Annotated in this window: 52 protein-coding genes, 1 tRNA gene and 2 pseudogenes (1 of these 55 only partly in view); 33 read left to right on the top strand and 22 right to left on the bottom strand. The window is 70.0% G+C overall.

The window, feature by feature from the left end:
• From JHY01_RS03665 to JHY01_RS03700, 8 genes and pseudogenes are all read left to right on the top strand, one after another.
• On the top strand, positions 1–767 hold the 3' portion of the coding sequence (locus tag JHY01_RS03665; protein WP_205324242.1) for an ABC transporter substrate-binding protein. The gene continues 220 nt to the left of window position 1, outside the view; only the last 767 of its 987 coding nucleotides appear in the window; its start codon lies beyond the left edge, outside the window; the stop codon is at positions 765–767.
• Positions 768–860: 93 nt separating this feature from the next.
• Positions 861–2,381 carry a sugar ABC transporter ATP-binding protein gene (locus JHY01_RS03670; protein WP_205324243.1) on the top strand — a complete coding sequence of 507 codons (1,521 nt, stop codon included), beginning with the start codon at positions 861–863 and terminating at the stop codon, positions 2,379–2,381.
• Entirely contained in the window at positions 2,378–3,427 is a 1,050-nt protein-coding gene (locus JHY01_RS03675; RefSeq protein ID WP_205324244.1) for an ABC transporter permease, read from the top strand. The genes JHY01_RS03670 and JHY01_RS03675 overlap by 4 nt, the downstream gene beginning before the upstream one ends.
• Complete coding sequence (locus tag JHY01_RS03680) at positions 3,424–4,452, top strand: ABC transporter permease (protein WP_205324245.1); 1,029 nt, start codon at positions 3,424–3,426, stop codon at positions 4,450–4,452. The genes JHY01_RS03675 and JHY01_RS03680 overlap by 4 nt, the downstream gene beginning before the upstream one ends.
• A gap of 134 nt (positions 4,453–4,586) precedes the next feature.
• A pseudogene (locus JHY01_RS27980) lies at positions 4,587–5,480 on the top strand (ABC transporter ATP-binding protein); the annotation flags it as partial.
• 183 nt (positions 5,481–5,663) lie between these two features.
• A pseudogene (locus JHY01_RS27985) lies at positions 5,664–6,389 on the top strand (ABC transporter permease); the annotation flags it as partial.
• Between the two features lie 40 nt (positions 6,390–6,429).
• Positions 6,430–6,624, top strand: coding sequence for a helix-turn-helix transcriptional regulator (locus JHY01_RS03695; protein ID WP_205324374.1), 195 nt, complete (start codon positions 6,430–6,432; stop codon positions 6,622–6,624).
• Positions 6,625–6,906: 282 nt separating this feature from the next.
• Positions 6,907–8,415, top strand: coding sequence for an alkaline phosphatase (locus JHY01_RS03700; protein WP_205324246.1), 1,509 nt, complete (start codon positions 6,907–6,909; stop codon positions 8,413–8,415).
• Positions 8,416–8,460: 45 nt separating this feature from the next.
• Here the strand turns inward: JHY01_RS03700 and JHY01_RS03705 are convergent, their stop codons facing one another.
• The 8 genes from JHY01_RS03705 to JHY01_RS03740 all read right to left on the bottom strand — a co-directional run bounded on the left by JHY01_RS03705 (position 8,461) and on the right by JHY01_RS03740 (position 14,669).
• Complete coding sequence (locus tag JHY01_RS03705) at positions 8,461–8,898, bottom strand: DUF2550 domain-containing protein (RefSeq protein ID WP_205324247.1); 438 nt, start codon at positions 8,896–8,898, stop codon at positions 8,461–8,463.
• 2 nt (positions 8,899–8,900) lie between these two features.
• The gene (locus JHY01_RS03710; protein ID WP_205324248.1) at positions 8,901–9,182 is read right to left on the bottom strand and encodes a F0F1 ATP synthase subunit epsilon; all 282 of its coding nucleotides are present in this window, start codon (positions 9,180–9,182) and stop codon (positions 8,901–8,903) included.
• 197 nt (positions 9,183–9,379) lie between these two features.
• On the bottom strand, positions 9,380–10,057 hold the full coding sequence (locus JHY01_RS03715; RefSeq protein ID WP_030144656.1) for a Crp/Fnr family transcriptional regulator: 678 nt from the start codon (positions 10,055–10,057) through the stop codon (positions 9,380–9,382).
• A gap of 305 nt (positions 10,058–10,362) precedes the next feature.
• Positions 10,363–11,559 (bottom strand): MarP family serine protease, encoded by a 1,197-nt coding sequence (locus JHY01_RS03720; RefSeq protein ID WP_205324249.1) that lies wholly within the window; start codon positions 11,557–11,559, stop codon positions 10,363–10,365.
• Positions 11,560–11,571: 12 nt separating this feature from the next.
• Positions 11,572–12,225, bottom strand: coding sequence for a CoA pyrophosphatase (locus tag JHY01_RS03725; protein WP_205324250.1), 654 nt, complete (start codon positions 12,223–12,225; stop codon positions 11,572–11,574).
• Positions 12,222–12,782, bottom strand: coding sequence for a TlpA disulfide reductase family protein (locus JHY01_RS03730; protein ID WP_205324251.1), 561 nt, complete (start codon positions 12,780–12,782; stop codon positions 12,222–12,224). The genes JHY01_RS03725 and JHY01_RS03730 overlap by 4 nt, the downstream gene beginning before the upstream one ends.
• Entirely contained in the window at positions 12,779–13,543 is a 765-nt protein-coding gene (gene nth, locus JHY01_RS03735) for an endonuclease III (protein WP_205324252.1), read from the bottom strand. The genes JHY01_RS03730 and nth overlap by 4 nt, the downstream gene beginning before the upstream one ends.
• Before the next feature lie 28 nt (positions 13,544–13,571).
• Positions 13,572–14,669: a S8 family serine peptidase gene (locus JHY01_RS03740; RefSeq protein WP_205324253.1), complete on the bottom strand. Its 1,098-nt coding sequence runs from the start codon at positions 14,667–14,669 to the stop codon at positions 13,572–13,574.
• A 282-nt stretch (positions 14,670–14,951) separates the two neighbouring features.
• Here JHY01_RS03740 and JHY01_RS03745 point away from each other — a divergent pair, with 282 nt between their 5' ends.
• From JHY01_RS03745 to JHY01_RS03775, 7 genes are all read left to right on the top strand, one after another.
• The gene (locus JHY01_RS03745) at positions 14,952–17,381 is read left to right on the top strand and encodes an SseB family protein (protein WP_205324254.1); all 2,430 of its coding nucleotides are present in this window, start codon (positions 14,952–14,954) and stop codon (positions 17,379–17,381) included.
• Complete coding sequence (locus JHY01_RS03750) at positions 17,378–17,743, top strand: hypothetical protein (RefSeq protein ID WP_374199487.1); 366 nt, start codon at positions 17,378–17,380, stop codon at positions 17,741–17,743. Before JHY01_RS03745 ends, JHY01_RS03750 begins: the two co-directional genes overlap by 4 nt.
• 249 nt (positions 17,744–17,992) lie before the next feature.
• A complete protein-coding gene (locus tag JHY01_RS03755) occupies positions 17,993–19,147 on the top strand; it encodes a Gfo/Idh/MocA family protein (protein WP_205324256.1) in 1,155 nt (384 codons plus the stop codon).
• Complete coding sequence (locus tag JHY01_RS03760; RefSeq protein WP_205324257.1) at positions 19,144–20,235, top strand: dihydrodipicolinate synthase family protein; 1,092 nt, start codon at positions 19,144–19,146, stop codon at positions 20,233–20,235. The genes JHY01_RS03755 and JHY01_RS03760 overlap by 4 nt, the downstream gene beginning before the upstream one ends.
• Positions 20,232–21,044, top strand: coding sequence for a sugar phosphate isomerase/epimerase (locus JHY01_RS03765; protein ID WP_240192338.1), 813 nt, complete (start codon positions 20,232–20,234; stop codon positions 21,042–21,044). The genes JHY01_RS03760 and JHY01_RS03765 overlap by 4 nt, the downstream gene beginning before the upstream one ends.
• Positions 21,045–21,544: 500 nt before the next feature.
• Positions 21,545–23,341 (top strand): HNH endonuclease signature motif containing protein, encoded by a 1,797-nt coding sequence (locus tag JHY01_RS03770; protein WP_205324258.1) that lies wholly within the window; start codon positions 21,545–21,547, stop codon positions 23,339–23,341.
• Between the two features lie 629 nt (positions 23,342–23,970).
• Positions 23,971–24,429 (top strand): GNAT family N-acetyltransferase, encoded by a 459-nt coding sequence (locus tag JHY01_RS03775; protein ID WP_205324259.1) that lies wholly within the window; start codon positions 23,971–23,973, stop codon positions 24,427–24,429.
• A gap of 386 nt (positions 24,430–24,815) precedes the next feature.
• Here JHY01_RS03775 and JHY01_RS03780 read toward each other — a convergent pair whose 3' ends face one another.
• The 3 genes from JHY01_RS03780 to JHY01_RS03790 form a co-directional block, all read right to left on the bottom strand.
• A complete protein-coding gene (locus JHY01_RS03780) occupies positions 24,816–25,160 on the bottom strand; it encodes a VOC family protein (RefSeq protein WP_205324260.1) in 345 nt (114 codons plus the stop codon).
• Positions 25,161–25,209: 49 nt separating this feature from the next.
• A complete protein-coding gene (locus JHY01_RS03785) occupies positions 25,210–25,881 on the bottom strand; it encodes a class F sortase (RefSeq protein WP_205324261.1) in 672 nt (223 codons plus the stop codon).
• A gap of 73 nt (positions 25,882–25,954) precedes the next feature.
• Entirely contained in the window at positions 25,955–26,431 is a 477-nt protein-coding gene (locus JHY01_RS03790) for a hypothetical protein (RefSeq protein WP_205324262.1), read from the bottom strand.
• Between the two features lie 283 nt (positions 26,432–26,714).
• Between JHY01_RS03790 and JHY01_RS03795 the strand changes: the two genes are divergently transcribed.
• From JHY01_RS03795 to JHY01_RS03805, 3 genes are read left to right on the top strand one after another with little or no spacing between them, the layout of a single operon-like run.
• The gene (locus JHY01_RS03795; RefSeq protein ID WP_205324263.1) at positions 26,715–27,191 is read left to right on the top strand and encodes a 4Fe-4S binding protein; all 477 of its coding nucleotides are present in this window, start codon (positions 26,715–26,717) and stop codon (positions 27,189–27,191) included.
• Positions 27,188–27,709, top strand: a complete 522-nt coding sequence (locus JHY01_RS03800; protein WP_205324264.1) for an NADH-quinone oxidoreductase subunit J — start codon at positions 27,188–27,190, stop codon at positions 27,707–27,709. The genes JHY01_RS03795 and JHY01_RS03800 overlap by 4 nt, the downstream gene beginning before the upstream one ends.
• Positions 27,710–27,730: 21 nt before the next feature.
• Positions 27,731–29,374 (top strand): DUF885 domain-containing protein, encoded by a 1,644-nt coding sequence (locus tag JHY01_RS03805; protein ID WP_205324265.1) that lies wholly within the window; start codon positions 27,731–27,733, stop codon positions 29,372–29,374.
• Positions 29,375–29,461: 87 nt separating this feature from the next.
• Here JHY01_RS03805 and JHY01_RS03810 read toward each other — a convergent pair whose 3' ends face one another.
• Both JHY01_RS03810 and JHY01_RS03815 read right to left on the bottom strand, forming a co-directional pair.
• Positions 29,462–30,343 (bottom strand): CHAD domain-containing protein, encoded by an 882-nt coding sequence (locus JHY01_RS03810; RefSeq protein WP_205324266.1) that lies wholly within the window; start codon positions 30,341–30,343, stop codon positions 29,462–29,464.
• Between the two features lie 134 nt (positions 30,344–30,477).
• Positions 30,478–31,614: a lytic polysaccharide monooxygenase gene (locus JHY01_RS03815; RefSeq protein WP_205324267.1), complete on the bottom strand. Its 1,137-nt coding sequence runs from the start codon at positions 31,612–31,614 to the stop codon at positions 30,478–30,480.
• A gap of 189 nt (positions 31,615–31,803) precedes the next feature.
• On the opposite strand from JHY01_RS03815, the gene JHY01_RS03820 reads away from it, so the two are divergent.
• Positions 31,804–32,253: a peroxiredoxin gene (locus JHY01_RS03820; RefSeq protein ID WP_205324268.1), complete on the top strand. Its 450-nt coding sequence runs from the start codon at positions 31,804–31,806 to the stop codon at positions 32,251–32,253.
• A gap of 41 nt (positions 32,254–32,294) precedes the next feature.
• Here the strand turns inward: JHY01_RS03820 and rdgB are convergent, their stop codons facing one another.
• Positions 32,295–32,879, bottom strand: coding sequence for an RdgB/HAM1 family non-canonical purine NTP pyrophosphatase (gene rdgB / locus JHY01_RS03825; protein WP_205324269.1), 585 nt, complete (start codon positions 32,877–32,879; stop codon positions 32,295–32,297).
• The gene (gene rph / locus JHY01_RS03830) at positions 32,876–33,604 is read right to left on the bottom strand and encodes a ribonuclease PH (protein WP_205324270.1); all 729 of its coding nucleotides are present in this window, start codon (positions 33,602–33,604) and stop codon (positions 32,876–32,878) included. Before rph ends, rdgB begins: the two co-directional genes overlap by 4 nt.
• A gap of 112 nt (positions 33,605–33,716) precedes the next feature.
• On the opposite strand from rph, the gene JHY01_RS03835 reads away from it, so the two are divergent.
• Both JHY01_RS03835 and JHY01_RS03840 read left to right on the top strand, forming a co-directional pair.
• Positions 33,717–33,798: transfer RNA gene (locus tag JHY01_RS03835), tRNA-Leu, on the top strand.
• A gap of 159 nt (positions 33,799–33,957) precedes the next feature.
• A complete protein-coding gene (locus JHY01_RS03840; protein WP_205324271.1) occupies positions 33,958–35,349 on the top strand; it encodes an ATP-binding protein in 1,392 nt (463 codons plus the stop codon).
• On the opposite strand, the gene JHY01_RS03845 is transcribed toward JHY01_RS03840, so the two are convergent.
• The 3 genes from JHY01_RS03845 to katG form a co-directional block, all read right to left on the bottom strand.
• Complete coding sequence (locus tag JHY01_RS03845) at positions 35,339–35,584, bottom strand: hypothetical protein (protein WP_205324272.1); 246 nt, start codon at positions 35,582–35,584, stop codon at positions 35,339–35,341. The genes JHY01_RS03840 and JHY01_RS03845 overlap by 11 nt on opposite strands.
• A gap of 64 nt (positions 35,585–35,648) precedes the next feature.
• Positions 35,649–36,767: a sulfite oxidase gene (locus JHY01_RS03850; protein WP_205324273.1), complete on the bottom strand. Its 1,119-nt coding sequence runs from the start codon at positions 36,765–36,767 to the stop codon at positions 35,649–35,651.
• Between the two features lie 83 nt (positions 36,768–36,850).
• Positions 36,851–39,064 carry a catalase/peroxidase HPI gene (gene katG, locus JHY01_RS03855; protein WP_205324274.1) on the bottom strand — a complete coding sequence of 738 codons (2,214 nt, stop codon included), beginning with the start codon at positions 39,062–39,064 and terminating at the stop codon, positions 36,851–36,853.
• Between the two features lie 239 nt (positions 39,065–39,303).
• Between katG and JHY01_RS03860 the strand changes: the two genes are divergently transcribed.
• The 3 genes from JHY01_RS03860 (at position 39,304) to JHY01_RS26310 (ending at position 41,815) form a co-directional block, all read left to right on the top strand.
• Positions 39,304–39,528 carry a hypothetical protein gene (locus tag JHY01_RS03860; protein WP_205324275.1) on the top strand — a complete coding sequence of 75 codons (225 nt, stop codon included), beginning with the start codon at positions 39,304–39,306 and terminating at the stop codon, positions 39,526–39,528.
• A gap of 92 nt (positions 39,529–39,620) precedes the next feature.
• Positions 39,621–40,331 (top strand): response regulator transcription factor, encoded by a 711-nt coding sequence (locus JHY01_RS03865; RefSeq protein ID WP_205324276.1) that lies wholly within the window; start codon positions 39,621–39,623, stop codon positions 40,329–40,331.
• On the top strand, positions 40,328–41,815 hold the full coding sequence (locus JHY01_RS26310; RefSeq protein ID WP_205324277.1) for a cell wall metabolism sensor histidine kinase WalK: 1,488 nt from the start codon (positions 40,328–40,330) through the stop codon (positions 41,813–41,815). The genes JHY01_RS03865 and JHY01_RS26310 overlap by 4 nt, the downstream gene beginning before the upstream one ends.
• 7 nt (positions 41,816–41,822) lie before the next feature.
• Here JHY01_RS26310 and bcp read toward each other — a convergent pair whose 3' ends face one another.
• Positions 41,823–42,296, bottom strand: coding sequence for a thioredoxin-dependent thiol peroxidase (gene bcp / locus JHY01_RS03875; RefSeq protein WP_205324278.1), 474 nt, complete (start codon positions 42,294–42,296; stop codon positions 41,823–41,825).
• Between the two features lie 261 nt (positions 42,297–42,557).
• Between bcp and JHY01_RS03880 the strand changes: the two genes are divergently transcribed.
• Genes JHY01_RS03880 through JHY01_RS03895 form a run of 4 tightly spaced genes read left to right on the top strand, consistent with a single transcriptional unit; the run spans position 42,558 to position 45,095 of the window.
• Complete coding sequence (locus tag JHY01_RS03880; protein WP_205324279.1) at positions 42,558–43,253, top strand: energy-coupling factor ABC transporter permease; 696 nt, start codon at positions 42,558–42,560, stop codon at positions 43,251–43,253.
• Entirely contained in the window at positions 43,250–43,588 is a 339-nt protein-coding gene (locus JHY01_RS03885) for a PDGLE domain-containing protein (RefSeq protein ID WP_205324280.1), read from the top strand. The genes JHY01_RS03880 and JHY01_RS03885 overlap by 4 nt, the downstream gene beginning before the upstream one ends.
• The gene (gene cbiQ / locus JHY01_RS03890; RefSeq protein ID WP_205324281.1) at positions 43,585–44,346 is read left to right on the top strand and encodes a cobalt ECF transporter T component CbiQ; all 762 of its coding nucleotides are present in this window, start codon (positions 43,585–43,587) and stop codon (positions 44,344–44,346) included. Before JHY01_RS03885 ends, cbiQ begins: the two co-directional genes overlap by 4 nt.
• On the top strand, positions 44,343–45,095 hold the full coding sequence (locus JHY01_RS03895) for an energy-coupling factor ABC transporter ATP-binding protein (protein ID WP_205324282.1): 753 nt from the start codon (positions 44,343–44,345) through the stop codon (positions 45,093–45,095). The genes cbiQ and JHY01_RS03895 overlap by 4 nt, the downstream gene beginning before the upstream one ends.
• A gap of 58 nt (positions 45,096–45,153) precedes the next feature.
• Here the strand turns inward: JHY01_RS03895 and JHY01_RS03900 are convergent, their stop codons facing one another.
• Complete coding sequence (locus JHY01_RS03900; protein WP_205324283.1) at positions 45,154–45,891, bottom strand: thioredoxin domain-containing protein; 738 nt, start codon at positions 45,889–45,891, stop codon at positions 45,154–45,156.
• A 69-nt stretch (positions 45,892–45,960) separates the two neighbouring features.
• On the opposite strand from JHY01_RS03900, the gene JHY01_RS03905 reads away from it, so the two are divergent.
• On the top strand, positions 45,961–47,622 hold the full coding sequence (locus JHY01_RS03905) for a copper resistance protein CopC (RefSeq protein ID WP_205324284.1): 1,662 nt from the start codon (positions 45,961–45,963) through the stop codon (positions 47,620–47,622).
• On the opposite strand, the gene JHY01_RS03910 is transcribed toward JHY01_RS03905, so the two are convergent.
• On the bottom strand, positions 47,623–48,480 hold the full coding sequence (locus JHY01_RS03910; protein WP_205324285.1) for a TatD family hydrolase: 858 nt from the start codon (positions 48,478–48,480) through the stop codon (positions 47,623–47,625).
• Positions 48,481–48,712: 232 nt separating this feature from the next.
• On the opposite strand from JHY01_RS03910, the gene JHY01_RS03915 reads away from it, so the two are divergent.
• Positions 48,713–49,834, top strand: coding sequence for a hypothetical protein (locus tag JHY01_RS03915; protein WP_205324286.1), 1,122 nt, complete (start codon positions 48,713–48,715; stop codon positions 49,832–49,834).
• A gap of 48 nt (positions 49,835–49,882) precedes the next feature.
• Here JHY01_RS03915 and metG read toward each other — a convergent pair whose 3' ends face one another.
• Positions 49,883–51,673, bottom strand: a complete 1,791-nt coding sequence (gene metG / locus JHY01_RS03920) for a methionine--tRNA ligase (RefSeq protein ID WP_205324287.1) — start codon at positions 51,671–51,673, stop codon at positions 49,883–49,885.
• A gap of 138 nt (positions 51,674–51,811) precedes the next feature.
• Between metG and JHY01_RS03925 the strand changes: the two genes are divergently transcribed.
• The 3 genes from JHY01_RS03925 to JHY01_RS03935 all read left to right on the top strand — a co-directional run bounded on the left by JHY01_RS03925 (position 51,812) and on the right by JHY01_RS03935 (position 56,565).
• The gene (locus JHY01_RS03925) at positions 51,812–52,561 is read left to right on the top strand and encodes a hypothetical protein (protein WP_205324288.1); all 750 of its coding nucleotides are present in this window, start codon (positions 51,812–51,814) and stop codon (positions 52,559–52,561) included.
• Between the two features lie 233 nt (positions 52,562–52,794).
• A complete protein-coding gene (locus JHY01_RS03930; RefSeq protein ID WP_205324289.1) occupies positions 52,795–54,933 on the top strand; it encodes a transglycosylase domain-containing protein in 2,139 nt (712 codons plus the stop codon).
• 66 nt (positions 54,934–54,999) lie between these two features.
• Positions 55,000–56,565 (top strand): dolichyl-phosphate-mannose--protein mannosyltransferase, encoded by a 1,566-nt coding sequence (locus JHY01_RS03935; protein WP_205324290.1) that lies wholly within the window; start codon positions 55,000–55,002, stop codon positions 56,563–56,565.
• Positions 56,566–56,600: the final 35 nt, after the last annotated feature.

Genomic DNA, 56,600 nt, shown 5'->3' on the forward strand with positions numbered 1-56,600 from the left:
AGCAGGACCAGGAAAAGCAGATCGAGGCCGTCCGCGGTTTCATCAACCAGCAGGTTGACGTCATCGTCCTGGCACCGGTGGTCGAGACCGGCTGGACCGACGTGCTGCAGGAGGCCGAGGACGCGGGCATCCCCGTCGTCCTGGCCGACCGCGGCGTCGAAGCGGCCGACGAGGACCTGTACGTGACCCGCCTGGGCTCGGACTTCGCCGAAGAGGGCCGCAAGGCCGGCGCCTGGGCGGCCGAGACCTTCGCCGCCGACGCCGACGGCACCAAGATCCTCGAGCTGCAGGGCACCACCGGTTCCGCTCCCGCGAACGACCGCAAGTCCGGCTTCTTCGAGGTGCTCGACGCCGAGGGCCTGAACTACGAGATCGTCGACTCCCAGTCGGGCAACTTCACCGCCGAAGAGGGCAAGGCCGTGATGGAAACCTTCATCACCACCCACGGCCTCGACGGCATCGACCTGCTCTACGCCCACAACGACGAGATGGGCCTCGGCGCCATCCAGGCCATCGAAGAGGCCGGCAAGGTCCCGGGCCAGGACATCCAGATCATCATCGTCGACGGTTCCAAGGCCGGGTTCCAGGCCGGTGTCGACGGCAAGGTCAACTACATCGTCGAGTGCAACCCGGCGTTCGGTCCCCAGCTGATGGAGGTCGTCGAGGCGGTCGCCGCCGGCGAGACCCCCGAGAAGTTCACCCCGGTCGAGGAGGGCGTCTTCGACGCCACCCAGTTCGAGGCCGAACTCCCCAACCGCCAGTTCTGATCGGCACTCTCCCCACGTCCGGGCGGACCGCGAGGTCCGCCCGGACGCAGTCAATCCCAGAGCCCTCCAACCGCACAGCGAAGGTCGAATCCCATGTCTGACGACCCGATCGTCCAGATGACCGGGATCAGGAAGGACTTCACCGGTGTCCGCGCCCTCGACGGCGTGGACTTCACCCTCAGGCCAGGAGAGATCCACGCCATCATGGGGGAGAACGGTGCCGGAAAGTCCACTTTGATCAAGGTTTTGACGGGTGTCCACACCCCGGACGCCGGCGACATCCTGCTCGACGGGAAGAGCGTCCGCTTCCATTCCCCGGGTGCGGCCCAATCCGCCGGCATCTCCACGGTCTACCAGGAGGTCAACCTCACCGACAACCTGTCGGTGGCCGAGAACCTCTTCGCCGGGCGCGAGCCGCGCCTCGGCCCGTTCATCAACTTCCGCGCCATGCGCCGCAAGGCCAAAGCGCTCCTGGACGACATCGGGATCGACCTCAACGTCGCCGCGCCGCTGTCCTCCTACTCGATCGCCATGCAGCAGCTCGTCGCGATCGCCCGCGCCGTCGACATCGAGTCGAAGGTCCTCATCCTCGACGAGCCGACCTCCTCGCTCGACCGCGACGAAGTGGCCGTGCTCCTCGGCGTCATGCGCCGCCTCGCCGAGCAGGGCACCGCGATGGTGTTCATCTCCCACTTCCTCGAGCAGGTCTACGACATCAGCGACCGGATGACGGTGCTGCGCAACGGGAAGCTCGTCGGCGAATGGTCCACCGCGGACCTCCCCGAGAACGAGCTCATCGGGCACATGCTCGGCCGCGAGGCCGTCGTCCTCGAGCAGATCGAGCGGACCGCCGCCGCGCACCAGGTCGAGGACGAGACACCGCTGGTCAGTGCGACCGGCCTGGGTCGCAAGGGATCCATCGCGCCGTACGACCTCGACGTCCGCCGCGGCGAGGTCGTGGGCCTGGCCGGACTGCTCGGCTCCGGTCGCACCGAGACCATCCGGCTCATCGCCGGGGCCGACCGCGCCGACTCCGGATCGCTGGCCTTCGACGGCGCGAAGGTGGGCGGCCACAACCCGCGCACCGCCTCCGCGCGCGGCATCGCCTACTGCCCGGAGAACCGCAAGACCGAAGGCCTCGTCGGGGACCTCACGGTGGCCGAGAACATGATCCTGGCGATGCAGGCCTCGCGGGGCTGGGCCCGGACGATTCCGGTGGCCCGCCGCGACAAGCTCGTCGCCGAGTTCATCGAGAAGCTCGACATCCGTCCCGCGAACCCGGACATGCCCGTCAAGAACCTCTCCGGCGGCAACCAGCAGAAGGTGCTGCTCGCCCGCTGGATGCTCATCGAACCGAAGCTGCTCATCCTCGACGAGCCCACGCGCGGCATCGACGTGGGCGCCAAGGCCGACATCCAGAAGCTCGTCGCGGAACTCTCGGCGGACGGCATGGCGGTCCTGTTCGTCTCCGCCGAGCTCGACGAGGTCACGCGCCTGTCCGACCGGATCGCGGTCCTGCGCGACCGCGAACTCATCGCCGTGCTCGAATCCGAGGCCGACATGACCACCGAGAAGATCGTCGACACCATCGTGGCGAAGGGAGGCGAGCGATGAACCCCTACGCGAAACGCCTCATGTGGCCGGTCCTGATCCTGGTGGCGCTCATCGTCGTCAACATCGCCGCCACCGGCATCGACTTCATCGTCCCGAGCGTCAACGACGGCCGCCTCGGCGGCGCGTTCGTCAACATCCTGCGCCGCTCCGCGCCGCTGATGCTCATCGCGCTCGGCATGACGCTCGTCATCGCCACCAAGGGCATCGACCTCTCCGTCGGCGCCGTGTACGCCATCGGCGCGGCCATCGCCTGCCAGATGATCATCGGCCAGGAGGACCAGTCCGCGGCGGGCCTCATCTTCTCCGCCGTGGCCCTCGCGCTCATCGTCACCGCCGTCATCGGCGCGTGGAACGGGACCATGGTGGCGTACTTCGGCATCCAGCCGATCGTCGCCACCCTCATCCTCATGATCGCCGGGCGCGGCATCGCCCAGCTCATCACCGGCGGGCAGATCCCGAAGGTCCAGGACTCGAGCCCGTTCACGCAGATCGGCCGCGGCGAGATCCTCACGATCCCCGTGCCGATCTGGATCGCCGCGCTCGTGTTCGTCGCGATCGCGCTGCTCACCCGCAAGACCGCCCTGGGCCTGCTGCTCGAATCGGTCGGCGGCAACCCCGAGGCGAGCCGCCTCGCGGGCATCCGCTCCAAGGGCATCACCGTCCTCGTGTACCTGGTGTGCGGGCTGTGCGCGGGCCTGGCCGGGCTCATCGGCGCGGCCAACCTCGGCAGCGCCGACGCCAACAACGGCGGCCTGTGGATCGAGCTCGACGCGATCCTCGCCGTGGTCATCGGCGGCACCGCGCTCCTCGGCGGCCGGTTCTACCTGCTGGGCACCGTCATCGGCGTCGTGATCATCGGGACGCTCGACGACACCATCATCAACGTCGGCCTCTCCAGCCAGTGGCAGTTCACCGCGAAGGCCATCGTGGTCTTCGCCGTCGCCCTGCTGCAGAGCTCCGAGTTCCGGGGCTGGATCCTGAAGCCGTTCAAGCCGAAACCGGAAATCGCCGCGCCCGCGCCCGCCGAGGAGGTCCCGGCCAAATGAGCACCGAGACACTGACTGAGCGCCCGTCGCGCTCGACGCTGTTCGACGGCCTCACCAGGTACATCCCGATCGGCGCCACCGTGGTGCTGCTGCTCGTGATGTACCTCGGCGGCATCGCCAACTTCAGGAACTTCGACAGCCCGCAGGTCGTCGCCGGACTCTTCATCGACTACGCGCCGCTGCTGGTCATCGCCATCGGCATGACGTTCGTGATCCTCTCGGGGGGTATCGACCTCTCCGTGGGCTCGGTCATGGCCTTCTCGACGATGGCGTGCGCGTGGCTCACCGTGGACTCGGGGGTCTCGGCACCGCTGGCGATGGTGCTGGTGCTGGCCTTCGGCACGCTGTGGGGGCTGCTCATCGGCGCGGTCATCCACTATTTCAGCGTGCAGCCGTTCATCGCGACCCTGGTGGGACTCTTCCTGTTCCGCGGCCTGACCCTCCAGATCTCCGACACCGACGTGTCCATGCGCGAGGTCGACTTCTGGCAGTGGGGCATGACCCACGTCGAGTTCGGCGGAAAGGTCCGCGACGGCGGCTTCTGGCTGCCGTACCTGTCCTTCGTGGCGTTCGCGGTCGTCATCGTGGCGTTCGTGGTCCTCCACTACACGCGCTTCGGACGCGGCGTCTACGCCGTCGGCGGCTCGGAGCAGTCCGCGCTGCTCATGGGGCTCCCGGTGGCGCGCACCAAGATCGGCGTGTACGCGATCAGCGGGTTCTGCGCCTCGCTCGCCGGGGTGCTGGCCGCGTTCGCGACCAAGAGCGCCAACCCGCTCGCGAACGTCGGCGCCGAACTCGACGCGATCGCCGCCGTGGTCATCGGCGGGACACTGCTCACCGGCGGCGCCGGGTTCGTCCTCGGCACCGTCGCGGGCGTCATGGTGTGGGGCCTGCTCAACACGCTCATCGCCTTCCATGGAGGGCTCTCCTCATGGTGGGCGCGGATCGTGATGGGCGTGCTCCTGCTCGCCTTCATCCTCCTGCAGCGATTCCTCGCCCGCTCCGGCGAGAAGCGCCGCACCTAGACTCCACTCTTCGCACCGCGAGGGCCGCCCCCCCGCTGGGGGGCGGCCCTCGTCGTCATACGGGTTGGCGGAGTTCTACGGCAAGATGTAGCATGTCTGCTATCAAAGAATGAACTCATGCGACGGAGATGCAGATGGGACACCCCCCGGCTTACGACGGGCCCGCCATCGCCGTATCCGACCTGCGGATGCGCTACGGCGACAAGGACGTGCTCACCGGGCTCGACCTCGAGATCGAACCCGGCGGCGTCACCGCCCTGCTCGGCCCCAACGGCGCCGGCAAGACCACCACCATCGAGATCCTCGAAGGCTTCCGCGCCCGCTCCGGTGGCGACGTGCGCGTCCTCGGCGTCGACCCCGCGGGCGGCGGCGAGGCCTGGCGGGCCGGGCTCGGCGTCGTGCTCCAGGAATGGCGCGACAACGGCAAATGGAAGGTGCGCGACATCGTCGCCCACTTCGCCGAGTACTACCGGCCGTACACCGACCCTTGGGGCGCCTCGGAACTGCTCGAGCTCGTCGGGCTCGCCGACCAGGGGAGGCAGCGGGTCCAGACCCTCTCGGGCGGCCAGCGCCGCCGCCTCGACGTCGCCCTCGGCATCATCGGTCGCCCGGCCCTGCTGTTCCTCGACGAGCCGACCACCGGCTTCGACCCCCACGCCCGCCGCGAGTTCCACGAGCTCATCCACCGGCTCACCGACCTCGACGGCACCACGATCCTGCTCACCACCCACGACCTCGACGAGGCCGAGAAACTGGCCGAGCGCATCCTCATCCTCGCGGGCGGGCGCATCATCGCCGACGGCTCGCCCGACCAGCTGGCCCGAGCCGCCTCGACCACGGCCGAAGTGAAGTGGATCCAGGACGGGAAGCTCCAGATCCACGCCACCGAGGACGCCACGGACTTCGTGCGGAGCCTCCTCGCCACCGACGGCGGCGCGGTCACCGAGCTCGAGATCCACCGCGCGAGCCTCGAAGACGCGTATCTGGAGCTGGTCGCGAAATTCGAGGCCGGGCAGGCCGCATCCGCCGTGGACACCTTCCTTGCCAATTTATGGCTCGCAAGCTTCGCCAAGAGAGGACACCCGATGAGCACCAACACCCTCCACGAGTACCGGACCGGCTGGAAGCGCGCGCTGATCGAGACCAAGGTCTCGCTCACGTCCCCGGGTGACCTGATGGGGTTCGTGATGCCCACCGGCATCGCCATCGTCGTGCTGCTGTTCATGCAGGGCGCGGACTACGAAGGCGCACCGGTCTCCTTGGGCTCCATGAACATGCCGAGCCTCATCGGCATGAACGTGGTGTTCGGCGGGATCACGGCCATGGTCGGAGCGCTCGCGATGGACCGCACCAACGGCACGCTGCTGCGCGCCAAGTCGATGCCCGGCGGCATGACCGGCTACCTCGTCGGGCACCTCGTGTCCACGGCGATGTTCACCGGCGTCACCGTCGTCGCGCTGCTCGCCGTCGGCCTGCCGCTGTTCGACGGCCTCGAATTCGGTACGCCCGACCGGTGGCTGACCTTCGTCGCCGTGCTGCTCATGGGGATCGTCGCGGCCCTGCCGATCGGCGCGGTGCTCGGCGCGATCATCGACAACCCGCGCAACATGGGACTCGTGATCTTCCCGATCATGGGCCTGGTCGCGATCTCGGGGATCTTCTACCCGATCACGGCGCTCCCGGGCTGGCTGCAGGGGATCGGGCAGGTCTTCCCGATCTACTGGATGGGCCTGGGGATGCGGCACGCGCTGCTCCCGGACGCGATGGCGGCCGTGGAGATCGGCGGCGAGTGGCGCACCGTTACCATGTTCGCCGTGCTCGCGGTCTGGGCCGTGGTCTCGATGGCCTTGGCGCCCAGGCTGCTGCGGCGCATGTCGCGGCGCGAATCGGGTTCGGCGGTGGCGGCGCGCCGCGCCGACATGCAGAGGGACTGGTGATCGAGCCGTGGCGGGGGACGAGGTCTACAACCGGATCGCGATGCTGCGCGCCGAACGGGGCGTCTCGCGGCGCCAGCTGGCGGACGCCCTCGGCGTCCACTACCAGACCGTCGGCTACCTCGAACGCGGCGAATACAGCCCGAGCCTCCACCTCGCCCTGAAGCTCGCCGAATACTTCGAAGTGCCGGTGGAAGTGGTCTTCTCCACGAAGCCCTTCCCGCGCATCGGCGCCTGAGACCAGTCGGTCGGCGAAGGAAGACCACCCCGACCGCACTCCGGTCCCGCTCCCCGGCAACACCACGGCGAAGGCCGACCGGGGAGCGGGGCCTTCCGGGTGGCGCGCACGGTGAGCGCGACCTCCGCCCGGTGGCACCGCTGCAGGTGGCGCGTTCCGGCTGCTTCCCGAGGATCGCTGGAATCTGAACGCCCTGGTGTTCATCTTCCGGTCGTCTCGGTGTCGTCCTCGGCTGGTTGGGTGAGGCTTGATCATCGAACCCCACGGTTTTGGAGAGCACCAGTGCAGATTCACCGTCGGCGGCTGCTCGCCGCCGGGGCGGGCGGCGCGATCCTTCTCGGGACTCCCGGGATCTCGTACGCGGCCTCGCGCCCCCAACTCACCCACGGCGTCCAGTCCGGTGACGTGACCGACCGCGGCGCGATCCTGTGGACGCGCGCCGACCGCGGCTCCCGGATGCGGGTGGAGCTCGCGACGCGCCCGGACTTCAAGCACGCCAGGCGCATCGAAGGCCCCGCGCTCACCGCGGACACCGACTTCACGGGGAAACTGCGGCTGAAGGGCCTGCGCCCGGGCCGGCGGTACCACTACCGGATCACCGCCGAAGGCGAGCGCGGCTCCGAGCCGCTCGAAGGCTCGTTCGCCACGGCCGCCTGCGAACCCCGGGACCTCCGCTTCCAGTGGTCCGGGGACCTCGCCGGGCAGGGCTGGGGGATCAACCCCGAGTTCGGCGGCTTCCGGATCTTCCAGGCCATGGCCGACGCCGAGCCGGACTTCTTCCTGTGCTCGGGCGACTTCGTGTACGCCGACGGGCCGATCGCCGAATCCGTCGCGCTGCCCGACGGCACCACGTGGAAGAACACCGTGACCGCCGAGAAGTCGAAGGTCGCCGAGACCCTGGACGAGTACCGCGGCCAGTTCAAGTACAACTTGATCGACGAGAACCTGCGAGCGTTCCTCGCTCAGGTGCCGATGGTGAACCAGTGGGACGACCACGAGGTCGTCAACAACTGGTACCCCGGGGAGATCCTCGACCTGCCGCAGTACACCGAGAAGAACGTCGACGTGCTCGCCGCGCGGGCCCGCCGGGCCTTCGCCGAGTACACGCCCGGCGGCTTCGGCGCGACCGACGATGACGGCCGCATCTACCGCAGGATCGCGTACGGCCCGCTGCTCGACGTGTTCGTGCTCGACATGCGGACCTTCAAGAGCGCCAACCCGGACGCCGACACCGAGTCCGGCGAGATCCTCGGCGCCGCTCAGCTCGAATGGCTCAAGGGCGCACTGCGCCGCTCCAAGGCCACCTGGAAGGTGATCGCGGCGGACTTGCCGATCGGGCTCATCGTCGGCGACGGCACCGGCGCTCAGGAAGGCGTCTCGAACGGCACCGGCGGCGCCCCCGGCGGCCGTGAGGCCGAGATCGCGGACCTGCTCTCGTACGCGAAGCGCCAGGGCGTCAAGAACATGGTGTGGCTGACCGCCGACGTGCACTACACCGCGGCCCACCACTACAGCCCCGACCGGGCGGTGTTCCAGGACTTCGACCCGTTCTGGGAGTTCGTGTCCGGGCCGCTGAACGCGGGCGCGTTCGGGCCCAACCGGCTCGACGCGACCTTCGGCCCCGAAGCGGTGTTCGTGCAGGCGCCTCCGGCCGCGAACACGTCGCCGGCCATGGGCTACCAGTTCTTCGGCGAGGTCGGGATCGACGCCGAGACCGAGATGTTCACCGTGTCGCTCAAGGACCTCGACGGGAACACGCTGTTCCTGAAGACGCTCGAACCCGCCGCGTAGCAAAGGGAACGCCTCCTCCGATCAATTCGGAGGAGGCGTGTCGTCTCAGTCGCGTCCCGAGTAGAACTCGGCCCCGGGCGGGGCCGCTTCGAGCCAGGAGAGGAATCCGGTGACCGCCGAAGTGGTCATCGCGAGTTCCACTTCGCCCGTAGCGCTCTTGCAGCGCAGGATGGCCACTTCGGGCGGGAAGATCTGCGCTTCCGGGCCGACCGGCTTGCGGCGCTCGGAGACCTGGACGTCATGGCGCGGCAGCGAATAGCGGGGCCCGAACGCGAGGGAGAACATCCGGTACCAGCGGAGCGTGCCGTGCTCGTAGACCGCGAAGCCGGGCGCCCAGCCGCGCCCTTCCATGTGCCGGGAGAGCCTGGCGGCCATGGCCACCGAGCCCGAGCGGGACAGGAAGGAGCGGCGGACGTACGTCAGCACCAAGAACACCGCGACGGCCGCCGCCAGTGCGGCGACGACGAGCAGTGCCTTCAGCATGGCTACGCCGAAGCGGGGGCGACCGCCTCGGCGGTCTCGGCGAGGATGGTGACCCCGTCGGTGGTCACCGACAGGAAGCCGCCCTCGATCTGCCAGGCCAGTTCGGCGCCTTCGATCGGCTGCACCCGTACGGTGCTGTCGATGCGCAGCTCGCCGAGCAGCGGCTGGTGGTTCGGGAGGATGCCCAGTTCGCCTTCGGTGGTGCGCGCGTACACGGCCTTGGCCGTGCCGGACCACACCTTCGAGTCGACTGCTACGACTTCGACGTTCAGTTGCCCTGCCACAACGCTCCTTCAGCAGACTCCGGGATGATTACCGGAAGTCTAGACGGACGCGGGTGCGAACGTCGAATCGCCCGGGCCCGGTGACCGGGAGATCACCCTCCGGACCCTGCGCATTTACGGCTCGCGAGCTTCGCCGACGCCCGGAACGGCAAAGGCCCCCGGGCTCAGCCGGGGGCCTGAAGGATCACTCGTGGGCGTTACACGCGGGCCCGGCGAGCCAAACGCTCGGGGTCCATGATGATGACGCTCTTGCCGTCCAGGCGCAGCCAGCCGCGCCCGGCGAAATCAGCCAAGGCCTTGTTCACGGTCTCGCGCGAAGCGCCGACCAGCTGGGCCAGCTCTTCCTGCGTGAGGTCGTGGGTGACGCGCAGGACGCCGCCGTCGCGGGTGCCGAAGCGGCTCGCCATGTGCAGCAGGGCTTTCGCGACGCGACCGGGGACGTCGGTGAAGATGAGGTCCGCCATCGAGTCGTTCGTGCGACGCAGCCGGCGTGCTATCACCCGCAGCAGCTGCTCGGCGATCTCGGGCCGGTTCGCCAGCCAGGGGCGCAGCGCCGTCTTCGACAGGCGGGCGAGGCGGGTGTCGGTCAGAGCGGTGGCGGTGGCGGTGCGGGGACCGGGGTCGAACAGCGCGAGCTCGCCGACCATGTCGGACGGGCCCATGACCGCGATCAGGTTCTGGCGGCCGTCGGCCGAGCGGCGGCCCAGCTTCACCTTCCCGGACATGACGATGTACAGACTGTCACCCGGCTCGTTCTCGGTGAAGACGGTCTGGCCCTTGTTGACGTCGATGTACTCCATCTCTTTGATGAGCGACTCGACAGCTTCGGGATCTACGCCCTTGAACAGGGCGGCCCTGGCCAATACATCTTCCATGTCCGTTCGCACCTTTCTTCAACGCACCGCTAGTGCAAGTACTGAGTCTATGCCTCTTGTCCGCATTGCGGGAGCGAGACCCCCGTAAATCCACATGCGCACCGTAGACGCCGAAATCGACATTCGTATCCGAATGAATGCGTTCCGTCGGTTCCGAGCGTCACCGCGAGAGATTCACCACGCCGTCTCAGCAGGGTATTCGTTCCGGTGAACGGAAAGCGTCGACAGCGACCGGTACAGCCTACCTGCAATGTGACGCCACGCCCAGTATCAGGCAATGGCGTAATCCCACAGGAACCCACAGATCAGGTGCAGGATCCGGTCCCGACGGGCCCCGAGGCGGACCGTCCCGCGTCCAGTACAGGCGCGGACTCGTCCAGTGTCAGCGCGTAACCGGTCTCCGGATCGTCGACCGCGGCGGCGAAGATGACACCGATCACCTCGCCTTGCGGGTTGAGCAGGGGGCCGCCCGAATTGCCGCCGATGATGTTCGCGTACAGCTGGTAGACCTCGCGGGTGACGGTGCCGGAGTCGTAGATGTCCGGGCCGGTGACGATCCGCGCTTCGCGCACCCGCGCGGCCGTCGCCGTGTAGGGGCCGCCCGCGGGGTAGCCGAGGACGATCGCGTCGTCGCCGGAGCCGGCGGTCGCCGACTGGAGCGGCAGCGGATCGGCGTCGAGGTCGGGGACGGACAGGATCGCGAGGTCCTTCTCGGGCTCGAACACGATGACCTCGGCGTCGAGCAGGTCGCCGTCCGATTCGACCTGCACGTGGTCGGTCCCGGCGACGACGTGCGCGTTCGTGGCGACGAGGCCGTCGGCGTAGACGAAGCTCGAGCCCTCGATCTGGCGGTCGCACGACGGCGCCGAACCGTGGACCTTCAGGACCGAGTCCTCGGCGTTCACGACGAGGCCGGACGCCGCGAGTTCGGGGTCGGGCGGTTCGACCGAGCGGGCCTCGGTCGGGTCGAGGCCGGAGAACACGTCCGGCATCCCGGAGGTGTTGAGCGATTCGCGCATCGCCTCGTAGACGCCCTTGACGGCCTCGGGCATGTACTCGTCGATGCCGCTCACGAGGCTCGAGTTGCGGACGGCCGCGGCGACCGCGGGCATCGAGGAGTTCGCGAGCGGCGCGGCGGCGACCCAGGTGACGAGGAGGACCGCGGCGACCGAGACGACCGGCCCGGCGAGGTGGTCGATCCGCTTGGAGCCGTCCGAGCGCAGGCGCCTGCGGAGCTTGTAGCCGAGGGAGGTCGCGAGGGCCATGCCGCCCAAGGCGAGTGCGAAGACGACGAGGAGCGAGGCGATGAGCTTCGCGAGCGCTTCGGTGTAGAAGTCGGCCGCGAACGGCGCGAGCTGGATGCCGAGGATCGCCCCGCCGAGGAAGCCGAAGAACGTGGTCGCCGAGGCGATGAAGCCTTCGCGGTAGCCGTTGACGGCGAACAGGAGCGCCAGCAGCACGATCACGACATCGACGAGGAGTCCCGCACTGGTCGGCTCCATTCGCCCCTCCGTTCAGTGCCGTTCGAGCTCCATCGTCCGGCCGGTGTCCCAGGGGCGGGTCCAGCCGCCCAGGTCCAGCAGCCACGACAGTACCCCGGCGGTGAACCCCCAAATCAAGGGCACGCCCGCGACCTGGAAGCCCGGTCCGCTGCGGCCCGAAGGGAACGGGACGGTGCCGCGCGAGGCCGGGTCGGCCAGGAGCGGCAGCGGCACCTGGTGCGCGGCGGCGACCTCGGAGGCCGCCTGCGGCGCGACCCGGTGCGGACGCGTCCACAGGGCGAGCACCGGCGTGACAGCGAAGCCGGACACGGGGATCCAGAGCCTCGGGAGCGACCGTCCGATGGAGACGGTGTCAGGGTCGACGGCGAGTTCCTCGGCGGCTTCGCGCAGCGCGGTCGCCGCGGCGTCGGCGTCACCGGGTTCGGCGCCGCCGCCCGGGAACGCGACCTCGCCCGGATGGTGGCGCAGTGTGGCGGCCCGCTGCTGGAGCAGCACCGAAGGTCCGTGCTCGTCGTCCTTCAGGAGCACCAGCACGGAAGCGCTGCGGGCGTGCTCCTCTTCGTAGGGGAGGAGGTGGTCGGCGACGACGCGGCCGATCACGGGCGGGCGGGCTTCCTCGGCGGCCTTGAGGAGCGGCGGCCACCAGTCGGGACGGGACTCGGTCATGCCAGGTCCAGTCCGAACGCGGATTCGGCGGTCTCGGTGAGGCTCTCGGCGGTGACGCCCGGCTCCGCGACGAGCTCGGCGACCGTGCCGTCGGGGTTCACGAACGCGATCCCGGGCAGGCCCGGCACTCCTAGCCCGATGCGAACGGCCTCTTCGGGATCGAACACGGAAGGGAAGGTCATGCCGAACTCCTCGGCGAAAGAGCGCCCGACGTCGCGCGTGTCGGCCGTGTCGACGCCGAGCACGTCGACCTGGTCGCCGTGGGCCTGGAAGAACGCCTCGACCTCCGGTGCCTCGTCCCGGCAGGGCCCGCACCAGCTGGCCCACAGGACCACGACCAGGGGTTGCCCTCCCGGGCCGACCGCCGTCGCCGCCTCGTCGCCGAGACAGTCGAGTTCGAGGTCGCCGACCCCTTCGATCGGGGTCGTACCGGAGGCGCAGGCCACGGACCAGGTCGGGTCCTCGATGCTCGGGACCGCGACGCCCGGTTCGGGGGGTTCGCTCGTGCAGGCCGCCAAGAAGCACAGTCCGGCCGCGGCGGTGAGAAGACGCTTCACCGGCTCACCGCATGCTCGATGCCGGCCAGCTTGATGAGCTCGTCCACGTTGTCGCCCTTCAGGAGTTTCGCGGCCTCGGCCGGGTCCGTGGGGCCCTCGCCGTACGAGGGGCAGATCGTCGCGAGCGTGCACGCCCCGCACGCGGGCTTGCGGGCGATGCAGACGCGGCGGCCGTGGAAGATGATCCGATGCGAGAACATGGTCCACTCGCGCGGCTCGATGAGCCTCTGGATCTGGTACTCGAGCTTCACCGGGTCGGTCCCCTCGACCAGGCCGAGCCGGTTCGTGATGCGGATCATGTGCGTGTCGACGGTGATGCCCGGGGCGCCGAAGGCGTTGCCGCGGATGACGTTCGCGGTCTTGCGGCCGATCCCCGGGAGCTTCACCAGGGCGTCCATGTCCTCCGGGAGCCTGCCGCCGTGGTGCTCGACGAGGGCCTTGCCGAGCCCGATGATCGACTTCGTCTTGTTGCGGTAGAAGCCCGTCGGCCGGATGATCGCCTCGACCTCCTCGGGGTTCGCCTCGGCGTAGTCGGCGGCCGAGCGGTACCGCTCGAACAGCGCCGGCGTCGTGAGGTTGACCCGCACGTCGGTGCACTGCGCGGAGAGGATCGTGGCGACGGCGAGCTCGAGCGGATTCGCGTAGTCGAGCTCGCACTTCGCGTCGGGATGGGCCGCGGCCAGGAGCCGGTTGATCTTGCGGGCCCGGCGCTTCTTGGCCAGTTCGCTCTCGGCGCTTCGGTGTGCGGGATTGCGAGCCATAAGTTCATCCAGCGGGCGTCTGCGGCGGTCACTCCGCCATGGTACGCGGGCGGCTCGGCAGTCGACCGCCTCTCCGAGCGCCGCGTCCACCGCGCAGGAGCAGCGCGGACACGCCGAGCAGGCCGCCTCCGGCCGCCGTCGCCGCCGCGCTCCAGACCGGTGAGATCTCGGCCTCGGCGGGCTCGGCGGGGCGCGGCAGCACCTCCGCTTCGACGGCGGCGGCCACGTCCAGGACGCCTTCGCCGAGGTCCGGGCCGCCGTCGGCGGCGGTCTCGGTGAGCGCGCGGCGCACCTGGTCGGCGCTCCACTCCGGGTGCGCCGACCGCACCAGGGCCGCCGCGCCCGAGACGACCGCCGTGGCGAACGACGTGCCGGTGACGGTCTTGTAGCCGCCGCCGGGCTTGGGTGCGACCAGGTTCGCCCCCGGCGCGGCGAGATCGGTCTCGGCGCCGGTGACGGCGGTCCTCCAGCGCTCGCCGTGCTCGTCGGAACCGGTCACGGCGAGCACGTCGGCGACGCGGGCGGGGAACCAGACGTCCTCGTTCGGCTCGTCGTCGTGCTGGTTCCCGGTGCAGGCGACGATGAGCACGTCGTGCCGTTCCGCGTAGGCGATCGCCTCGGCGAACGGCGGCGAGTCGTAGTGGCCGCCGAGCGAGAGGTTCACGATGTCGGCGCCGTTGTCGACGGCCCACTGGACGGCCGCGCCGACCATCGCCGAATCGTGGTACCGGTTCTCGTCGTCGAGGACGCGCACCGGCAGGATCTCGGCGTCGGGGGCGATCCCCGGGTGGGGCGACTCGGCGCTCGCGGCGATGAGCCCGGCGACGGCGGTGCCGTGCCCGACCGGGTCGGCCTGGCCGAATGCCCGCTCGTAGACCGGGCCCGGATCGGAGCCGAAGGCGAGGAGGCGCGGCTGGGCGGCGGGGTCGACGTCGACGTAGCTGCGGCCGGGGAGCACCGACCGTTCGAGCGCCGGGTGGTCGGCGTCCACACCCGAGTCGACGACGGCGACGGTGACGCCCTCGCCGGTCGCGATCGGCCAGGCCTCGGGGGCCTTGACCGCGGCGAGATGCCAGGCGGCGGGCGTGGAGGCGCGGCCGGTCTGCGCGGAGAGCAAGAGCGCCAACAGCGTCGAGCACAGACAGGCGAGAACGTAGCGTGCAGAGCGGTCCCCCATGAGAACCGGATCGTTACACAGCGACAGGCCCACAGCGTGGGAATGACACACGCTCTCCTTTATGAATTCGTTATTCTCGCCCTACTGACGGAAACTTGACAACGCCCTCGCGTTACGGTGACGATCGCGAGGGGACGCCGCGTTCTCTCGACACGCTCGGCGAAGCTTGCGAGCCGTAAATGAGCACCGCCCCATCCAAGACCGGTAGGGGGGAAGGGCTGAGTGGGATCGATGTGGGAACCCAGTAACGAGATCGAGCACCGTCTCCGGGAGGCGCTGCGAGCCGAGGACCAGGACGGATACTTCCGGACCCTGGCGCAGATCGAACTCGTCCTCCCACTGTCCTATGAGGACTCGAACGGTGCGGGGGCCGATACCTGGGCCACCTGGACCACCGACGACCGCACCCATATTCTCGCGTTCACCTCCGAGAGCGCGCTCCAGGTGTGTCTGCGCGATAATGCCGGCGCGTCCCGCCGCGTGTCGTTCGCCGCGCTCGCCGAGGCCTGGCCCGACGAGGAGTGGTGGCTCGCCGTCAACCCCGGCCTGCCGATCGAGGGCTACCTGCCGGCGTGGTTCGTCACCCAGGTCGCCCAAGGCATGACCACCGTCCCGGCCGACCCGGCACCGGCCCCGGAACCCGCCGCAGACCCCTACGGCGACACCTATTCCTCTGGCGCGCAAGCGTCTCCGTTCGCCGCCGCACCGTCGTTCACGCAGGCGCAGTCGGACCCGTTCGCGAACCCGATGGCGCCCGCCCCCGAACAGCGCCGCGAGAGCTTCATGCCCCCGGCCCCGCCGGTGCCCGAGGTCCCGCCCGCACCCCGGCGCTCCTCCGACCTCAACGGCACCGCGCAGCAGCAGTCCACCGTCGGCGGCACCACGCAGGCGGGCCTCCCGCTGCGCCAGCCGCCCCGCGACCCCGAGGCACCCGAAGCCGACCCGTTCAACGGCCACTCCTTCGCCTCCCAACCGCCGCCCGCGCCGGAGCCGTCGCAGCCCCGGCAGCCGGGCTACGGCTCGCAGCCGCGCGGCATGGGTTCGCAGCCGCGCGAGTTCGGCTCGCAACCGCAGGGCTTCGGCTCCCAGCCCCAGGACTACTCCCAGCCGCCCGCCGCGCCGAGCCCGCAGGGGTTCCCCGCCGACGCGCAATGGCCGACCCAGTCGGCCCAGCAGGACCAGTGGCCCGACGCGCCGGACTGGCTGCGCGAGCAGCAGCCCGACCCGTCCACGCTGCCGACCCGCGCGCCCGCGCCGCCGAGCGCCGCGCCCGAGCCGTTCCCGGCCGGCCAGTCCTTCGGGAACGACGCGTTCAACGCGCCGCCCCGAGGCGACTCGTTCGGCAACGACGACTTCGGCGACCACGCGTACGACGGCGATCCGCAGCGCGACGCCGAATCGTTCGCGTCCATGTCGAGCGCGTTCGGCCGCCGTCCAGCGGAGTCCGAACCGCGGCCCGAGGCGCAGCCGCAGTCCCAGCAGCCGGTCGAACTCACCGGTGAAGCGGCCGAACCGCTGCTCGCCGAGGCCGCCTCCACCGGCGACACCGCCGCGTTCCTCCAGACCCTCCTGTGCGCCAGCGTGATCCTCCCGATCGGCGACCCCGAGGCCGCGCACCTGCGCGTCGGCGACCCCGCCTTCCGGTGGGCCAGCGACATCGTCGACGGCATCATCGGCATCACCGTCTACACCACCCCCGAGCGCATGGCCGAACGCGCGGGCGAGGACACCCCCCACACGATCGTGCCCTTCGGCTGGCTCATCCAGCACTGGCCCGCGCAGGACTACGCGCTGTACGTCAACCCGGGCACCTCGGTGGGCGCGAACATGAGCGGCCCCGAGATCGAGCCGCTCCTCAAGTGGGCCGAGGCCAAGGACCTGCTCGGCTTCGCCACCGAGATGGAGCGCCGCCAGGCCGCGGCCGCGCGCGCCAACTCGCCGTCGCACAAGGTCCAGCCGATCCTGTGGCAGAAGACCATCCCGCACCAGCAGGTGCCGTTCTACCTCGAACGCGGATACGACCGCGTCGGCGGCTTCGTGCACCCGGCCGAGGCCGTGGACCACCTGCGCACGCCCGCGCAGCTGTACCTCGCGCTGGGACTCATCCGCTCCAGCGAGGAGTTCAGCCCCACCGACGACTCGGTGCACGTGCTCCGCTGGATCGGCTACCGCACCGACCTCTACCCGGTCGCCTTGGGCGGCAACGACTACGAGACCGCCGAATCGCGCGGCGGCACCGTCGTCGAGCCCAGCCCGTTCCGCGGCGACGGGTTCGCGCCCTCCGAGGGCGACGAGCGCATCCCCGAGCACAAGGTCGACTCGGTACGGCTCCCGCACGGCGCGAAGATCTCCCGGATCGACTCGCGCGGCGAGGTCACGGACATCGCGCTCTACGACGCCGACACCCGCGAATGGACCCCGATCGACGGCGCGTTCGGCGGCCCGGCCGCCATCGAAGCGCCCTCGACGCCGGCGCTGCCCGCCGGTCCCGCGCCGAGCGGTCCGATGGGCGAGGCGTACGGCTACGACGCCACCCCCGGCTACGACAGCGCGCTGGGCGAGGCCTGGGGCGACGCGGACGGGCACTACGACCTGGTGCGTCCCAAGCCCGAGGATCGGGCCGCGAACGTGCTCGACAGCCGCGAATGGAAGGACGCCTGATGCGCGACGGTTACATCGCCCGCTGGAAGGGCGCCGAATACGACTCGAGCCCCGACGGGGCCCATGTGCGGCTCTACTCGCCGACGGGCGGCGACGGCTTCGTGGAGGTCGCCGACGGGCGGTTCCGGCGCGGCGTGCCGATCGGCGAGCTCGAGGACTTCTTCTACGTGCGGACCGTCGCGACCTGGCGGGGCGAGCCGTTCTTCGTGCTCGGTGCCTCGGGGGAGTGGCTGCGGCTCGAATACCGTGGCGGCAGCAGCGACGTGGCCCGTTCGCTCGGGCTCGAACCGTACGACAACGGCGTGTACCAGATCTGGGCGCCCGCCGCCGAAGTCACCGACATCAGCGAGCAGTACCTCTAGCGTCATCTCGTGAGCCCCGGCTGCTCGGCCGGGGCTTTCTCCATGCTCGGAACGGCCCCGTTCCGCAAGGCTCCGAACGCGATATGACCGTACCGCGAAACTGTCCGGAGACCGCTTTCACAAAGGTGTCGATTGATGTATAGTTCAAGAAACAAAGAAAGCGTTTGCCTGAGCTTTGCGAGTTGCTTCGCCGAGGCGTGAGGCAAACGCTTGCGAAGCCATGTTCGGCAAGATCTGGAGCACATCCCTATGGCAGAGAGAATCACCGTCGGCATCGCCCTCAACGGCGTGACCGGGCGCATGGGCTACCGGCAGCACCTCGTGCGCTCACTCCTCGCCATTCGCGAGCAGGGCGGCGTGGAACGCGCCGACGGCAGCGTGATCTGGCCCGAGCTCACCCTGGTCGGCCGCAGCGCCGACAAGCTCGCCGAGATCGCCGGCCGCCACGGCCTGGACAAGTACACGACCAGCTTGGACGAGGCCCTCGGCGACGAGAAGATCGACGTCTACTTCGACGCCCTCACCACCCAGCACCGCCTCACCGCCGTCAACGCGGCCATCAAGGCCGGCAAGCACGTGTACACCGAGAAGCCCATCGCCACGAACCTCGACGACGCCCTGAACCTCGCCCGCGCCGCACGCGACGCCGGCGTCAAGAACGGCGCGGTCGCCGACAAGCTGTACCTCCCCGGCCTGCGCAAGCTCAAGCGCCTCGTCGACTCCGGGTTCTTCGGCCGGGTCCTCTCCGTGCGCGGCGAGTTCGGCTACTGGGTCTTCGAAGGCGACTGGCAAGCGGCACAGCGGCCCTCCTGGAACTACCGCGCCGAAGACGGCGGCGGCATGGTCCTCGACATGTTCCCCCACTGGTCCTACGTCTTCGAAGAGACGTTCGCCAAGGTCAAGTCCGTGTCCGCGCACGTCACCACCCACATCCCCGAGCGCTTCGACGAGCACGGCAACCCCTACACCGCCACCGCCGACGACGCCGCCTACGCGCTCTTCGAGCTCGAAGACGGCACCGTCGTCCAGATGAACTCCTCCTGGGCCACCCGCGTCGACCGCGAGGAACTCGTCGAGTTCCACGTCGACGGCACCGAGGGCTCCGCCATCGCGGGCCTGCGCAAGGCCCGCGCCCAGCACCGCGTGCACACCCCCAAGCCCGTGTGGAACCCCGACATCGACCAGCCGATCCCCTTCCGGCAGCAGTGGCAGGAAGTGCCCGACAACGAGGTCTTCGACAACGGCTTCAAGATCCAGTGGGAGGAGTTCCTGCGGCACGTCGTGGACGACGAGCCGTGGCACCACGACTTCCTCGCCGCCGCGCGAGGCGTGCAACTGGCCGAGGCCGGCTACCGGTCCGCCCGCGAAGGCCGCCGCATCGAACTGGAGGACCTGGAGCTGTGAGCCGCAAGTTCACCTCGCGCGTCATCTACTCCGCGGCCCACGTCGTCGCGGACCCCCTGGCTGACAACGGCCCCGGTCGCCCGGCGGTCGTCGACTGGGACGCCACCATCGGCTACCGCAGGCACCTGTGGGACCTCGGCCTCGGCGTCGCCGACGCCATGGACACCGCCCAACGCGGCATGGGCCTCGACTGGGAGGCCACGAAGGAGCTCATCCGCCGCTCGGCCGAGGCCGCGGGGGCGGACGACCTCCTCGCGTGCGGCGTCGGCACCGACCAGCTCGGCGCCGTACCGACCACTATGGACGAGATCCGCGCGACCTACCTCGAGCAGCTCGCCGTCGTCGAGGACGCCGGAGCGGGCACGATCCTCATGTGCTCCAGGGCCCTCGCCGCGAGCGCCAAGAGCGCCGACGACTACAAGACGCTCTACTCCGAACTGCTCGGCGAGGTCAGCGGCAAGGCGATCCTGCACTGGCTCGGCCCCATGTTCGACCCGGCGCTCGAAGGCTACTGGGGCTCTTCGGACCTCGACGCCGCCGCGGACACCTTCATCGAGATCATCACCGAGAACGCGGCGAAGATCGACGGCATCAAGATGAGCCTCCTCGACGCCGAAGCGGAGATCGCGGTGCGCCGCAGACTCCCCGAAGGAGTCCGCTGCTACACCGGCGACGACTTCAACTACCCGCGGCTCATCGCCGGCGACGAGTACGGCCACTCCGACGCGCTCCTGGGCATCTTCGACCCGCTCGCGCCGCTCGCCTCGAAAGCCGTGCAGCGCTTGGACGAAGGCGACGTCGCCGGCTTCCACGCCATCCTCGACCCGACGATCCCGCTGGCGCGGAAGGTCTTCGAGGCCCCCACCTTCAACTACAAGACCGGCGTGGTGTTCCTGGCCTGGCTCTCGGGCCACCAGGACCACTTCAAGATGGTGGGCGGCCTCGAATCGGCGCGCTCCATCAAGCACTTCGGCGAGATCGTCGACCTCGCACTCGAAGTGGAGCTCTTCCCGGACGAAGCGCGCGCCATCGACCGGTTCAACGCCCTGCTCAAAGTCGCGGGCCAGCCGAAGCGGACCCTCGCATGAGCATCATGCAGCGGTTCTCCTTCAACCACGCCACGGCCAAGTTCTGGGACCAGCGCGAAGCCGTCGAGGCCTGCGCGCGCACCGGTTCCGGGATCGGCCTATGGCGCGAACCGGTGCAGGAGATGGGCGTCGAAGCGAGCGCGAAGCTCGTGAAGGACGCCGGAGTCCAGGTGACCAGCCTGTGCCGGGCCGGGTTCTTCACGGACCCGACGCAGGCCGCGATCGACGAGAACCGAAGGGCCATCGACGAGGCGGCCGAGCTCGGCGCCCCGACCCTGGTGCTGGTCTCGGGAGGCATCCCGGAAGGCGGCACGATCGACAGCGCCAGAGAAGGCGTCAAAGAGGCGCTGTCGGTGCTCGCCCCCTATGCGGGCGAGCGCGGCGTGACCTTGTCGATCGAGCCGCTGCACCCGATGTTCGCGAGCGACCGGTGCGTGGTCACCACCATCAACGAGGCCCTCGACCTGGCCGCGCCGTTCCCGGCCGAGCAGGTCGGCGTCGTGGTCGACACGTACCACATCTGGTGGGACCCGCAGGTGTGGCAGGGCATCGCCCGCGCTGGCCGCGAAGGCCGCATCGCCTCGTTCCAGTTCGCGGACTGGGTCACCCCGCTCCCGGCGGGGGTGCTCACGGGCAGAGGCCAGCTGGGCGACGGTTGTGTGGACTTCAAGCGCTATCTGGCCGAAGTGGATGCGACCGGGTTCATCGGCCCGATCGAGGTCGAGCTGTTCAACGACGCGCTTTGGGCCCGCCCGGGTGCGGAGGTGTTCGAAGAGACCAGGGCCGCGTTCGCGCGGGTACTGGAATAGGAGCATTGCGGGCGCGGATCCGGTAGCGGTTGGGCAATGCCGGAGCGCCCGCGGATGAGCCCCCTGGAATGCCGCGGGGGCGGGGACGGCAGGGGTCAAGAACTCCGTCCCCGCCCCCGCGGTCGTGTTTCGACTTGTTGCCGTTGTAGCGATCGGGCTTCAAGCGGGCGGCGACGACGAGGTAGCGGGTTGGCGGGCGCCTCCATTCGGCTGCGGGGTCCGGTGGGTACGGGTTCAAGCGCGCGGCGACAAAAGGGTCTCATGGTGGTGGGGTGTGCGGTGCGGCTGCCCGGCAGCGCCGGGGCCGGGGCGGCGGAGGCCCATTTGGCCCCTGGTTTGCTTTGCGCCCCAGGCGGAGTGGCGGAGTGTCGTGAGTGTCCCTCATGGAATGTTCACCCGGTTGGGTGATGACACCGGCACAGCATTCTGTCATCATTGAACTACGAACAAGGAACCGAAAACAGGCAGGACATTCGAGAATCGGTGAGGAGGCGAGACCCATGGCCGCATGCAACACCCACACCAGCCCGGTAGCTCCGGTCCTTCCCGTCGCCTCGCTCCTCTCCGCTTCCCCTGACCGCCGCTCCCAGGCTGCGGCGATCCGCTCGACTCTCAATGAGGCCGCGTCCCTCATCAACGCCCAGCACGCGGCGGTCCTCGCCTCGGTCATCGCGATGAAGGAGGCGAACCTGCACCGCTCCGAGTTCGGGTTCTCCGCCCTCCGCGACCTGCTCCTGTCGCAGTTCGACTTCACCTTCAACACCGCCAGCGCCATCGCCGCCATCGCGCGGTTGTCGGGGAAGTTCCGTCTTCTTGCTTCGGCGGCGGTGTCGGGGCAGGCCCGGATTGACCAGGTCGCTTACGCCGTCCGCCAGCTCGACCAGACCCCGGCCATGCGCCTGTTCGCCCGCACTCCTTTCACGGCCCCGGTCCCCTCCCCCTTCGACCCGGCGGTGGAGTGTGCGACGCCGGAGGCGATGGTGGTCGAGTACTGCGCTCATGCTTCCTTCAAGGACCTGCGTCGTCACCTTGAGGGGCTGTGGGCCGCGATCGCCGGAGAGACCGAGCTGCTTGATGGGCTCGGCGAGCAGTCGATGCAGCGCCTGGAGTTGATCGAGTGCGGTAACGGCATGTGGGCGCTGGAAGGGCACCTCTCGAATGCGACCGGGCGGCTGCTCGACAAGTACCTGCAGACCGCCTGCCCACCACCCCGCCAAGACGAGGGCGACCCTGAGGACGGCGGTCTGCTGCCGCCGCAGGCCAACCGCCACGCCGAGGCCCTCCACCAGCTCCTGGCCGGGTACGGGTCCTCCCCGCAGGCCGCGACCCGGCACGGGCACACCGCGACCCTGGATCTGACCGTCGACATCGAGACGTTGCAGGGCAAGGACACCGGGCGCCTCCCCCTCCTGGAAGGCCGACCGATCTCCCTCGCCCGTGCCCGGCTCCTGGCCTGTGAAGGCCTCATCATCCCCTCGGTGTTCAACTACGCCAAGGGTGAAGCGGTCGAACTCGGTCGGGCGCTGCGCCTGCCCAACGCCGCCCTGCGGCGCAAGCTGGAGCTCGAGCAGCCGGAAGGGTGCGCTTGGCACGGTTGTGACCGGCCCATCGCCTGGACCGAGGCGCACCACATCACCCACTGGGCCGACGGCGGCCCCACGGTCGCGGAGAATCTGATCCTGCTGTGCCGCTTCCATCACGGCCGCATCCACACCACCGGGTGGAGCGTGGAGAAGACCGGCCCCGGCCAGGCGATCATCACCCACCACGACGGCCACGCAGCAGCGGCCGGGACCGGTCAGAGCGGCCCCGCCGATGCCTCGGCCGGGTGCGGGTGCGCGGACTGGCGCACCGATGCCGACATGGACGCCGAGCATGCAGGCTCGGACTGGGATGTGTTCCCCACCGGGCTCTACCGGACCGAATGGTCCGAGACGTTGAAGCCCGACCTCGACGGGATCGCTGAGATGATCGACCGGGACCGGGCGGTCAAAGCCATGCGAGACTCGAAAGCGCAATGCCGAGCGAAGTTCAGCATCAGCCAACCCCCGGGGGCCGAGGAAGCAGTCCAGGCACCCGCACCACCGACAGCGACAGCGACGGCTGCAAGGTCGGCGACCGACGACTACGGCGACCCGCCGTTCTTAGGCTGCCCCAGCAGGCGACTGCTGGGGGAAGCGCCGCACACACCACGCAGCGCCACCCGAACCCCAAGCGAGGGTTCGGGCCCTCGGCATGCCCACACCAGGAAACCCACCCCACCCCAGCCACACACCCCACCATCGCCGCCGGACTGAACCCCGACCCGACCAGGCCAGAGAACCGGAGACGAACCCGAACCCCCATCCACCCCGTCGCCGCCAGCCTGAACCCCGAGCCCGATCCGGCCGGGGGGCCGGAAAAGGACCCGGCCCCGCCCCCACCTTGTCGTCGCTGCCCGCCTGAACCCCGAGCCCGATCAGGCCGGGAAGCCGGAGGCAGACCCGGCCCCTCCCTCACCTCTTCATCGCTGCATGTCTGAGCCTCAGCTCGAATGGACCGAGAGGCCGGAGACGAACCTGGATTCCTCCATCCCTCGATCCCTCTTCGGCCTTGTTGTCGCCGCCTGCTTGAACCAGCACCAGATCGGACCGGGAGGTCGAAGAGCGACCCGAGCGCCGCTCCACCTCTTTGTCGCTGCCCGACTGAACCTGAGCAGGCCCGGACTCGAGTGTCGAAGAGCAGCCCGACCCGCTCCTCCTTGTTGCCGGAATTGCCCTGAGCCGGGTGTGGTGCTCGAAACGCTGTACCGAAACTCGTTGCCGTGGAGGAGTGGAGTTCGTTTTCAGTCGCTGACCGGCGGGTTGGAAATCAGCCAACGGGTCGGCCCTGTGAAGCGGCCCGCAACGTGGCTGAGAATGTAAGGCCCGGTCACTAGGTTGAGGTAATGAACGATGCTCCGCGACTCGAGACCATCACGCCCGCCAATGTTGGCCTCGCCTGCCGAATCCAGGTCGGGCCAGAGCAGGAAGCGTTCGTAGCGCCGGTTGCGGTTTCGCTGGCCGAGGCGTACGCGTCCTTCGAGACTGCGTGGCCGCGTCTGGTGTACCTCGGTGATGAACCGGCGGCGTTCGTGATGGGTGGATTCGATCCAGATGCAGAGATCGAGTTCTTCCGCTGCGGCATATGGCGGCTCAATGTCAGCGCGCGGCATCAACGCGCCGGTCTGGGTCGCTTCGCGGTCGAGGCGGTACTCGGGGAGGCGCGCCGACGCGGCTCGAAACGGGCAACTGTGCTGTGGAAACCCGGCGCGGCAGGCCCTGAGGGCTTCTACCGGAGAATGGGGTTCGAGCCTACGGGTCAGGAGTTCGCCGGGCAGGTCGTCGGGGCGATCAACCTGTGCTGAACCTGCCGATCCCGCAGGAGCAGCATGGGCTCGAGTGCGCCGATTCCTCCCCGTGCAGGGCATAACGAAGGGGCCCAAGGCGGAAAGCCTTGGGCCCTTCGAAGCATGGTTCTGGGAGACGGGTCAGCCTAGACGATCGCCGTGCGTCCGCTTGTGGGCAGCCAGTGGACGCCGACGGTGCGAGTGCGGCGCATCGATACCGCCGTGGAGCGCTCACGGGCATCCACTGGAGCCGCGCCTCGCGGAGGGCACGGCGGTTCTGGGCGTGTTCGCTCGGCGATGCGGACGCGATGATGCGCATCAGCGGGATCGCGCCTCGATGATCGAAGTCAGGCACCGGAACGCCTCGGAACCAGCTGGGCCGGTGCCGGTCAGTCGACTTGGGGTCAGTGGCCTTGGGACACGCAGAACTCGTTGCCGTCGGGGTCCTTGAGGACGGTCCAGGAGAACACGCCGCCGGGGGCCTCGTGGTGGGAGACCTGGGTGGCGCCGGAGGCGATGAGGCGTGCGACCTCCTGTTCGGCGTCGCTGGTGACGAGGTCGAGGTGGATGCGGCCCGGCTGCGTGCCTTCGACGTACTGGAAGGCGAGACCGGTGCCGTCGCCGAGGCCGACCATGACGTACTCGCCCCAGTCGGCGGTGATCTCACCGCCGAGCGCGGCGAGCCACCACTGCGCGAGCTCCTTGGGCCGGTCCGTGTTGACGGTGACGTTCGCGATCTTCAAATCCATGCGGGCGAAGATAACCGGAGGGTCCGACATCCGGTCGTCCGCTGTGCCGTCACCTGAAATGGTCGCGGCCGTTCAGGGGGCGGTCGCGGTCCTTGTCGGTGGCGTCGCGGTGGCCGGTGTAGGTCGCGAAGACGACGAGGTTCTCCGTGTAGTCACCGGATTCTCGGTCGAAGGCGCCGCCGCAGGTGATGAGGCGCAGGGCCGGTTCGGGCTCGATGCCGAAGACCGCTTCGTAGGGGAGGCGCTGCTTGGCGTACGACTCGATCGCGGTCACCTCGTAGGTGACGACGACGCCGTCCTCGCGGGTGACCTCGATGCGGTCGCCTTCGTCGAGTTCCTTGAGCGGGTAGAACACCGCGGGCCCCGAGCGATCGGTGTCGACGTGGCCCATCAGCACCGTGGTACCGAACTCGCCCGGCGTGGGCCCCGCCTCGAACCAGCCGGCCTCGTGGGGCCGCCACATCTTCGGGACCTCGAAGTTCCCCTCGTAGTCGAGGCCGAGCGCGGTGAGCGGGGCGTGCACGCTGATCGCGCCGATGTCGACGCGGGTCGGCTCGGAGCGCTCGAGCCAGGTCCCGCCCGCCGGGTCGGCGACGGCGAACGGGTCGTCGTGGAACGGGTTCCCGAAGTGCGGCATCTGGATTGACGGCACCGCCAGGACGCCGCCGAGCATGAGCCCGAGGCCCCCGGCGAGCACGAACGAGAGGACGACAGCGGCCACCGGCCGGAACGCGGGTTCCGGCCGGTGAGCGGGTCTCTCAGTTCGTTCGTCGGGCGACGCCTCGCCCGTCGTCTCAGGCGGCGGTGACATTGCCGCGGCGCTTGAGCAGCCAGAGCCCCGCGGCGGCCACGAGCACCGCGGCGGCGCCCGTCCACAGGACCGCGGTGGCCGCGTCCGAGGCCGTCGAGCCGCCGCCGGTCGCGGCGCCCGTCCCCGAAGTGACCGTGAACTTCGTCGAAGCGATGTCGGAACCGCAGGTCACCGTCACCGTGTACACGCCGGGCTTCATCTTGTCCGTGACGGTGAAGCTGCCTTGCGCGTTGTTGTCGTTCTTCGGCAGCTTGAAGCTCGTGTCGGTGTTCTCGACATCGCCGGTGGCGTCCTGGTCGCAGTTCGCCGCGAGCACGTCCACCCGGGTGCCCGTGGCGCCCGCGGTCGGCGAGAGCGTGACGGTGATGGCCGCGTTCGCCGGAGCGGCGGTGTTCAGCACGAGCGCGGCACTGAGGCTCAGCGCGGCGAGCATCCCTCGGATGGGCTGCGTCAATCGCATGGGCACGGTTCCTCCCCGAACGGCGCCGGGCCATGCCCGGCACGTGACGTGTCGATGGCTCACGGTATCGGCTCTTGTGGACGCGTCAGGCGGCTTCAGGGGAAAACCGGTCCCCGACGCCACGCCTGGCGAGTCGGGAATCGGACAACCTGATCCGCGAAGCGGACGAGTAGCGCAGCCGCGAAGCGGACCGGTAGCGCAGCCGCGAAGCGGACGGACATTTCAGCCGCGAAGCGCGGCCTCGGGTCTGGAAAAGATCGGTGTCATCTGCGACGATGAGGGCATGAGGCTTCCCGGGAGCGGTCTGGTCAGCGGTCTCGCCGCGACCGCGCGTACCGCCGCGCGCCGCGCCGTCACCAGCCAGTACCCCGAGAACGAACCCGAACTGCCCGAACGCACCCGCGGCGTGATCGCCCTGCACGAACCGAGCTGCACCTCGTGCATGCTGTGCGCCCGCGAATGCCCCGACTGGTGCATCTACATCGACTCCCACAAGGAGACCGTCGAGATCGAAGGCGCGGCCCGCCCGCGCCAGGTGAACGTCCTCGACCGCTTCGACATCGACTTCTCCCTGTGCATGTACTGCGGGATCTGTGTCGACGTCTGCCCGTTCGACGCCCTGTTCTGGGCCCCCGACTTCGCCTACGCCGAAGGCGACATCCGCGACCTGCTCCACGACAAGGAGCATCTGGGGGAGTGGATCGCGACGGTGCCGGAATCCGCCAAGACCGAGGCCGTGAAGGCGGAGGCCGCCGAGTGACGCTCGCCGACGTGCTGCTCCTGGCCTTCGGGCTGCTCGCGCTCGGAGCGGCCCTCGCCGTCGTGACCACGAAGCGGATCGTGCGGGCCGGGCTGTGGCTCGCGGTCGCGTTCGCCGGGATCGCCGGGGCCGCGCTCGTGCTCACCGCCGAATTCCTCGCGTGGGTGCTCGTGCTCGTCTACGTGGGCGCGATCGTGGTGCTGCTCCTGTTCGCGACCATGCTCACCAGGGCCCCGACCGACCCGTCCGACGACCTCGACCGGGCGAGACTGCCCGGGGCGCTCATCGCGGGCGGCGTGGGCCTCGGCCTCGCGGCGGTCGTGACCGGCGCGTTCGGCTGGACCAAGGCCGGTCTCGACGACCGCGAGAGCGGCGGGGCGGCCGTGATGGGCGAGGCGGTCTTCGCCGACTGGGTGCTGCCGTTCGAGGTGCTGTCGCTGCTGCTGCTCGCCGCTTTGGTCGGAGCCGTGGTCGTCTCCACGCGTGAGAGCAACAATCACGTAACGAAGGATTACTAGCCGCGCGGTAAGCTGTCGCCCATGACCTCACCGATATTCGCACTGGCCGACGAGTACATCACCGCGTACGCCCGGCTGCACCCGATGTTCGCCGGGGCCGCCGGCATCAAGGGCGACTTCGGCGTCGCCACCGACTTCGGCCCCGCGGCCGTCGCCGGGCGGGCGAAGCTCGACGCCGACACCCTCGCGAAGCTCAAGGCGCTCGAATCGACCGGCCCCGCCGACGACCTGGCCCGACTCCACATGGCGGAACGCCTCGAAGTGAGCGTCGCCCAGCACGAGGCCGGCGAATGGCGCCGCGCCCTGCGCGTCCCCTACGGGATGCTCCAGAGCCTGGTGAGCTATGTGGACCTGACGCCGCGCCGCACCGAGAACGACTGGCGGCTCAATGCCTCGCGGATGCGCGCCATCCCGCAGATGCTCACGACTTGGCGCCAGACCCTCGACGCCGGGATCGAAGCGGGCCAGACGGTCGCGCTCCTCCAGGTCACCGAAGGCGTCAAGCAGGCCCGCCGCAACGCCGAGTCGCGCACCTTCGACAAGCACCTCGCCGCGTACGGCGACGGCCCGCAGGCCCGCGACCTGCGCGAGGCCGCCGAGGCCGCGTACGCGGCCTTCGCCGCCGCCGCCGACTACCTCGAGCGCACCTACGCCCCGCACGCGACCGAGCGCGACGGCGTGGGCGAGGAGCGGTACCTCCTCGCCGCCCGTTCCACCCTCGGCGCGGTCCTCGACCCCCGCGACGCCTACGACTGGGCGTGGGACGAACTGCACCGGATTGAGGACGAGATGGCCGCCGAGGCCGACAAGATCGTCCCCGGCGCGGGCCTCGAGGAGGTCATCGCCCACCTGGACGCGACCCAGGCCTTGCGCACCCACGAGGAGTACCTGGCCTGGCTCACCGAGAAGCACCAGAGCGCGCTCGAATCCCTCAACGGCGTCCACTTCGACATCGACCCGCGCCTGATGAACCTGGACGTGCAGGTCGTGCACGGCTCCTCTGCCGGATCGGCCTACTACACCGGTCCCAGCGAGGACCTCTCCCGGCCGGGCCGCACCTGGTGGCCCGTCGCCGAACGCGAGACGTTCCGCACCTGGGGCGAGCTGACCACCGTCTTCCACGAGGGCGTGCCCGGCCACCACCTCCAGATCGGCCAGACCAAGGTCACCGGCGACGGGCTCTCCCGTTTCGCGAAGGTCTTCGGCTCGGTCTCGGGCCACGCCGAAGGCTGGGCCCTGTACGCCGAGCGGCTCTCGGACGAGCTCGGCTGGTTCACCGACACGGGCACGCGTCTGGGGATGCTCAAGGGCTCGGCGCTGCGCGCCGCCCGCGTCGTGATCGACATCGGCTGGCACCTGGACCTGCCGCTGCCCGCCGCCGAGGCGAAGTTCCACGGCGAGCGGTGGAGCTTCGACGTCGCCCTCGACGTGCTCAAGACCCGCGGCCGCATCGCCGAGCACCGTGCCTACCCGGAGATCGTCCGCTACGCGGGCTGGCCCGGCCAGGCCATCTGCTACAAGCTCGGCGAACGCGCCTGGGTCGACGCCCGCGCCGAGGCGCAGGCCGCCGCCGGCTCGGCGTTCGACCTGAAGGCCTGGCACACCCGGGCCCTCAACCTCGGCCCGATCGGCCTCGACAACCTCGCGTCCGTCCTGCGCGGATAGGCGAACGGGCCCAAGGCGACCGCCTTGGGCCCGATTGCTCTCGTGCCGCCCCGTGAGCGCGGCGGGGCCGTGCTCACCAGCCGGCCGCTATCGCCACCGTTCGACCATGTCGGCGGCCGCCCGGTCGATCTCCTCGCCCAGCTGGCGCAGGTGCGCCTTCTCCAGTTCCGCCAGGCTCGTGGTGAGCCGGTCGGCCCGGTCCGCGCCGGGCAGGCGCAGCAGCCAGTTCCGTGCGATCACGGCCTGGCGGTACCGGGTCAGCAGGTGCTCGAGGTCCGCCATCGGACCGGCGACGTCCTCGGCGGCCTGACCCAGCGCGGGCACGGCGGCCTCGGCCAGGAAATGCGCCTCCCGGGCCGCGATGCGCGTCTCGTCCCGCGCGAGCACCAGGTCGGTGGCGTGGCTGAGCTTCCCGTAGGTGTCGAGCAGATGGGTCTTGGCCTGCGAGAGCACGCCCATGAGCGAGGACGCGGGCTTGTCGCCGTCCCGCGTGAACCGGGCGTGTTCGGTGAACAGGCGCACCTGGCTGAGCAGGACCGCGACCCAGGTCTGCGAAGCGATCCCCTCGGTCTGCTCGTAGGAGGTGCGCATCTCGTTATCAAGGGCCCCATACCATTTCGGGTACTCGGGGGCCACGAGGCCGAGCTGGTCGAAGCGGTCCGAGAAGTGGACGCGGAGCCGCTCCAGGTCCTCGGTGTGCTTCAGCGCCGTGAGCAGATGGTCGAGCTCCTGACTGCGCGGCGGCGTCTCCGTGAACAGATGCGCGTAGCCGCGGATCACGGTCCGAAGCCGGTGGATGGTGATGCGGACGGTCCCGGCGGATCCGGGCGCCTGACGTTCGAAGGCCGTTATGGCCTGATTGAGCGTGTCGACATGATCGGCGATATAAGCCAGGACGACGACGCCGGCGCGTGTGGACGCCGTCATCGGTTGCGAACCGGCATGTGTCGGCGCTGTGGATGCTGACATGGCTCCTCCCCCCGGAAGACCTGCTGGCTCAAGTATTCCAGCAGGCCTCCGAGGGGAGGAGTCGAAGCGGCGATATTTCGATGATCGTTCGGGTTCCGGCCGGGACGGCGTCACCGTCCCGAATCACCGCCTTGTCACGCCGGCATGCACTCCATCGCGGGCATCGTCGTCAGGTCGCCCGTGACGTTGAAGCCGAAGCTCGCCGTCCCGCCCGACGCGATGGTCGCGTTCCAGCCCGAGGGGCCGGCCATCTGCATGTCGCCCATCGTGCTGATGGTGGTGTTCCACGAGTCCCTGATCGTGATGCCGGAGTTCGGCGGCCACAGCCAGTGGATCATCCAGTCGCTCATGCTCGAGTCGCTGGTGTTCTCGACGGTGATGTTCACCGTCGCGCCGCCGGACCACGAGTAGACCGAGGCGGTGGCGGTGCAGGCGCCCGTCGGGCCGCCGGTGGGCGTCTCGGTCGGGTCGTCGGTGGGCGTCTCGGTGGGCGGGTTGACGACGCCGCCGTCGTTGCCCGGCAGGTTCGCGCCGGGGCGGATGCCGGTGATCTCACCGTTGCCGCCGTCGAACTCGATGTCGGAGCAGGCGTAGAAGTTCTCGCTCGAGTCCGAGCGCACCCAGTGCGTGAACACAATGTGGTACCCGCTCTTCTGCGGGAGCGTCATGTTCGCGTAGTAGTAGTGGTCGTCGCTCCCGGCGCCGCCGTTGGACGGCGGGTTCGAGATGGTCTGGAACTTCTCGAGGTCGTCCCAGGCGAGCGGCTGGCTCGGGTCCCACCCGTCCTTGGTGATGTAGAGGTCGAACCTGCCGGGGTGGTGGGCCCAGTTGTTGTAGCGCCATTCGACGGTGGCTCCGGCGGTCACGTGCGTGCGCGGCCAGTTGCCCGGGTCGTTGAAGGGCGAGAAGTCGTACGGGCCCTTGCCGCCGCCGTTGCAGAGCTGGCCGTCGGGGACGTATCCGACGGTCTGGCCTGCGCCGTTGGAGTCGAGGTTCCCGAACCAGTTGTAGAACGGGGTCGGGCCGACCTCATCGAACGCGGCCTGGCAGGCCTCGTTGTAGGGGTCGAGCGAGCCGTTCTGGGCGAGCGCGTCGAAGTAGCAGAAGTACTGGCGCGAGCCGGGGAAGACCGTGGCGCCATGGGCTTCGGCCTCGTCTCTGCTGAAAAGCCCCGTGATGGTCAGGGCCGCGACGGCGGCCAGGACCATCGACATGACGATGGCGATGCGGCGGCGTCTGCCGCCCAGCGCCAACGTGGCGGTGGTGGACATGGAATTACTCCTCTGCCGGACATGGAGCGCTCCCAACCTGGCTCTCGAAGAGCCAGCGCGATCTTGTGGACAGCTGCTGACGATATCGTGATATTCGAGTGTATCTATATCTAATGACGGAATGCAACGCCTCCGGGCGCCCGGACCTGAAGCGGTTCACTCCCGGAATCCGCGGATAGACTCGGACTCATGGAGACCGGAGACATCGCACCCGCATTCACCCTCGACGACGACCATGGCAATCCCCGCAGCCTCGACGAACTCATCGAGTCCGGCCCCGTCGTGCTCTTCTTCTATCCGCAGGCGATGACGGCGGGCTGCACCGCCCAGGCCTGCCACTTCCGCGACCTCGCCGCCGACTTCAAGGCCGTCGGCGCGACCCCGGTCGGCATCTCCCACGACGACGTCGACCGCCAGGCCGCGTTCGCCGCGAAGCACTCCTTCGGCTACCCGCTGCTGTCCGACCCTGAGGGCAAGGTCGCCGAGGCCTTCGGCGTGCGCCGCCGACTGGGCATCGTCGCGACCAAGCGCAAGACCTTCGTGATCGGCCAGGACCGAACCATCCTGGGGGCGTTCAAGAGCGAGCTGAACATGAACGCGCACGCGGACAAGGCCCTGGAACTGCTGCGGGGCAGATAGCGAACAGGCGGCCCGAAGGCCGCCTCAAGCCGGGTGTGCCGCTAGATCTTCTTCGCGAGCTCGCGGAATGCTTTGCCCCGGTGGGAGATCGCGTTCTTCTCCGCTGCGGAGAGCTCGGCGCTGGTCCGGTCGAAGCCGTCGGGAGTGAAGAGCGGGTCGTAGCCGAACCCGTTGTCGCCCTTGGGTTCACGCCCGACCTTGCCGTGCATCTCGCCGTGCACGACGAGCTCGCGCCCGTCGGGCCGGACGATCGCGGCGGCGCACACGAATTTCGCGCCCCGCAGTTCGTCGGGGACGTCGGCGAGCTGGTCGAGCAGCAGCGCGTTGTTCGCCGCGTCGTCCTTGGCGCTCCCGGCCCAACGCGCGGAGAGCACGCCGGGCATCCCGTTGAGGGCGTCCACGGCCAGGCCCGAATCGTCGGCGATCGTCGCGAGCCCGGTGTGCTTGACACCGTCGCGGGCCTTGAGCAGGGCGTTCCCGGCGAAGGTCAGCTCGGTCTCGGGGGTCTCGGGGTAATCGGCGACGGCGTTCAGACCGACGAGCTCGATGTGCGGGGCGGCCTCGGCGAGGATCTCCCGCAGCTCGTCGATCTTCCCGACGTTGCGGGTGGCGAGCAGGACCCTCATGACGAGAGCAGGGTCCGGGCCTGGAGGCCGGCGAGTTCCTTGCAGCCCTTGAGCGCCAGGTCGAGCAGGGTGTCGAGTTCGGCGCGGTTGAACACGGCCTCCTCTCCGGTGCCCTGGACCTCGACGAAGTCGCCTTCGCCGGTGCAGACGACGTTCATGTCGACCGAAGCGGCGACGTCCTCCTCGTAAGGCAGGTCGAGCACCGGCACGCCGTTGACCACGCCGACGCTGATCGCGGCGACGGAGGTCGTCAGGATCTTGTCGGGCTTGCGGGCGATCTTCTGCTCCTTGAGCCAGCCCACGGCGTCGTGCAGCGCGACGTAGGCGCCGGTGATCGCCGCGGTACGCGTCCCGCCGTCAGCCTGCAGCACATCGCAGTCGAGCGTGATCGTGTTCTCGCCGAGGGCTTTGAAGTCGATGCAGGCGCGCAGGCTTCGGCCGATGAGGCGCGAGATCTCGTGCGTCCGGCCGCCGATCTTCCCGCGGATCGACTCGCGGTCGGAGCGCGAGTGCGTGGAGCGCGGGAGCATCGAGTACTCGGCGGTCACCCACCCTTCGCCGGACCCGCGCCGCCAGCGCGGCACGCCGGTCGTCACCGTCGCGGTGCACAGCACCCGAGTGCGGCCGAATTCAACGAGCACCGAACCCTCGGGGTGGTCGGTCCAGGATCGGGTGAACTTCACGGGGCGCAGCTCATCGGCGGCGCGCTTGTCAGGTCGAGTCATCCCCTCCAGACTACGGGACCCCTGACGCGTGTGAAACACTAGTTGCTGCCCATCGCCGGACCACCCGGCACGGCAACCGGCGCATCGGCGACGATGCCGCCGACCACTTCTGGCGCGAGTGGCGGAACTGGCAGACGCGCAGGATTTAGGTTCCTGTGTCCTCGGACGTGGGGGTTCAAGTCCCCCCTCGCGCACCGACCCTCTTCAACGAACCCGGTAGGCAGGCCTGCCGGGTTCACGGGTTTCCGCTTGCGGATGCAGGAAGAGGACCCGGGTATCAAGCTCAAGAACTGATGCATAACGTCAGTGACGTACGACGTCACTGACGTTATGCATCAGTTACGATTCCGGGTATGGCTTTCGTGAACCGCCGCAGTGAACTGGCAGACCTTGAGACCTGGTGGGCCCGGACCCACCCCCGACCCGCCATGGTCTGGGGACGCAGGCGAGTCGGTAAGACCGCGCTGCTGCAGCGCTTCGCCTCGGACAAGCGATCGATCTTCCATCTGGGGACCGGTCGTCCCGAGCGGGGCGAGGTGGCCCAGCTGTCCCGCAAAGTCCACCAGATCGCACCCAGCCGAGTCCGGAACCTGGCCGAATCGCCGTTTCAGAGCTGGGAGGAAGCCCTGGAATACCTGGACGCGGCCGCCCGAGAAGCACCGCTTCTGCTGGTTTTCGACGAGTTCCCCGAGATGATGTCGAAATCCCCGGAGCTGCCGGGGATCCTGCGCGCCTTCGTCGACACCACCGGCCCCGAGAGCGGCCTGCGGATCCTGCTGTGCGGGTCAGCGATGCGGACGATGGAGGCGATCCAGGAGTATCGGGCGCCGCTGTACGGGCGCTTCGACCTCTCGATGCAACTGCACCCGTTTCGCCCGCATGAGGCCGCCGAGATGCTCCCCGCCCTGAACCCGGCTGACCGCGCGCTGGCCTACGGCCTCCTGGGAGGGATGCCGCTCTACCTGTCGTGGTGGGACGCAGGGGAATCAGTGCGCGAGAACATATCCCGGCTCGCGTGCCGGCCGACCGCACCGATGCTGGTGGAAGGGGACTATCTCCTCGCGACCGAAGCGCGGCACGGTGACCAGCTGGCCGACGTGCTGCGCGCCATCGCGGAGGGCCGGACCAAGCACCAGGAGATCAGCGACGCCATCGGGGCGGACCCCAGCCGAACGCTTCGGGAGCTGCAGCGGCTGCGGCTGATCGAGCGGCTGATGCCCGTGACGGAGACCGAGAAGAGCCGCCGGCGGATCTACCAGATCACCGACAACTTCCTGGCCTTCTATCTGCGGGTCCTGGGCCGCTACCGCTCGGAGATCGATCGCGGGTTGGGTGACACGGTGCTGAACGCCGTCACCCATGGCATCGACGACCACATGGGTCCGGTCTGGGAGACGGCGTTCAGAGACCACCTCCGCAGATATGCCGCCCAGATCCACGCTGAGACGGTGGCGGTAGGGCCGTGGTGGCGAGAGGGACGAGACGAGATCGACGCGGTGGTGCTGGCGGGGCGATCGCGGACTCCTGTCATGGTCGGAGAAGCGAAGTGGGCGCGCAAGGTCGACGCCCGACGGCTGCTCCCGAGGCTGGTGCAGAAGTCCGCTGCGCTTGGTGTGGAAGCCGAAGCGCTGCGGTTCGCGATCTGCGCGCGGGAGACGGTGACCGGGGCAGGCGAAGGCACGCTCACGGTGACGGCGGCCGACATCTTCACCCAGGACACCGGACAGGAACGTCTCAGTCGATAGCGTCCGAGTCTGATCGCACCTTGTCGTTACCAGCGGCTCGGAGTCTGCGGTCGATCTCGGCCGCGTCCGGTGGCTCGGGCAGGTAGTAGGCGCGGTCGTGCTCGCTGACGTATTCGAGGGCTTCGGTGTGGTCGGGATGGGCGGTGTCGGCGAGGGCTTCGCGCAGCCATTGGTGGCGCCAGATCCTGCCGCAGTCCTCCGGGGGAGCGGCGAGTACCGCCTTGCGGGCTCGCACGCACCGCCTCGGCCAGGCCGTCGGCCATTCGGGGCCGTCTTCGTTTCCGGTCACTCCGTTTCGATCACCCCGGTTCGACGCAGTGGACCGGGAGGCGCTGCACGAGGTTGTTGGCGAAGCCGCCGCGGTTCCAGGGCTGGTCCACCGGTTGGGTGTCGCCTTCGGCGTCGGTCGCGCGGGCGCACAGCATGTGCTCGCCGGGTACAGCGGTCCAGTCGAACCGCCAGCGGCGCCAGGCCCAGTGGTGCCCGGTCGGTGCGTCGAGAGCGGCTTCGTTCCAGGTGCGGCCGTCGTCGGTGCTGACCTCGACGGCGGTGACCGGTGCCCTGCCCGACCAGGCGCGGCCTTCGATGAGCACCGGACCGGGGCGGACGACGCGGGCCCGGGACATGAAGTCGGGGAAGCCGGGCGGGACCATGAGGGCGCGCGGGGCGATGCGGGTGACCGGTGTCCCCTCCTCGTGCGGTTCCTGCCGGATCCGGTAGGCCGTGGTCTGCTGGAAGCCGGTGAACGGCTGTTCGGCGATCGTGATGTCGCGCAACCACTTCACGTGGGCCATGCCGTACCAGCCGGGCACGACCAGGCGGAGCGGCCACCCGTGCTGCGGCGGCAGCGGGGCGCCGTTCATGGCGTAGGCGACCAGGACCCCGGGTGCGTCGCCGATGGCCGTGTCGAGCGGGAGGGCCCGCTGGTAGTCCTGTTCGACGCCGCGTTCGATCCCGTGGTCGGCGCCGGTGAAGACCGCGTCGACGGCGCCGTCGCGCACGCCGGCTTCGGCGAGGAGGGCACGCAGGGGCACGCCCGTCCAGTCCGCGGTGCCGACCGCTTCGACCAGCCAGGGCTGGCTCACGGGGCGGGGCGTGAGGAGGGCGCGGCCGTTCCCGGCGCATTCCATGGTGACGCGGGTGGTGACCGCCGGATGCGACCGCAGGTCGTCCATGCTCAGGCGGAGGGGATGTTCGACGTGGCCGCCGATCGTGAGCTCCCACGCCGCGTCCTCGGCGACGTACGGGATGTCGTAGTGGGTGAGGACGTAGTGCAGGCCGGGCGGGGTGCGGTCGTAACGGAGGGCTTCGAGCGGCAGGCCGTGGTTGCGGGTGGCGAGCGAGAGTTCGTCCCGGCCGATGCCCTCCCCGGGCTCGGCCGTCCGGGCGGGCGAGCTGACGTCTTCGATGCGGGCCATGTTCCGATGCTAGGCCCCAGCGCCGCCGCGTGGGCGGTTGTCGGCCGCCGGGCCCCGGCGATCGCCCGCCGGGGCCCGATGACTCACCGCAGGTCGAAGCGGTCGAGGTCCATCACCTTGGACCAGGCGGCGACGAAGTCGCGGACGAAGTGCTCCTCGGCGTCGTCGCTCGCGTACACCTCGGCGACGGCCCGGAGTTCGGCGTTGGAGCCGAAGACGAGGTCGACGCGCGAGCCGGTCCACTGCTTGTCGCCCGTGGCGCGGTCGCGGGCCTCGTAGGTCTGCGAGTCGTCCGCCGCCGGCGCCCATTCGATGTCGAGCGAGAGCAGGTTCCGGTAGTAGTCGTTGTGGAGCATGCCGGGCCGGTCGGTGAGGACGCCGACGGGCGAGTCCTCGAAGTTCGCTCCGAGGACGCGCAGGCCGCCGACGAGGACGGTCATCTCAGGGACGCTGAGGCCGAGCAGGTTCGACCGGTCGACCAGCAGGTACTCGGCCGGGATCGGGTGATCCTTGCCGAGGTAGTTGCGGAACCCGTCAGCGGTCGGTTCGAGCGGCGCGAACGAGTCGACGTCGGTCAGCTCCTGCGTCGCGTCGACCCGGCCGGGCGAGAACGGCACCTCGACCTGGTGCCCGGCGAGCCGCGCGGCCCGTTCGACCGCGGCGCAGCCGCCCAGGACGATCAGGTCCGCGAGCGAGACGCGCTTGCCCGCGGACTGGGCGTTGAACGCCTCCTGGACGCCCTCCAGCGCGCGCAGGACCTCCGCCAGCGACCGGGGTTCGTTGACCTCCCAGTCCTTCTGCGGTTCGAGCCGGATCCGTGCGCCGTTGGCGCCGCCGCGCTTGTCGCTGCCGCGGAACGAGGAGGCCGAAGCCCACGCGGCGGCCACGAGCTGCCGCGAGGTCGGGCCCGATTCGATGATCCGCTCCTTGAGCGCCGCGATGTCGTCGGCGTCGATCGTGTCGTAGTCCGCGGCGGGGAGCGGGTCCTGCCAGATGAGCCGCTCCGCGGGCACCTCCGGGCCGCGGTAGCGGACGATCGGCCCCATGTCGCGGTGGGTGAGTTTGAACCACGCGCGCGCGAACGCGTCCGCGAGTTCGTCCGGGCGCTCGAGGAAGCGCCGCGAGATCGCCTCGTACACCGGGTCGAACCGCAACGAGAGGTCGGTCGTGAGCATCGTCGGCGCGTGGCGCTTCCCCGGGTCGTGCGCGTCGGGCACGAGGTCCGCGGCGGCGCCGCCCTTCGGCTTCCACTGGTGCGCGCCGGCCGGGCTGGACGTCAGCTCCCACTCGTGGCCGAACAGGATCTCCAGGAAACTGTTGTCCCACTGGGTGGGCGTGTTCGTCCAAGTCCCTTCGAGCCCGCTGGTGATGGTGTCGTTGCCTTTGCCGGTGCCGTGCGCGTTCGCCCAGCCGAGGCCCTGCGCCTCGAGCGGCGCGGCCTCGGGCTCGGGGCCGAGGTTCGACTCCGGTGCGGCGCCGTGGGTCTTGCCGAACGTGTGCCCGCCGACGATGAGCGCGACGGTCTCCTCGTCGTTCATCGCCATGCGCTCGAACGTGTCGCGGATGTCCTGCGCCGACTCGACCGGGTCGGGGACACCGCCCTTGCCCTGCGGGTTCACGTAGATGAGCCCCATCTGGGCCGCCGCGAACGCGTCCTCGATCCTGCGGTCCTCGCCGCGGCGCTGGTCGTCGAGCCAGTCGGTCTCGGGTCCCCAGTAGATGTCCTCGTCGGCCTCCCAGGCGTCCTCACGGCCGCCGCCGAATCCGAACGTCTTGAGGCCCATCGACTCCAGGGCCACATTGCCGGTGAGGATCATCAGGTCGGCCCAGGAGAGACTGCGCCCGTACTTCTGCTTGACCGGCCACAGCAGCCGCCGGGCCTTGTCGAGGCTGATGTTGTCCGGCCAGCTGTTGAGCGGCGCGAACCGCTGCTGGCTGGTGCCGGCGCCGCCGCGGCCGTCGCTGATGCGGTAGGTGCCGGCGCTGTGCCAGGCCATCCGGATGAACAGCGGGCCGTAATGCCCGAAATCGGCCGGCCACCAGTCCTTCGAGTCCGTCATGACCGCTTCGATGTCGCGCTTGACCGCGGGGAGGTCGAGGGCTTCGAACGCCGCGCCGTAGTCGAAGTCCGCGCCGAGGGGGTTGCCGACGGCGGGGTTCTTCGCGAGGAGCTTGAGGTTGAGCCGGTCGGGCCACCACCCCCGGTTGCCGCCGCCCTGGACGGGGAGCAGCGCGTGTTCGTGCTGCACCGGGCAGCCGCCGGTGGCCTGGTCGTTCGGTTCTTGCTTGGCAGACATGGGAATCCTTCCGCATGGACGCGTCGGGGAGCCCAGTGCTCGAATGAGGGAGCCCCCATGAGGTCATACCATCACAATGCTTCCTTATGCCAGAAATCGCCCCAGGGTCCAGCCTCGATCGGGGCCGGACCGGCGAGAACCCGATCGGGGGCAAACCGGACATCGATCGTTGTAGCCGCGTCCGGTCCGGTTCACCTCGGGTTCGCCTCCAGGACGCCTTCAGAGTGGACGGTCATTCCATGAACGCTGCTGACAACGGTGACAACGACCTCGCGCGGGTCGCCGCCCTCGCACTCGCGGTGCAGCGCTCCGGCCTGCTGCCGCAGGACGAGCAGGCCGCCCTCCTCGACCGGTACCGGCGCCTGCGCGAGCACGTGCTGCGCACCGGCACCGCCGAGACCGCCCGGCGGCTCCGCGAGATCGAAGACGCCGCCGGGCCGCGCCCGGCGCTCACCCGCCTCTGACCCCGACTCTGACGCTTCTCTGAGGTGCCTCCCAGCGACGCTGCGGCCTGCGAGGATAGAAATACCTGGCACCCCAGACAGAAGGAGTCCAGGTGAACGAAGCGCCCGAGCACAGCGACCGCGTCCTCGTGGTCGACGACGAGGAGAACATCGGCGCGCTCCTGTCCGCCACCCTCCGCCTCACCGGCTTCGAGGTCGACGTCGCCCGCGACGCCGCCGAAGCGCTCCGCGCCGCCGCCCGGTTCGAGCCCGACCTCGTGATCCTCGACGTCATGCTCCCCGACATGGACGGCTTCGAAGTCGCCAAGCGGCTGCGCGCCTCCCGCGACCTGCCCGTCCTCTTCCTCACCGCCCGCGACGCCGTGCGCGACCGCGTCACCGGCCTCCACGCCGGCGGCGACGACTACGTGACCAAACCCTTCGACCTCGAAGAGGTCGTCCTCAGGATCCAAGCGATACTTCGCCGCGCGAAGACCCCCGCGCCGCCCGAAGACCGCGTGCTCCGCTACGCCGACCTCGAACTCGACGAGACCGCCCACGAGGTCCGGCGCGCCGGGCAGCCCGTCGAACTCTCGCCCACCGAGTTCAAACTCCTGCGCTACCTCATGCTCAACGCCGGGAAGGTGGTGAGCAAATCCCAGATCCTCGACCGGGTCTGGAACTACGACTTCGGCGGCAACGGCCGCATCGTCGAATCCTACGTCTACTACCTGCGCAAGAAGATCGACCAGGTCGAGCCCGCGCTCATCCAGACCGTGCGCGGCTTCGGCTACGCCCTCAGAGAGCCCAGGACCCCGAAGTGAGGGGACCGCGACGCTGGCGGCACTGGACCGTCCGCTCCCGCATGGCGTTCACGATCGTGACCCTGTGCACGCTCGCGCTGGCCGCCGCGGTCCTGACCGCCACGATCCTCCTCCAGAACGTGCTCACCGACCGGATCGACTCGCAGCTGCGGACCGCCTCGGCGATGGCGCTCAACGAGGAACCGCGCGAGGGGCAGGACGGCGAGTTCAAACCGCCCGCCCCGCAGCCGGGCCTGCCGGACACGCCCCGCGTCTACGTCTACGACGCCGACGGTTCGCTGGTCCACGCCTTCGCGGACGAGGACGGCGCCGCGCTCGTGGGCCTGGGCGACCTCGCCGATCGCACCGGCGAGGCCTCCACCGTGGAGGACGCGGACGGGAACTCCTGGCGCGTGCTCGTCGAGGAGGCCGACGACACCGACGGGTACGTCGTCTACGCGCTGTCCTCGGAGTACATCGGCGCGGCCACCGAGTCGCTGCTGCTCATCGGCGGGGCCGTGACGCTCGCGATCCTGCTGCTGCTCGCGGTGAGCGCGTTCTGGGTCGCGCGCCTCGGGCTGCGCCCGCTCGACCGGATGCAGGCGACGGCCGACGCGATCGCCGAAGGCCGCCTCGACGCGCGCGTCACCGACACCGACCCGCACACCGAGACCGGGCGGCTCGGCTCGGCCCTCAACACGATGCTCGGCCGCATCCAGGCGGCGCTCGACGCCGGCGCCGCCTCCGAAGCGCGCCTGCGCCAGTTCCTCGCCGACGCCTCGCACGAACTGCGCACGCCGCTGACCTCGATCAAAGGGTTCGCGCAGCTGTACCGGCGCGGCGGGGTGCCGCCGGGGCCGGTGCTCGACGAGACCATCGGGCGGATCGAGGCCGAGTCGAAGCGCATGGGGCTCCTGCTCGACGACCTCATGCTGCTCGCCGCGCTCGACCGGGAGCGGCCGCTGAGCCGCGGGCCGGTCGACCTGCTCGGTGTGGCCGTCGACGCGGTGGGGGACGCGCATCTGCGGGATCCGAGCCGGTTCATCGCGCTCGAATCGCTGGGCGGGCACGCGGGCGACGGCGACGAGGACCTGCTCGACGCGGTGGACGTCACCGGGGACGAGCCGCGGCTGCGTCAGGTGGTGACCAACCTGGTGGCGAACGCGCTGCGGCACACGCCGCCGGACGCTCGGATCACCGTGCGCCTCGGATGGAGTGCGAGCCCGGGGCCGCGCTGCCTGGCGCAGGTCGGGGAGAACCCGGCGCTGCCGGCGGCCGTGCTGGAGGTGGCCGATACCGGGCCCGGTGTCGCGCCCGAGCACGCCGCGGGGGTGTTCGAGCGGCTGTACCGGGTCGACCAGGGCCGGTCCCGCGGCGCCGAAGGCGGCTCGGGGCTCGGGCTGTCGATCGTGGCGGCCATCGTGACCGGTCACGGCGGCTGCGTGCGCCTCTGCGGGACGCCCGGCGGCGGAGCGACGTTCCAGGTGCTCCTGCCGAAGTCCTGACCCGGGTCTACTCGGGGAGGCCGAGCTGCTTCTTGAGGCGCGCAACGTGGCCGGTGGCCTTCACGTTGTACTGCGCGAGTTCGATGTCGCCCCGCTCGTCGATGACGAACGTGGAGCGGACGACGCCGAGGATCGTGCGGCCGTAGTTCTTCTTCTCACCCCACGCGCCGTACTCCTCGAGCACCTTGTGCTCGGGGTCGGAGAGCAGCGGGAAGGTCAGGCCGTCGCGCTCGACGAACTTGGCCAGCGCCTCGGGCTGGTCGGGGGAGATCCCGAGCACCGCGTAGCCGGCGGCCTGCAGACCGGTGAGGCTGTCGCGGAAGTCGCAGGCCTCCTTGGTGCAGCCGGGCGTCATGGCCTTCGGATAGGCGAAGAGGATCACCTTTCGGCCTTGGAGGCTCGACAGGGTCACCGTGTCGCCGGTATCGGTGGTCAGCGTGAAATCAGGCGCCGTCTCACCAGACTGAAGTCGTACGTTCACAGGTCGCAACCCTACCGGTCGTCCCTGACAATCCCCTGGGAGCACGCTTGACGGTCCCTGGTCGGCGGGGGCCGGTTACCTATCCGACACTTCCCGGTCCGGGTTGACGGCACCGAAGCGGCTATTGCAAAATGATTGCAATAGCCTGACAGCGGGCTGTTGATTCCACGCGTGGGCGCCTCGCATCCGGTGAGGCGGCCGCCGCACCCACCCCGGCCCCGCCCCAGGGCCCCACAACCAGTCGAAAGGCGGCACCTGCCCGTGTCAGACCTGGCGCTGCACATCCCGACGGACGTCGTCAACGGACCGATCTCCCTGGCCTTCGCCCTCCTCGCCGCCATAGCCGTCGGCGCCTGCGTCATCATGGCGCGCCGACACCTCGACGAGCGGCTCGTGCCGCTCGCGGGCCTCGCGACGGCGTTCATCTTCGCCGCGCAGATGCTCAACTTCCCGATCGCCGCGGTCGTATCGGGGCACCTCCTCGGCGGCGCGCTCGCCGCCGCGCTCCTCGGGCCCTGGCTCGGGGCGCTCTGCGTCACCGTCGTCATCGTCATCCAGGCGCTGCTGTTCGCCGACGGGGCCGTGACGGCCCTGGGGCTGAACGTGGTGAACATGGCCGTGATCGCCAGCTTCGCCGGCTACGGCGTGATCCTGTTGGCGCTCAAGGTCCTCCCGCGCACCCGCTGGGGGCTCGGCGCCGCGGTCTTCGCGGCCTCGCTCGTCTCCGTCGTGGCCGCGTCGGCCGGATTCGTGCTCCAGTTCCGGCTCGGCGGTGAGGAAGTGGGCCAGTCCTTCGGTGAGCTGGCGGCCGCGATCCTCGGCACGCACGTGCTCGTCGGCATCGGCGAGGGCGTCATCACCGCCGGAGCGGTGACCGCCGTCGCGGCCGTCCGCCCCGACCTCGTCCACGCGCTGCGCGGCACGCGCCTCGCCCAGCCCGCCGAGGAGACAGTGTGAAGACCAAACGCTTCTGGATCACCGGCGTCGTCGTCACGCTGGTCCTCGCCGGGTTCGTGTCCCTGTTCGCCTCCGCCTCGCCCGACGGGCTCGAATCGGTGCTCCTCACCGGCTGCGAGACCGCGGACGGTGAGATCACCGGCGGCACCTGCGTCCTCCAGGCCGCGGGCGAGCACGAGATCGGCGGCGCCTTCGCCGACTACGGGATGTCCTTCCTGGACAATGAGATCCTCGGCGCCTCGCTCGCCGGGATCCTCGGCGTGGTCCTCACCCTCGGCGTCGCCACCGGGTTCTTCTGGCTGCTCTCCCGCGGCAAGAAGAAGGAGCACGCGTGAACCCGGTCGACGGGCTCCACCGGCCCGGCGACTCGCCGATCCACCGCCTGCGACCGCAGGTGAAGATCGTCGCGCTCGTCGCCTTCACCTGCGCCATCGCCGCCACACCGCGAGAGGCGGTGTGGGCCTTCGGGGTCTACGCCGCGCTCCTCGCGGGACTGTTCACGCTCGCCCGCGTGCCCCTGGCCTGGGTGCTCACCCGCAGCCTCGTGGAATCGCCGTTCCTGGTGCTGGCCTTGGCGTTCCCGTTCATGGTCGAAGGGGACCCGGTCCAGATCGGCTTCCTCCACGTCTCCGAACCGGGCCTGTGGGCCGGATGGAACCTGCTCGCCAAAGCCACCCTCGGCGTCTGGGCCGCCCTGCTGCTCGCCGCGACGACCCCCATCGCCGCGGTCCTCGCCGGGCTCTCGCGGCTGCGCTGCCCCGAGATCCTGCTGCAGATCACCGCGTTCGCGATCCGATACGCGCACCTCACCGTGGCCGAGGTGACCCAGATGCGCCTGGCCCGCCTCGCCCGCTGCGACGACCCGCGGTTCCTGTGGCAGGCGGGCGCGCTCGCCCGCAGCCTCGGCGTCGTCTTCATCCGCTCCTTCGAACGCGGCGAACGCGTCTGGCAGGCCATGTCCGCACGCGGCTACACCGGTCGGCTCCCACTCGAAGTCGGCCCGGCACCCGCCGGCGCCCTGCAGTGGACGGCCGCACTCGCCGTCCCCGCGATCGCGGCGGGCATCGCCACCTGGACGGCGGTGTTCGTATGAGCGCCTTGGACATCAAGGGCCTCCAGCACGTCTACCCGGACGGGCACCGCGCCCTCGACGGCGTCGACCTCCAAGTCCACGAAGGTGAACGCGTCGCCGTCCTCGGCCCCAACGGCGCCGGGAAGACCACGCTCATGCTCCACCTCGCCGGACTCCTCACCGCCACCGAAGGCGAGGTGTCCGTCGCCGATGTCAAGGTGGCGAAGCAGACCCTCGCCGAGGTCCGCCGCCGCGTCGGCATCGTCTTCCAGAGCCCGGACGACCAGCTGTTCATGCCCACCGTCGCCGACGACGTCGGCTTCGGCCCCGCCAACCTCGGCCTGCGCGGACCCGAACTCGCCGAACGCGTCCGGGCCGCCCTCGCCGACGTCGGCCTGAGCGACCTCGCCGACCGGCCCCCGCACCACCTCTCGGTCGGCCAGCAGCGCCGCGCCGCCCTCGCCGGGGTGCTCGCCATGCGCCCCGACATCGTGGTGTGCGACGAGCCGAGCGCGAACCTCGACCCCGCCGCCCGCCGCGACCTCGCCCGCATCCTGCAGGCCACCGCGCCGACCCTGCTGCTCGTCACCCACGACCTGCCGTACGCGCTGCAGCTGTGCGAACGGGCCGTGATCCTCGACGCCGGCCGCGTCGCCGCCGACGGCCCCACCGTCGAGATCCTCGCCGACCCCGAACTCCTGCAACGGCACCGGCTCGAACTGCCCTTCGGCTTCTCCCTGGAGACGGCGCTGGCGGCGATGCGGGCGTAGTCCTCAAGGGCCCGCCCGGGCACACGTCGACGCCGACGCCCTTGGGGAGACTCCGGGATCAGCCCGCGTCGATCGCGGCCTGGACCTCGTCGGCGAACGCCGAGTTCTCGACCGCTTCGCCGTCGACCTTCGCGGTCGGCGTCGCGGAGATGCCCTGCTCGTTCGTGGCGTCGGCGTTGCCCTCCTGGACCCAGCCGCGGTATCGCTCGTCCTCCACACAGGACTGCCAGTCGGCGTCGAGGCCGACGTCGTCGGTGCCGATCGCGATCAGCTCCGCATCGGTGAGGCCCTCGGTGTTCTCGGCGGGCTGGTTCGCGTACAGCGCCAGCGTGTAGTCGAGGAACTGCTGCTCGCCGGCGTCGGCCGCGCACACGGCGGCGGCGGCCGCGCGGCTCGAGTACTCGGTGCCCGAGCTCAAGCGGTCGAGGATCGCGAGCGGGTGGTAGTTCACCGTCACCGAGCCGTCGTCGACCCACGACTGGATCTGCTCGGCGTACGCGGACTCGAACTGGTTGCACGCCGGGCACATGTAGTCGATGTAAAGGTCGACCTCGACCGGGCCGTCGCCGATCTGCACCCCGTACGTGTCGGTGACCGACGCGGAGGGATCGTGCACCTCGTACTCGGGTTTGCCGTTCATCCAGATGCCCCATGCGAGGAGCCCCCCGATCAACACCACGGCGGCGCCGATCGCCACCCCGAACACGATCTTCCGGCGCCGCGCCTCCGCCTCCTGCTGCCTGCGCAGCGCCTCGGCGGCCTGTCGGCGGTCGATATTCCGGTTCGACTTGCCCATGTGCCTCGCCCAGCCTTTCTCCGGTCCAACTCTCGATTCACGAAGCGGATTCGAGTACGCTCAGCGGCGATGCGATCCCGATCGAACGACCGCCGCCCCGCCGCCAGAGCGACCCGCTTCGCCTGGTCGTCGCTCGCAACGGCACTCGTCGGCGCGGCTCTCGGCGCACTCTGGGCCTCCGGGGCCTCGGCGCACGCCACCGCCACCAAGACCGAACCCGCCTCCGGGGCGCTCCTCGACGCGCCACCGAGCGAAGTCGTCGTCGAGTTCAACGAACCAGTCACCCCCGTAGACGCGGCCACCGGCGTGGTGGCTCCCGATGGTGACCGAGCCGACACCGGGGTCGAGCAGAACGCCGAACAGACCACCCTCCAGATCAGCGTCGACGCCGACCAGGAGGGCACCTACCTCGTCGGCTACCGGGTCGTCTCGCACGACGGGCACCCCGTCTCCGGCACCTTCACCTTCTCGATAGGGGCCGAGACCGAGGCGCCGAGCGCCGAAGCGCTCACGGCCGGAACCGACCCGTTCGTGCAAGCGCTCCTCTACGGCAACCGCTGGTTCGGATACGCGGGACTGGCGCTCGCGCTCGGCGCGGGCATCTTCCTCGCCCTCGGGGCACGGCCGCGCGAGGTCCCCGCGAAGAGCTGCGCCACCGGCCTCGCGGTCGTCGCCATGACCGCCGTGCTCGGGCTGCCCCTCCAGGCCGCCTACGAAACCGGGACCAGCATCTCCGGCCTCGACGCGGTCGGACTCCAGTCCGTCATGGAGTCGAACGTCGGCCTCGCCGGGCTCCTGCGGCTGCTCCTCGTGCTGCTCGCGCTGCCGCTCATGCGGACGGTCGTCACCAGCACCGAGGAACCGAAGCCGCTGCTCGTGACCGGCCTCGCCGCGGTCGGCCTCGCGCTCACCGCCACCTGGCCGCTCGCCGGGCACCCCATGGCGACCGAACCGATCGCCGTCGCGTTCACCGCGGACACGGTGCACCTCGCCGCTTCGATGGCGTGGGCGGGCGGCGTGCTCGCCATCCTGATCCTCGCGTTCCGCGAGGACACCGAGATCCCGGACGGCGCCGCCGCGACCTGGCTCGCGCTGGTGCCGTGGCTCGTCGCGAACGTCCTCGTCGCCGGGCTCGCCTCCGCGCTGCTCCACATCGACTCGATCGAGGCGCTCACCGACACGACCTACGGGCGCCTGGTGATCCTCAAAGCCGTGCTGCTCGCCGCGATCCTCGGCGCGGGCCTGTTCACGCGGCGCGCGCTGCTGCGCCGCACGGCGGCCCGGCGGCGGCTGCGCGTCGCGGCCGGAGTCGAGCTCGTGTTCCTCGCCGCCGTGATGGCCGCCGTGGCCGTGCTCGTGCAGGCCGTGCCCGCCAAGACCGCGCTGCTCGAGACCGAGACGGCCACCGCCGCATCCACCGAGACGGCCACGCTCGTCACCACCGACGTGTACTCGGCGCAGCTCGTGCTCGAACCCGGGCGGCCCGGGCCCAACAGCGTGCGGATCCTCGCCGACGACCTCGAAGGCGCGCCGTTCCCCGCCGCGGAGTGGACCGCGACCTACGGGCTCGAAGGCGAAGCGGCCGAGGAGATGCGGCTCATCGAGCTGCGCACCGGCATCCTCGCGGGCGAGGTCAGCCTGCCCGCCGAAGGACGCTGGATCTTCACGTTCACCCTCACCGACGCCGCAGGGAACACCGCCACCGCCGAGGCCGCGGTCGACGTCAGCTGATCACCAGGCGCCGAACGCCGCCTCGGTGTTCGCCCACAGCCGCTCGCACCACGACTCGAGATCGCGTTCGAGGTGTTCGGCGAGGAAACGGACCGTGTAGTTCGTGAGCGCCGGATGGTTCCGGTGCCCGCGCACCGGGATCGGGGCCATGAACGGCGCGTCCGTCTCCACCAGCACCAGTTCGGCCGGGGCGACCGACGCCGCGTCGCGCAGGCTCTGGGCGTTCTTGAACGTCACGTTCCCCGCGAAGCTCATGAAGAACCCGCGCCGCGCGCACTCCTTCGCGAACGCGAAATCCCCCGAGAAGCAGTGCAGCACCACTCGATCGGGCGCGCCGTCGGCGTCCAGGATCGCCAGGACGTCCTCGTGCGCGTCCCGGTCGTGGATCACCAGCGCCTTGCCCCGCCGCTTCGCGATCTCGATATGCGCGCGGAACGACCGCTGCTGGGCCGCGCGGCCGCTCTCGTCGGTCCGGAAGTAGTCGAGCCCGGTCTCACCGAGGGCCGCGACCCGCGGCAGCGCCGCGACCGCGTCGATCGCCGCGAGCGCCGCGTCGAGGTCGGCCTGGCGCGGGGCGTCGTTCGGGTGCAGCGCGGCCGCGGCGAGCACGCGCGGATCGGCGGCCGCGAGCGCGGCGGCCCAACGCGACGACTCGACGTCAGTGCCGACCTGCACGACCCGCGCGACCCCCGCGGCGGCCGCCTCGTCGAGGCGGGCCCGCACGCCGGGCGAATCGGGAGCGGGCACCGGGAGCTCCTCCTCGGCGCCGAAGACGTCGACGAGATCGAGATGGGTGTGGCTGTCGGCGACGGGATGCGGCAGCGGCTCGGGCAGCGGCGCGGGTTCGGATCGGTACACATGTCAACGATGCCACGCCTTCGCCGACGCGCGCCCGGTGCTTCCGGCGTAACATCTTCTTCATTTTCCGGACATCCCCGCCTGACACGCCGCGCTTACGTTGGCGGACAGTCGAACCACCGGCTGTGGACAAGCCACTACCGTCCGGCGACAGCACCGCAGACCACACCAGCGATCCACGACAACGCAGTCGCACCGCCGTCGCACCCGCGCAAGACGAATCGAGACGCACATGACCCGCGACCTCGCGTCCCGCCGCAACCGCGCCGCAGCGCTCCAGCAACGCCGCCCCGCCGTCCCGGCCGAAACGACGCAACCCCAGACCATCGTCACCGTCGAATGGCGCGGCGAGAAATACCCCGGCACCCCCTACGCCGACGGCGCCGCCTGGGAACTCTTCTCCGCCCTCCCGCGCCCCGACTTCCTGCCGAACCCCCGCCCCGGCAGCGACTACCCGTACCGCCACTTCGCCCACGCCGGCGAGGTCCTGCGCGACGGCGTGCCCGTCGCCGTCGCCGACGACCGGTCCCTCACCGTGCCCCTCGCGCCCGGCCTCGACCTCGAATACGTGCGCCGCCTGACCCAGACCCCGCACCTCGACCCCGCCGCACGCGTCCTCCTCGACCGCGTCCGCCGCTCCGCCGCGGTCGCCCCCGGCGACATCATGGAGCGACCCGTCACCGCTCCACAGATCGCCCGCCTCATGGAGACCGCCGCCGTCCCCGGCGGCTTCTGCTACCGCCGCTGGGACATCGCGCACCTGCGCACCCCCGCCGCCCGCTCCGTCCTCGGCGGCGAGACCGAACCGAGCGAGCCCTGGGTGTTCGCGCTGCGCTGGCCCGCGGCCGACGCATGGGACTACCAGGCGCCCGTCGCCCCCGAATACGAAGGCCTGACGGCGATGCCGTCCTCCGACCGGCGCGGCATGCCCGTCCTCGGCACCGGTTTCGCGATCTCGACCGCGCACCTGCTCCCCGAGCACGTCACCGCCGACCTCACCGACCTGCCGCTGCCCGAGGGCTCGCGGCTCCTCGCCTTCACCGAGCAGGGCGCCGAACTCGACCTGTTCGCCTACTCGGGTCAGCAGTGGTCGCCGCTCACCCTCGAACGGCGCGTTGACATCCCCGGCGTCGAGCAGGGCCGCGTCCACCAGGTGCGGCGGGTCCTGCGCGAGGCGAACCACGTGGTCTGGAAGGGCATCCCGGGCTCGCTCGTGGACGCCGACGACGACTGGGCGCGCTTCCGCCTCTCCCGCCCCAGCCCCGACGTCCTCTCCCGCTCCGGGGCCGAGGCCGTGCGCCGCGGCGTCTACGAGAAATGGGTGGAGCGCAGCGAAGTCGCCCCGGCGATCTGAACGCACGGAGAAGGGCCCGGCAACCGCCGGGCCCTTCCCTGTGCGCTCCTAAGCGTTCAACCGCTCGATCTCTTCGTCCACGATGGACGGATCGAGTTTGGTGAACACCGGCGTCGGCTTCTCCAGCACCGTGCCCGGGACCAGCGGCACCGACTCCCACTTCGGGACGTCCGAGTAGTCGCCGGTGAGGATCGGGTACGGCCCGTCGGTCGCGCCGCCCTCGTCCAGCTCGGCGACCTCCTCGATGTACGGCATCGGGGAGAACACGCCCTCACCGCCGAGCAGCTCGTGCACCCGCTGCGAGGAATGCGGCAGGAACGGGCTCATGATCGTCTTCAAGTCCGAGACCGCCTGCAGCACCGTGTAGAGGACCGTGGCCTGGCGCTTCGGGTCCTCCTTCATCTTCCACGGCGCGGTGTCCGCGAGGTACTTGTTCGCCGCCGCGACGGCCTTCATCGCCTCGCCGATCCCGGCCCGCACCTTGTTGGCGCCGATCAGGTCGCCCACGGTGTCGAACGCGTCGCGCGTCGCCGCCAGCAGCTCCCGGTCGACCTCCTCGAGCTCGCCCGGCTCCGGCACGGCCCCGAAGTTCTTCGCGGCCATCGCGATCGAGCGGTTCACCAGGTTGCCCCAGCCCGCCACCAGCTCATCGTTGTTGCGGCGCAGGAACTCAGCCCACGTGAAGTCCGAGTCCTGGTTCTCCGGGCCCGCCGCGCAGATGTAGTAGCGCAACGCGTCGGGGGAGTACCGCTCCAGGAAGTCCCGCACGTAGATCACGACGCGTCGCGAGGACGAGAACTGCTTGCCCTCCATCGTCAGGAACTCCGACGACACCACCTCGGTCGGCAGGTTCAGCTTCCCGAGCGCGCCCGGCTCGCCGCCGTTCGCGCCCTCGCCGTTCGCGCCCAGCAGCATCGCCGGCCAGATCTCGGAGTGGAAGACGATGTTGTCCTTGCCCATGAAGTAGTAGGACACCGCCTCCGGGTCCTGCCACCAGCGCTTCCACGCCTCCGGGTCGCCCGAGCGCCGCGCCCACTCGATCGTGGCGCTCAAATAGCCGATCACCGCGTCGAACCACACGTACAGGCGCTTGTCCGGCCGGTCGACCCAGCCTTCCAGCGGAATCGGCACACCCCAGTCCAGGTCGCGCGAGATCGGACGCGGATGCATCTCGTCGAGCAGGTTCCTGGTGAACCGCAGGACGTTCGTCCGCCAGCCCGTGCGCGTGTCCAGCCACGCGTTCAACGCGTCCGCGAACGCCGGCAGATCGAGGAAGAAATGATCCTCCTCCACGAACTTCGGCGTCTCGCCGTTGATCCGCGACTTCGGGTCGATCAGGTCGACCGGGTCGAGCTGGCGGCCGCAGTTGTCGCACTGGTCGCCGCGCGCCGAATCGAACCCGCAGTGCGGGCACGTGCCCTCGATGTAGCGGTCCGGCAGCGTGCGGCCCGTCGAAGGGCTGATCGCGCCGAGCGTCTTCTTCTGCAGGATGTACCCGTTCCCGTAGAGCGTCGTGAACAGCTCCTGCACGGTCCGGTAGTGGTTCCCCGTGGTCGTGCGCGTGAACAGGTCGTACGAGAGGCCCAGCGCGTCCAGGTCCTCCACGATGATCCGGTTGTACTTCGCGGCGGCCTCGGCGGCCGTCAGGCCCTCCGCGTCGGCCTGCACCAGGATCGGCGTGCCGTGCTCATCGGTCCCCGAGACCATGAGCACATCGTGACCGCGCATGCGCATGTAGCGGGCGAAGACGTCGGCGGGGACCCCGAATCCTGCTACATGGCCGATGTGGCGCGGACCGTTGGCGTAAGGCCAGGCCAGCGCGGTCAATACGTGAGTCATGCGCCCCATGTTATCGGTCCAGATATCAGGACCGGCACTGTCCGGACCTCTCGACGGCGCACGTCTCGTCCTCACCCGACACGGCGATCCCGACGCGATTGCGCCCCCGTTCGCGAATTCGGTGATGCAATAACCGGTATGTCTGGAACACACCGCGCGGTCGACCCCCAGCACCAGCCCGCGTCCCCCGGGGCGCCGGAAGCGAACGTGCCCGTTCCCGAAATGCCCGCCGCGTACGGCGTCGTCGGCGAGCACACCTGGGACCCCGGCGCCGAAGCCGCACCCAGGCCCGTCTCCCAGCGCGGCCCCCTCGGCTCCCAGACCGACGGCATGGCCGCCATCCGCGCCGTCTGGGAACGCGCCGGCGAATCCGCGCGGAAACCCGCCAAGCCCGGCCGGGCCCAGCGCCGCCGCGAACCCAAGGCCTTCGCGCCCGCGCTCCTCGGCATCCTCGTCTGCGCCTGCCTCCTCATGTTCTTCGCCTGGACCGCCGCCCCCGCGCTCTGGATCTCCGTCGGCCACTACGACTACGGCACCGTCCAGGTCACCTCCTGCGAGAACGGGTTCGCGCCCTCCTGCACCGGCCGCTTCCAGACCCACGACTGGGCGAAAGACCTCCACCTCACCGGCGAGGTCACGGCCGCCGACCTCGGCACCGAACTCCCCGCCCGCTCCACCGGGCCCGACGCGCACAGCGCCTACGTCGGCGGCACCGCCGGACTCCTGCTCCGCTGGGCCCCCTCGCTCGTCCTCTTCATGGCCGCCGCGTTCGCACTCGTCGCCGTCTCCGGCGCCACCAGACTCTACGAAGGACGCTCCCGCGCGATCGGCCTGTGCTGGGCCTCCGCCGGAGCCGTCCTCGCCGCCGCCCTCGCCTTCGCGTGGTGACGCACGGGTGGTGCGGCGGCCCCGACGCCATCCCTGGCAACCTGTTCGGGTGCGGCACGAGAGCACCGGGACGGCCTGTAATGACGCCCACCCGCATCGGACGGCCCCTCGAGGCGCCGCGCGCGGCGTCGTAGAGTGAACCCGCCCCCGGAACGCCGCTTGACTCGGCGCCATGCCGCGCCCATTTTGCATTGACCGTTCCTACCCCGCTTCGGGGCTCTTCGGGAGACAGCGTGAGTGATTCTTCGAAACCGGTGGCGCAGACCTGGTTCGGACCCATCACGGCCGTGCAGCGGCGCGCCATGTTCGCGCTCGTGCCGGTGGCGGTCGCCTTCGGCCTCGTCGTCGGACTGGCGTTCCTGCCGCTGACGAGCGCCTTCGGCGGGCTCGCGAAAGTCGGCTCCGAAACCGTCCTCGAACTCCCCGACGAGCTCGTGCTCCCCCCCGCGCCCGAATCCTCCACCCTCTACGCCTCCGACGGCGAGACCGTCATCGCCACCTTCGGCGACCAGTACCGCGTGCAGCTCGAATACGACCAGATCCCCGCCTCCGTGGTCAGCGCGCTCGTCGCCACCGAAGACTCGAACTTCTTCGAGCACAACGGGGTCGACCCCGAAGGCGTCATGCGCGCGCTCGTCACCAACATCGCCGACGGCGGCACCTCCGAAGGCGCCTCGACGATCACCATGCAATACGTGCGGCAGGTCCTCTCCTACACCGCGACCACTCCCGACGAGGTCGCCGCCGCCAGCGAGGTCACCGTCGACCGCAAGATCAAGGAGATGGGCTACGCGCTGGCGCTCGAAGAGGAGATGACGAAGCAGGAGATCCTCACGAACTACCTGAACACCGTCTACTTCGGCAACGGGGCGTACGGGATCGGCGCGGCCGCGCAGGTCTACTACGGGAAGGTCCCGGCCGACCTCACGGTCGCCGAGTCGGCGATGCTGGTGGGCCTGATCCAGTCGCCGTCGATCTACGACCCGATCAACGGCTCGTCGGAGGCCGCGCAGGTCCGCCGCGACCACGTGATCAACCGGATGGTCGACGTCGGGTCCCTGACCCGGGCCGAAGGCGACGAGGCGAAGGCCGAGGGCCTGAACCTCAACCCGCAGCAGGCGAACAACACCTCGGGCGGCGCGATCGACTCCGACTACGGCTTCTTCGTCGACTACTTCGAGCAGTGGTGGAACCAGCAGGAGGACTTCGGGGACTCCGAGGAGGTCCGCAAGGCCCGCCTCTACCGGGGCGGCTACGAGATCGTCTCGACCCTCGACGTGGAGCTGCAGCGCGCGGCGCAGGACGCGGTCGAGAAGCAGAAGGAGACCGGCTCGGAGTACGCGCTCGGCTCGGTCGTGGTCGAGCCGGGGACCGGCGGCATCCAGGTGATGGCCGTGAACCGCAACTACTCGAACGACGTCTCCGAGAACGGCCCCAACACCGGCGGCCCCGGCAAGGGCTCGTATCCGAACACCACGAACCCGCTGCTGAGCGGCAACTCGGCGGTGCCGGGCTACCAGGCGGGCTCGTCGTTCAAGATGTTCACGATGCTCGCGGCGCTCGAGGAGGGCTACCCGCTGGACACCACGATCTACTCGCCGTACCAGTACACGTCGAAGTACGTGGTGGGCGACGGCGAGGCCGCGTGCGGCAACAAATGGTGCCCGAAGAACGCCTCGAAGTCGGAGGTCGGGAACTACAACATGTGGACCGGCTTCGGCGAATCGGTGAACACGTACTTCGTGCAGCTCGCGGAGCGGGTCGGCGTCGAGAAGGCGATCAACATAGCCGAGCGGCTCGGCATCAAGTTCCGCTCCCAGGAGGACCTGAACTTCGTCACCAACTACCCGGAGAGCTACGGCCCGTTCGTCCTCGGCGTCACGCAGACCACGCCGCTCGACATGGCGGCCGCGTACGCGACGCTCCCGGCGGACGGCGTGTACTGCCCGCCGATCCCGGCGTCGAACGCGACGACGCTGACCGGCCAGACCATCCCGTTCGAGTCCGCGTGCGACCGGGCCGTGAGCGTCGAGGTCGCCCGCGCCGCGGTGGACGCGGCGCGCTGCCCGACCGAGTACGGTGCGGCGGCAGGGAACTGCACGTGGGGCACCGCCCCGCAGGTCGGCAACGCGGTCGACGGGCCGGTGGCGGGCAAGACCGGCACCACCGACTCGAACTCCACCAACTGGTTCGTGGGATTCACGCCGAACGCGGCGGCGGCGGCGTTCATCGCCGACCCGGACAGCCCGCAGCACTTCGTCGGCAAGGCCAACCTCGGCAAGCCCGCGAACGCGGTCGCCGAGATCCTGGCCGCGCAGTGGGATCTGAACGGCGAAGGCGATTTCACGCCGCCCACGGATCTGGTGCACTGACCGGGGGAGCGAAAGGGCCTGACCGCGACTCGCCACAGTCGGCATTCAGGCCCTAGACTCACCCCGGTGAGCGCCACCGCAGTCCGGCCCGAGCAGCCGCCCGCCGCCTGGCGGCCGACGCCGCTCCCCGGCCCCCTCCCCGCCGTCCGGGCCCGCCTCGCGAGCACCCTCCCGGGCGACTCCCGCCGCGCCCTCTGGGTGACCCTCGTGGTCACCGGGATCGCCGCCGCGCTGCGCCTGATCGGCCTGAACCACCCCAAGGGCCTGATCTTCGACGAGGTCTACTACGCGCAGGACGCGCACTCGATGCTGTCCTACGGCGTCGAATGGGATCCGGGCGCGGACGGCTCCTCGTACGTCGCGCACCCGCCGTTCGGCAAGTGGCTCATCGGCCTCGGCGAATGGGCGTTCGGCTACGACGAGGTCGGCTGGCGCATCGCGGCCGCCGCCGCGGGCGTCATCGGCGTCGCGGTCCTCATCCGCCTGATGCGCCGCCTCACCGGATCGACGCTCCTCGGCGGCACCGCGGGCCTCCTGCTCGCCGTCGAAGGCAGCCACCTCGTGCTCTCGCGTACGTCGCTGCTCGACATCTTCATCGCCACGCTCCTGCTCGGCGCCATGTACTGCCTGGTGCGCGACCGCGACTGGCGCCGCGCGGGCTGGCTCGCCGCGCTCGAGGACGGCCTCGACGTCCGGCGCCGCAGGCCCCGCCTCGGCATGCCCTGGTGGCGGATCGCGTGCGCGGTGCTCCTGGGGCTCGCCATGGCCGTCAAGTGGAGTGCGCTGTGGTACATCATCGTCGTCATCGTGCTGTACATCGTGTGGGACTGGCGGCTGCGCTGCGACGCGGGCGCCCGCAAGCCCTTCCGCGACACCCTGATCTACGAGTTCGGCCAGAACCTGTGGTTCGGGCTCCTCGCGGTCGGCGTCTACACGCTCTCGTGGACCGGCTGGTTCCTCAACGACACCGGCTCCTACCGGCACTGGCTCGCCGACCAGGGCCGGTCCGAGCCGCCCGTCGTCGGCGCGCTCGTCAACTGGATGCAGTACCACTTCAGCGTCCTGGACTTCCACAACGGACTCTCCTCCGAGCACTCCTATCAGTCCTGGCCGTGGCAATGGCTGTTCGACCTGCGGCCGGTGGTCTTCTACTGGAGCTCGGACGTGAACTGCGGCGCGAGCGACTGCGCGGGCGAGGTGCTCCTCCTGGGGACGCCGCTGCTGTGGTGGACGTTCGTGCCGGCCGCCCTGGCGCTCCTCGTCTGGGCGCTGCACAAGCGCGACTGGCGGGCCTGGTTCCTCCTGGCGGGGCTCGGCGCGGGCATCCTCCCGTGGTTCATGTACCCCGAGCGGACGATGTTCTTCTTCTACGCCGCCCCGGCCGTGCCGTTCTTCATCGGCGCGGTCACGTGGTGCCTGGGGTTGATCATCGGCCGTACGGACCTGCGCCGTAGGAACGCGGCCCTGCCGCCGCTCGGCTCACCGGAGCGGCGCCTCACGGGTGCGCTCATCGCCGGGGCGTTCGTGGCGGTCGTGATCCTCTGCTTCGCGTACTTCTGGCCGATCTACACGGGCGAGGCCATTCCGCGCGAGGAATGGCACGCGCGCATGTGGCTCGACTCCTGGATCTGACCGCCCACAACGAGACCCGTGCCACACGCCACCCT

The sequence above is a fragment of the Glycomyces sp. YM15 genome (assembly GCF_016918015.1).
Classification (GTDB): Bacteria; Actinomycetota; Actinomycetes; order Mycobacteriales; family Micromonosporaceae; genus Glycomyces.

What these genes read in the sequence shown, in the direction of transcription:
- JHY01_RS03670 (WP_205324243.1), top strand. Translation starts at nt 861, where the DNA reads ATGTCTGACGACCCGATCGTCCAGATGACCGGGATCAGGAAGGACTTC.
- JHY01_RS03675 (WP_205324244.1), top strand. Translation starts at nt 2,378, where the DNA reads ATGAACCCCTACGCGAAACGCCTCATGTGGCCGGTCCTGATCCTGGTG.
- JHY01_RS03680 (WP_205324245.1), top strand. Translation starts at nt 3,424, where the DNA reads ATGAGCACCGAGACACTGACTGAGCGCCCGTCGCGCTCGACGCTGTTC.
- JHY01_RS03695 (WP_205324374.1), top strand. Translation starts at nt 6,430, where the DNA reads ATGCTGCGCGCCGAACGGGGCGTCTCGCGGCGCCAGCTGGCGGACGCC.
- JHY01_RS03705 (WP_205324247.1), bottom strand. Translation starts at nt 8,898, where the DNA reads ATGCTGAAGGCACTGCTCGTCGTCGCCGCACTGGCGGCGGCCGTCGCG.
- JHY01_RS03715 (WP_030144656.1), bottom strand. Translation starts at nt 10,057, where the DNA reads ATGGAAGATGTATTGGCCAGGGCCGCCCTGTTCAAGGGCGTAGATCCC.
- JHY01_RS03720 (WP_205324249.1), bottom strand. Translation starts at nt 11,559, where the DNA reads ATGGAGCCGACCAGTGCGGGACTCCTCGTCGATGTCGTGATCGTGCTG.
- JHY01_RS03725 (WP_205324250.1), bottom strand. Translation starts at nt 12,225, where the DNA reads ATGACCGAGTCCCGTCCCGACTGGTGGCCGCCGCTCCTCAAGGCCGCC.
- nth (WP_205324252.1), bottom strand. Translation starts at nt 13,543, where the DNA reads ATGGCTCGCAATCCCGCACACCGAAGCGCCGAGAGCGAACTGGCCAAG.
- JHY01_RS03745 (WP_205324254.1), top strand. Translation starts at nt 14,952, where the DNA reads ATGTGGGAACCCAGTAACGAGATCGAGCACCGTCTCCGGGAGGCGCTG.
- JHY01_RS03755 (WP_205324256.1), top strand. Translation starts at nt 17,993, where the DNA reads ATGGCAGAGAGAATCACCGTCGGCATCGCCCTCAACGGCGTGACCGGG.
- JHY01_RS03765 (WP_240192338.1), top strand. Translation starts at nt 20,232, where the DNA reads ATGAGCATCATGCAGCGGTTCTCCTTCAACCACGCCACGGCCAAGTTC.
- JHY01_RS03770 (WP_205324258.1), top strand. Translation starts at nt 21,545, where the DNA reads ATGGCCGCATGCAACACCCACACCAGCCCGGTAGCTCCGGTCCTTCCC.
- JHY01_RS03775 (WP_205324259.1), top strand. Translation starts at nt 23,971, where the DNA reads ATGAACGATGCTCCGCGACTCGAGACCATCACGCCCGCCAATGTTGGC.
- JHY01_RS03780 (WP_205324260.1), bottom strand. Translation starts at nt 25,160, where the DNA reads ATGGATTTGAAGATCGCGAACGTCACCGTCAACACGGACCGGCCCAAG.
- JHY01_RS03790 (WP_205324262.1), bottom strand. Translation starts at nt 26,431, where the DNA reads ATGCGATTGACGCAGCCCATCCGAGGGATGCTCGCCGCGCTGAGCCTC.
- JHY01_RS03795 (WP_205324263.1), top strand. Translation starts at nt 26,715, where the DNA reads ATGAGGCTTCCCGGGAGCGGTCTGGTCAGCGGTCTCGCCGCGACCGCG.
- JHY01_RS03805 (WP_205324265.1), top strand. Translation starts at nt 27,731, where the DNA reads ATGACCTCACCGATATTCGCACTGGCCGACGAGTACATCACCGCGTAC.
- JHY01_RS03810 (WP_205324266.1), bottom strand. Translation starts at nt 30,343, where the DNA reads ATGTCAGCATCCACAGCGCCGACACATGCCGGTTCGCAACCGATGACG.
- JHY01_RS03815 (WP_205324267.1), bottom strand. Translation starts at nt 31,614, where the DNA reads ATGTCCACCACCGCCACGTTGGCGCTGGGCGGCAGACGCCGCCGCATC.
- JHY01_RS03820 (WP_205324268.1), top strand. Translation starts at nt 31,804, where the DNA reads ATGGAGACCGGAGACATCGCACCCGCATTCACCCTCGACGACGACCAT.
- rdgB (WP_205324269.1), bottom strand. Translation starts at nt 32,879, where the DNA reads ATGAGGGTCCTGCTCGCCACCCGCAACGTCGGGAAGATCGACGAGCTG.
- rph (WP_205324270.1), bottom strand. Translation starts at nt 33,604, where the DNA reads ATGACTCGACCTGACAAGCGCGCCGCCGATGAGCTGCGCCCCGTGAAG.
- JHY01_RS03840 (WP_205324271.1), top strand. Translation starts at nt 33,958, where the DNA reads ATGGCTTTCGTGAACCGCCGCAGTGAACTGGCAGACCTTGAGACCTGG.
- JHY01_RS03850 (WP_205324273.1), bottom strand. Translation starts at nt 36,767, where the DNA reads ATGGCCCGCATCGAAGACGTCAGCTCGCCCGCCCGGACGGCCGAGCCC.
- katG (WP_205324274.1), bottom strand. Translation starts at nt 39,064, where the DNA reads ATGTCTGCCAAGCAAGAACCGAACGACCAGGCCACCGGCGGCTGCCCG.
- JHY01_RS03860 (WP_205324275.1), top strand. Translation starts at nt 39,304, where the DNA reads ATGAACGCTGCTGACAACGGTGACAACGACCTCGCGCGGGTCGCCGCC.
- JHY01_RS03895 (WP_205324282.1), top strand. Translation starts at nt 44,343, where the DNA reads ATGAGCGCCTTGGACATCAAGGGCCTCCAGCACGTCTACCCGGACGGG.
- JHY01_RS03900 (WP_205324283.1), bottom strand. Translation starts at nt 45,891, where the DNA reads ATGGGCAAGTCGAACCGGAATATCGACCGCCGACAGGCCGCCGAGGCG.
- JHY01_RS03905 (WP_205324284.1), top strand. Translation starts at nt 45,961, where the DNA reads ATGCGATCCCGATCGAACGACCGCCGCCCCGCCGCCAGAGCGACCCGC.
- JHY01_RS03915 (WP_205324286.1), top strand. Translation starts at nt 48,713, where the DNA reads ATGACCCGCGACCTCGCGTCCCGCCGCAACCGCGCCGCAGCGCTCCAG.
- metG (WP_205324287.1), bottom strand. Translation starts at nt 51,673, where the DNA reads ATGACTCACGTATTGACCGCGCTGGCCTGGCCTTACGCCAACGGTCCG.
- JHY01_RS03925 (WP_205324288.1), top strand. Translation starts at nt 51,812, where the DNA reads ATGTCTGGAACACACCGCGCGGTCGACCCCCAGCACCAGCCCGCGTCC.